This is a genomic window from Pseudomonas pisciculturae (assembly GCF_015461805.1).
GTDB classification, from domain to species: domain Bacteria; phylum Pseudomonadota; class Gammaproteobacteria; order Pseudomonadales; family Pseudomonadaceae; genus Aquipseudomonas; species Aquipseudomonas pisciculturae.
This window is the reverse complement of the sequence record NZ_JACVZE010000015.1, coordinates 1-48,625: the sequence shown is the minus strand read 5'-3', so window position 1 is coordinate 48,625 and position 48,625 is coordinate 1. Positions and strand designations below refer to the sequence as shown.

Annotated in this window: 41 protein-coding genes and 2 pseudogenes; 22 read left to right on the top strand and 21 right to left on the bottom strand. The window is 60.2% G+C overall.

Annotation, left to right across the window (positions count from 1 at the left end; all coding sequences use genetic code 11):
- Window positions 1–574: 574 nt before the first annotated feature.
- Window positions 575–1,657 (bottom strand): LLM class flavin-dependent oxidoreductase, encoded by a 1,083-nt coding sequence (locus ICY20_RS27860; protein ID WP_194939210.1) that lies wholly within the window; start codon window positions 1,655–1,657, stop codon window positions 575–577.
- A gap of 327 nt (window positions 1,658–1,984) precedes the next feature.
- Here ICY20_RS27860 and ICY20_RS27855 point away from each other — a divergent pair.
- The 7 genes and pseudogenes from ICY20_RS27855 to ICY20_RS27825 form a co-directional block, all read left to right on the top strand.
- Window positions 1,985–2,734 (top strand): annotated as a pseudogene (locus ICY20_RS27855) (ABC transporter permease subunit); the annotation flags it as partial.
- Window position 2,735: 1 nt separating this feature from the next.
- Window positions 2,736–3,494 carry an ABC transporter ATP-binding protein gene (locus ICY20_RS27850; protein ID WP_194939209.1) on the top strand — a complete coding sequence of 253 codons (759 nt, stop codon included), beginning with the start codon at window positions 2,736–2,738 and terminating at the stop codon, window positions 3,492–3,494.
- A 145-nt stretch (window positions 3,495–3,639) separates the two neighbouring features.
- Window positions 3,640–4,677: an isopenicillin N synthase family dioxygenase gene (locus tag ICY20_RS27845; RefSeq protein WP_159963230.1), complete on the top strand. Its 1,038-nt coding sequence runs from the start codon at window positions 3,640–3,642 to the stop codon at window positions 4,675–4,677.
- A 13-nt stretch (window positions 4,678–4,690) separates the two neighbouring features.
- Window positions 4,691–5,485, top strand: coding sequence for a MetQ/NlpA family ABC transporter substrate-binding protein (locus ICY20_RS27840; protein ID WP_159963229.1), 795 nt, complete (start codon window positions 4,691–4,693; stop codon window positions 5,483–5,485).
- A complete protein-coding gene (locus ICY20_RS27835) occupies window positions 5,482–6,228 on the top strand; it encodes a methionine ABC transporter ATP-binding protein (protein ID WP_194939208.1) in 747 nt (248 codons plus the stop codon). The genes ICY20_RS27840 and ICY20_RS27835 overlap by 4 nt, the downstream gene beginning before the upstream one ends.
- Window positions 6,225–6,890: a methionine ABC transporter permease gene (locus ICY20_RS27830; protein WP_159963227.1), complete on the top strand. Its 666-nt coding sequence runs from the start codon at window positions 6,225–6,227 to the stop codon at window positions 6,888–6,890. The genes ICY20_RS27835 and ICY20_RS27830 overlap by 4 nt, the downstream gene beginning before the upstream one ends.
- A 191-nt stretch (window positions 6,891–7,081) precedes the next feature.
- Complete coding sequence (locus tag ICY20_RS27825) at window positions 7,082–8,500, top strand: M10 family metallopeptidase C-terminal domain-containing protein (protein ID WP_159963226.1); 1,419 nt, start codon at window positions 7,082–7,084, stop codon at window positions 8,498–8,500.
- A gap of 19 nt (window positions 8,501–8,519) precedes the next feature.
- Here ICY20_RS27825 and ICY20_RS27820 read toward each other — a convergent pair whose 3' ends face one another.
- Window positions 8,520–9,923 carry an aminotransferase-like domain-containing protein gene (locus tag ICY20_RS27820; RefSeq protein ID WP_159963225.1) on the bottom strand — a complete coding sequence of 468 codons (1,404 nt, stop codon included), beginning with the start codon at window positions 9,921–9,923 and terminating at the stop codon, window positions 8,520–8,522.
- 123 nt (window positions 9,924–10,046) lie between these two features.
- Here ICY20_RS27820 and ICY20_RS27815 point away from each other — a divergent pair, with 123 nt between their 5' ends.
- The 3 genes from ICY20_RS27815 (at window position 10,047) to ICY20_RS27805 (ending at window position 13,081) form a co-directional block, all read left to right on the top strand.
- Window positions 10,047–10,679, top strand: a complete 633-nt coding sequence (locus ICY20_RS27815) for a LysE family translocator (RefSeq protein ID WP_194939207.1) — start codon at window positions 10,047–10,049, stop codon at window positions 10,677–10,679.
- Window positions 10,680–10,744: 65 nt separating this feature from the next.
- Complete coding sequence (locus tag ICY20_RS27810) at window positions 10,745–11,803, top strand: diguanylate cyclase (protein ID WP_159963223.1); 1,059 nt, start codon at window positions 10,745–10,747, stop codon at window positions 11,801–11,803.
- A 48-nt stretch (window positions 11,804–11,851) separates the two neighbouring features.
- A complete protein-coding gene (locus ICY20_RS27805) occupies window positions 11,852–13,081 on the top strand; it encodes a M20/M25/M40 family metallo-hydrolase (RefSeq protein ID WP_194939206.1) in 1,230 nt (409 codons plus the stop codon).
- A 418-nt stretch (window positions 13,082–13,499) separates the two neighbouring features.
- Here ICY20_RS27805 and ICY20_RS27800 read toward each other — a convergent pair whose 3' ends face one another.
- Together ICY20_RS27800 and ICY20_RS27795 are read right to left on the bottom strand one after the other, a co-directional pair.
- On the bottom strand, window positions 13,500–16,583 hold the full coding sequence (locus ICY20_RS27800) for an efflux RND transporter permease subunit (protein ID WP_194939205.1): 3,084 nt from the start codon (window positions 16,581–16,583) through the stop codon (window positions 13,500–13,502).
- 2 nt (window positions 16,584–16,585) lie between these two features.
- Window positions 16,586–17,692, bottom strand: coding sequence for an efflux RND transporter periplasmic adaptor subunit (locus ICY20_RS27795; RefSeq protein WP_194939204.1), 1,107 nt, complete (start codon window positions 17,690–17,692; stop codon window positions 16,586–16,588).
- Window positions 17,693–18,151: 459 nt separating this feature from the next.
- Here ICY20_RS27795 and ICY20_RS27790 point away from each other — a divergent pair, with 459 nt between their 5' ends.
- Window positions 18,152–20,092 carry a TonB-dependent receptor domain-containing protein gene (locus ICY20_RS27790; RefSeq protein ID WP_194939203.1) on the top strand — a complete coding sequence of 647 codons (1,941 nt, stop codon included), beginning with the start codon at window positions 18,152–18,154 and terminating at the stop codon, window positions 20,090–20,092.
- On the opposite strand, the gene ICY20_RS27785 is transcribed toward ICY20_RS27790, so the two are convergent.
- Window positions 20,089–21,408 (bottom strand): ATP-binding protein, encoded by a 1,320-nt coding sequence (locus ICY20_RS27785; protein WP_194939212.1) that lies wholly within the window; start codon window positions 21,406–21,408, stop codon window positions 20,089–20,091. The two genes, ICY20_RS27790 and ICY20_RS27785, sit on opposite strands and share 4 nt — an antisense overlap.
- A gap of 20 nt (window positions 21,409–21,428) precedes the next feature.
- Window positions 21,429–22,172 carry a response regulator transcription factor gene (locus ICY20_RS27780; protein WP_194939202.1) on the bottom strand — a complete coding sequence of 248 codons (744 nt, stop codon included), beginning with the start codon at window positions 22,170–22,172 and terminating at the stop codon, window positions 21,429–21,431.
- 179 nt (window positions 22,173–22,351) lie between these two features.
- Between ICY20_RS27780 and ICY20_RS27775 the strand changes: the two genes are divergently transcribed.
- Together ICY20_RS27775 and ICY20_RS27770 are read left to right on the top strand one after the other, a co-directional pair.
- On the top strand, window positions 22,352–23,218 hold the full coding sequence (locus tag ICY20_RS27775; protein WP_194939201.1) for a pirin family protein: 867 nt from the start codon (window positions 22,352–22,354) through the stop codon (window positions 23,216–23,218).
- A gap of 168 nt (window positions 23,219–23,386) precedes the next feature.
- Window positions 23,387–24,832 (top strand): mechanosensitive ion channel family protein, encoded by a 1,446-nt coding sequence (locus tag ICY20_RS27770; protein ID WP_194939200.1) that lies wholly within the window; start codon window positions 23,387–23,389, stop codon window positions 24,830–24,832.
- 35 nt (window positions 24,833–24,867) lie between these two features.
- Here ICY20_RS27770 and ICY20_RS27765 read toward each other — a convergent pair whose 3' ends face one another.
- Window positions 24,868–25,566: an SDR family oxidoreductase gene (locus ICY20_RS27765; protein WP_194939199.1), complete on the bottom strand. Its 699-nt coding sequence runs from the start codon at window positions 25,564–25,566 to the stop codon at window positions 24,868–24,870.
- A 106-nt stretch (window positions 25,567–25,672) separates the two neighbouring features.
- Here ICY20_RS27765 and ICY20_RS27760 point away from each other — a divergent pair, with 106 nt between their 5' ends.
- The 3 genes from ICY20_RS27760 to ICY20_RS27750 all read left to right on the top strand — a co-directional run bounded on the left by ICY20_RS27760 (window position 25,673) and on the right by ICY20_RS27750 (window position 28,875).
- Window positions 25,673–26,107 (top strand): winged helix-turn-helix transcriptional regulator, encoded by a 435-nt coding sequence (locus tag ICY20_RS27760; RefSeq protein WP_194939198.1) that lies wholly within the window; start codon window positions 25,673–25,675, stop codon window positions 26,105–26,107.
- A 53-nt stretch (window positions 26,108–26,160) separates the two neighbouring features.
- Window positions 26,161–27,849 (top strand): phospholipase D-like domain-containing protein, encoded by a 1,689-nt coding sequence (locus ICY20_RS27755; RefSeq protein WP_159963021.1) that lies wholly within the window; start codon window positions 26,161–26,163, stop codon window positions 27,847–27,849.
- Between the two features lie 438 nt (window positions 27,850–28,287).
- The gene (locus ICY20_RS27750; protein ID WP_159963020.1) at window positions 28,288–28,875 is read left to right on the top strand and encodes a LysE family translocator; all 588 of its coding nucleotides are present in this window, start codon (window positions 28,288–28,290) and stop codon (window positions 28,873–28,875) included.
- Here ICY20_RS27750 and ICY20_RS27745 read toward each other — a convergent pair.
- From ICY20_RS27745 to ICY20_RS27720, 6 genes are all read right to left on the bottom strand, one after another.
- Complete coding sequence (locus ICY20_RS27745; RefSeq protein ID WP_194939197.1) at window positions 28,817–29,710, bottom strand: AraC family transcriptional regulator; 894 nt, start codon at window positions 29,708–29,710, stop codon at window positions 28,817–28,819. The genes ICY20_RS27750 and ICY20_RS27745 overlap by 59 nt on opposite strands.
- A 71-nt stretch (window positions 29,711–29,781) precedes the next feature.
- Window positions 29,782–33,204: a hypothetical protein gene (locus ICY20_RS27740; RefSeq protein WP_194939196.1), complete on the bottom strand. Its 3,423-nt coding sequence runs from the start codon at window positions 33,202–33,204 to the stop codon at window positions 29,782–29,784.
- 113 nt (window positions 33,205–33,317) lie between these two features.
- Window positions 33,318–35,780, bottom strand: a complete 2,463-nt coding sequence (locus ICY20_RS27735; protein ID WP_159963017.1) for a TonB-dependent siderophore receptor — start codon at window positions 35,778–35,780, stop codon at window positions 33,318–33,320.
- A gap of 100 nt (window positions 35,781–35,880) precedes the next feature.
- Complete coding sequence (locus ICY20_RS27730; protein WP_194939195.1) at window positions 35,881–36,831, bottom strand: FecR domain-containing protein; 951 nt, start codon at window positions 36,829–36,831, stop codon at window positions 35,881–35,883.
- Complete coding sequence (locus ICY20_RS27725) at window positions 36,828–37,349, bottom strand: sigma-70 family RNA polymerase sigma factor (RefSeq protein ID WP_159963015.1); 522 nt, start codon at window positions 37,347–37,349, stop codon at window positions 36,828–36,830. Before ICY20_RS27725 ends, ICY20_RS27730 begins: the two co-directional genes overlap by 4 nt.
- 119 nt (window positions 37,350–37,468) lie before the next feature.
- Window positions 37,469–37,894 (bottom strand): GNAT family N-acetyltransferase, encoded by a 426-nt coding sequence (locus ICY20_RS27720; protein ID WP_159963014.1) that lies wholly within the window; start codon window positions 37,892–37,894, stop codon window positions 37,469–37,471.
- Window positions 37,895–38,006: 112 nt separating this feature from the next.
- Here ICY20_RS27720 and ICY20_RS27715 point away from each other — a divergent pair, with 112 nt between their 5' ends.
- On the top strand, window positions 38,007–39,014 hold the full coding sequence (locus ICY20_RS27715; protein ID WP_228758623.1) for an NAD-dependent epimerase/dehydratase family protein: 1,008 nt from the start codon (window positions 38,007–38,009) through the stop codon (window positions 39,012–39,014).
- Here the strand turns inward: ICY20_RS27715 and ICY20_RS27710 are convergent.
- The 5 genes from ICY20_RS27710 to ICY20_RS27690 all read right to left on the bottom strand — a co-directional run bounded on the left by ICY20_RS27710 (window position 38,905) and on the right by ICY20_RS27690 (window position 42,727).
- Window positions 38,905–39,336, bottom strand: a complete 432-nt coding sequence (locus ICY20_RS27710) for a MerR family transcriptional regulator (protein ID WP_194939194.1) — start codon at window positions 39,334–39,336, stop codon at window positions 38,905–38,907. The genes ICY20_RS27715 and ICY20_RS27710 overlap by 110 nt on opposite strands.
- A gap of 28 nt (window positions 39,337–39,364) precedes the next feature.
- Window positions 39,365–39,856: a GNAT family N-acetyltransferase gene (locus ICY20_RS27705; protein ID WP_194939193.1), complete on the bottom strand. Its 492-nt coding sequence runs from the start codon at window positions 39,854–39,856 to the stop codon at window positions 39,365–39,367.
- Between the two features lie 148 nt (window positions 39,857–40,004).
- A complete protein-coding gene (locus tag ICY20_RS27700) occupies window positions 40,005–40,400 on the bottom strand; it encodes a hypothetical protein (protein ID WP_194939192.1) in 396 nt (131 codons plus the stop codon).
- Window positions 40,401–40,577: 177 nt separating this feature from the next.
- Window positions 40,578–42,086 carry an ABC transporter substrate-binding protein gene (locus ICY20_RS27695; RefSeq protein ID WP_324187966.1) on the bottom strand — a complete coding sequence of 503 codons (1,509 nt, stop codon included), beginning with the start codon at window positions 42,084–42,086 and terminating at the stop codon, window positions 40,578–40,580.
- Window positions 42,087–42,445: 359 nt separating this feature from the next.
- Window positions 42,446–42,727, bottom strand: coding sequence for a GrpB family protein (locus ICY20_RS27690; RefSeq protein WP_194939190.1), 282 nt, complete (start codon window positions 42,725–42,727; stop codon window positions 42,446–42,448).
- A gap of 349 nt (window positions 42,728–43,076) precedes the next feature.
- Between ICY20_RS27690 and ICY20_RS27685 the strand changes: the two genes are divergently transcribed.
- Window positions 43,077–43,544 carry a DUF1203 domain-containing protein gene (locus tag ICY20_RS27685; RefSeq protein WP_194939189.1) on the top strand — a complete coding sequence of 156 codons (468 nt, stop codon included), beginning with the start codon at window positions 43,077–43,079 and terminating at the stop codon, window positions 43,542–43,544.
- Between the two features lie 110 nt (window positions 43,545–43,654).
- Here ICY20_RS27685 and ICY20_RS27680 read toward each other — a convergent pair whose 3' ends face one another.
- Entirely contained in the window at window positions 43,655–44,257 is a 603-nt protein-coding gene (locus ICY20_RS27680; RefSeq protein ID WP_194939188.1) for a LuxR C-terminal-related transcriptional regulator, read from the bottom strand.
- A gap of 97 nt (window positions 44,258–44,354) precedes the next feature.
- Here ICY20_RS27680 and ICY20_RS27675 point away from each other — a divergent pair, with 97 nt between their 5' ends.
- Complete coding sequence (locus ICY20_RS27675; RefSeq protein WP_194939187.1) at window positions 44,355–45,992, top strand: ATP-binding response regulator; 1,638 nt, start codon at window positions 44,355–44,357, stop codon at window positions 45,990–45,992.
- Here ICY20_RS27675 and ICY20_RS27670 read toward each other — a convergent pair.
- Window positions 45,958–46,293 carry a hypothetical protein gene (locus ICY20_RS27670; protein WP_194939186.1) on the bottom strand — a complete coding sequence of 112 codons (336 nt, stop codon included), beginning with the start codon at window positions 46,291–46,293 and terminating at the stop codon, window positions 45,958–45,960. The genes ICY20_RS27675 and ICY20_RS27670 overlap by 35 nt on opposite strands.
- 178 nt (window positions 46,294–46,471) lie before the next feature.
- On the opposite strand from ICY20_RS27670, the gene ICY20_RS27665 reads away from it, so the two are divergent.
- Window positions 46,472–46,939: a GNAT family N-acetyltransferase gene (locus ICY20_RS27665; protein ID WP_194939185.1), complete on the top strand. Its 468-nt coding sequence runs from the start codon at window positions 46,472–46,474 to the stop codon at window positions 46,937–46,939.
- A 144-nt stretch (window positions 46,940–47,083) separates the two neighbouring features.
- A complete protein-coding gene (locus ICY20_RS27660) occupies window positions 47,084–47,560 on the top strand; it encodes a DUF488 domain-containing protein (protein WP_194939184.1) in 477 nt (158 codons plus the stop codon).
- Here the strand turns inward: ICY20_RS27660 and ICY20_RS27655 are convergent.
- Window positions 47,517–48,338, bottom strand: coding sequence for a hypothetical protein (locus ICY20_RS27655; protein ID WP_194939183.1), 822 nt, complete (start codon window positions 48,336–48,338; stop codon window positions 47,517–47,519). The two genes, ICY20_RS27660 and ICY20_RS27655, sit on opposite strands and share 44 nt — an antisense overlap.
- Window positions 48,339–48,428: 90 nt before the next feature.
- On the opposite strand from ICY20_RS27655, the pseudogene ICY20_RS28240 reads away from it, so the two are divergent.
- A pseudogene (locus ICY20_RS28240) lies at window positions 48,429–48,625 on the top strand (hypothetical protein); the annotation flags it as partial.

Sequence of the window (48,625 nt, the reverse complement as noted above, 5' to 3'; positions counted from 1 at the left end):
ATTAGGTGACCTGTTCGGCTTACTCGTGCTCAGCAATCAAAGCGGGATTGGAATGCGCTAGTGCGGCAATGTGGAGATCAAAATGTGGGAGGGGGCTTGCCCCCGATAGCGGTGGGTCAGTCAAATCATTGGTGACTGACAGCCTGCTATCGGGGGCAAGCCCCCTCCCACAGTTGGTTGTGTGATGTGCTTGATTAGATGACCTGTTCGGCTTGCTCGTGCTCAGCAATCAAAGCGGGATTGGAATGCGCAGGTGTGGCAGTGTGGAGATCAAAATGTGGGAGGGGGCTTGCTCCCGATAGCGGTGGGTCAGCCAAATCATTGGTGACTGACAGCCTGCTATCGGGGGCAAGCCCCCTCCCACAGTTGGTTGTGTGGTGTGCTTGATTAGGTGACCTGTTCGGCTTGCTCGTGCTCAGCAATCAAAGCGGGATTGGAATGCGCTGGTGCGCCAGTGTGGGGATCAAAATGTGGGAGGGGGCTTGCTCCCGATAGCGGTGGGTCAGTCAAATCATTGGTGACTGACAGCCTGCCATCGGGGGCAAGCCCCCTCCCACATTGATTTGCGGTGTTCTTAAGCGACCTGTTGGGCCTGTTCGCGTTCGGCGATCAGCTGGCGAGTGAGGGGAATCAGGCGTTTGCCGTAATCGATTGCATCGTTGAGCGGGTCAAACCCACGAATCAGGAACGTGGTGATGCCCAGGTCGTAGTAATCCACCAAGGCTTCGGCCACTTGCTCAGCGGTACCCACCAGCGAGGTGGAGTTGCCCTGTGCCCCCAGCAGCCCGGCAATCCCGGTCCACAAACGCTTGTCCAGCCGCGACCCTTGCGCCGCTGCCGCCAGCAACCGGCGCGAGCCTTCATTCGGCGGTTCACGCCTTACAAAACCATTCTTCTCAGCCAGTTCGGTGGCTTGTTTGAGGATGCTCTCAGCCCGCGCCCATGCCAGTTCTTCGGTCTCGGCAAGGATCGGTCGCAGTGACAGGCTAAAGCGAATCGTACGCCCATGCTTGGCGGCTTCGGCGCGTACCTGGGTCACGATTTCGCGCACTTGCTCGTAGGTTTCGCCCCACAGTGCGTACACGTCGGCATGCTTGCCGGCCACCGCAATCGCGGCCGGGGACGAGCCGCCGAAATACAACGGAATGTGCGGCTGTTGTGGCGACTTCACGGTGGAGTGCGCGCCTTCGACCTGGTAGTAGGTGCCTTCAAAATCAAACGGCTGCTCGCTGGTCCATTCCTCGCGCACCACGCTCAGGTATTCGTCGGTGCGGGCGTAGCGCTCGTCTTTGCCGATATGGCTGCCGTCGGCGCGCAGTTCGCGGTCGTCGCCGCCGGTGATGATATGCACGGCGGTGCGGCCACCGTTGAACACATCCAGGGTGGTGAACTGGCGTGCAGCCAGAGTGGGTTGGGCGAAACCGGGGCGGTGAGCAATCAGAAATTGCAGCTTCTGGGTCACGCTGGCGGCGTGGGAGGCGATCAGCGTGCTGTCCGGGCTGTTGGAGTGGAAGGCCACCAGGGCGCGGTCGAAGCCGGCTTCTTCGTGGGCGCGCGCCACGGTTTCGACGTAGTCAGGTTGCAGGGTAGGGCCGCTGCGCGGGTGGATCTCGGAAGCGTGGTGGCCGCCGATGTAGCCGATGAATTCAATGCTCATGGTCTGTCCTTATCTTTTTCGGGATGGGCACCTCCACCGGGCAGGGGGTCGGTTATTCGCGTCCAAAGTAGGGGCAGGCGCCAGGCCTGTAAAATGCCGTTTGGTTCTATCCTAATTATTAAAATGTAGAATCATTAATTAGGTGTTGTATCAGTAATTTGCATTTTGAATGTATTAGGTTATTCCTGGAAAGACTTTCACAGGCGGTTTTTATGCGATTAGCCTGTGGTCAAGTTTTTATAAGGAAGCTGCCTGATGAGCGAGACGTTCTCTATCAACAAACTCGGCGTCGAGCCCAAAATAAAGCGTCGCTGGCGCACCCCGGACGCACTGTTGCGGCTGGTCAGCCCCCTCGTTTTATTGCTGCTGTGGGAGCTGGCCTCGCAGTTGGGCTGGATTCCTTCACGAGTCATCGCTGCACCTTCGCAGATCGGCGGCACGCTGTGGGCGATGATCGTGTCCGGGGAGCTGGGCAAGCACCTGCTGGTGTCGCTGCAACGCGCATTGTTTGGCCTGGGCATCGGCGTAAGCATCGGGGTGACGGCGGCGTTGATCAGCGGCTTGTCGAGGCGCGGTGAGGTGATCCTCGATTCGCCGATGCAAATGGTGCGCACCATTCCGTCCCTGGCGTTGGTGCCGCTGTTTATCCTGTGGTTCGGCATCGGCGAGTTCACCAAGATTGCCTTGATTGTCGTAGGCACCACATTCCCGGTGTACCTCAACCTGTTCGCAGGCATCCGCAATATCGACCCCAAATTGATCGAAGCCGCCAACACCCTGGGCCTCAACCGGCGTGAGCTTATCTGGCACGTGATTTTGCCGGGTTCGCTGCCGTCGTTTTTTGTCGGCCTGCGCTATGCCCTGGGGATTTCCTGGCTGGCGCTGGTGTTTGTCGAACAGATCAATACCACGGCCGGCATCGGTTTTTTGGCCAGTGATGCGCGGGACTTCATGCGCACCGACGTCATCGTGATCTGCCTGCTGATCTACAGCGTGCTCGGCCTGTTGATCGACGGCCTGATCCGCACCCTTGAACGCTTCGCCCTGGCCTGGCGCCCATCTTTTGTGAGGAACTGATATGTCGACCCTTCAAGCGCCTGTGCAACTGCGCAACGTGGTCCGCCAATTCGGCGAGCAGCGGGTTATCGACGGCCTGGACCTGGACATCGCCCCTGGTGAGTTCGTGGCCTTGCTTGGTGCCAGCGGCTCGGGGAAGACGACCTTGCTGCGCAGCCTAGCCGGGCTGGACAGTATCGACAGCGGCCAACTGCACGTGCCCAAGGCGCGGGCGGCGGTGTTCCAGGAGCCGCGCCTGATGCCCTGGAAGCTCGCGTGGAAAAACGTCGTGCTGGGCCTGCACATTCCCGATGCCAAGGCGCGTGCGGTGCAGGCCTTGACCGAAGTCGGCCTTGCCCACCGCCTGGACGCCTACCCAGCGACCCTCTCCGGCGGCGAAGCCCAGCGCGTGGCACTGGCGCGCAGCCTGGTGCGCGAGCCCAAGTTGCTATTGCTTGATGAGCCATTTGCCGCGCTCGATGCGCTGACCCGCATCAAGATGCATCGGCTCATTATCGAGTTGTGGCGCAAGCACACACCGGCCGTGTTGCTGGTGACCCACGATGTGGATGAGGCGATCCTGTTGGCGGACCGCGTGATTGTGTTGGAAAACGGCAAGATTGCCGAGCAACTGACCATCGACCTACCGCGCGCGCGAGACACGGGCCAGGAAGGTTTCCAGGCGATCCGTGCGCGATTGCTGCACCTGCTGGGTGTGGAAGCAGACGCGCCGGCGGTGCGGCCAGCAGCAGGTAGTTTCAAGCGTGTTGCCCATGGGTAGGTAGAGGCCCAGGCGCGGCTGCCTTGGGAAAGCTGCGCACCGATTGCCACGCCTAAGCTAATTCCAAAAAGATATTTATTGGTGGTTTTTAAGATCGTTTAGCTTGGACGCTTCTTCAGGCATTTGTTCATGGAGCGAGCCGCCGATGGCCTCTTTGCAATCGATCACCACCTTGCCGCTGCTGGACCTGTCGCAGCTCGACGGCACCCCACAGCAGCGCCAGCAGTTTCTTGATGAGCTGCGTTTGGCTGCACGCCATATCGGGTTTTTCTACCTTACCGGGCACGGTATCGACTCGGCGTTGTTGGCCGAAGTGCAGCAGCAGGCGCGGGCATTTTTTGCCCTGCCTGACGCCGATAAACTCGACGTTGGCATGCTCAACTCCCCGCACTTTCGCGGTTACAACCGCGCCGCTTCCGAGATCACTCGCGGTCAACCAGACTTGCGCGAACAGTTCGACGTCGGCGCCGAGCGTGAACCCTTGGCCGTCGGTGAATTCCCCGCTGCGTGGGCCCGCCTGCAAGGCCCCAACCAATGGCCGCAGGCCTTGCCGCAACTCAAGCCGCTGGTGCTCGGCTGGCAGCAGGCAATGACGCAAATGGCCCTGCGCCTGCTGCGTGCGTTTGCCCAGGCCTTGTCCCTGCCGGAAAACGCCTTCGATGCATTGTACGGCGACAAACCCAACGAACATATCAAGCTGATCCGCTACCCCGGCCGCCACGCCGAGCAAAGCCGCCAAGGCGTAGGCGCACACAAGGACTCGGGTTTCCTGAGCTTCCTGCTGCAAGACGAGCAAGCCGGTTTGCAGGTGGAAGTGGAAGAGGGCCGTTGGATCGACGCCTCGCCGCGTCCCGACACGCTGGTGGTGAATATCGGCGAACTGCTGGAGTTGGCCAGCAACGGTTACCTGCGCGCCACCGTGCACCGCGTGGTGTCGCCGCCGGTGGGCAGCGAGCGCTTGTCCCTGGCCTTTTTCCTCGGTGCGCAACTGGATGCGGTAGTGCCGGTGTACCAACTGGCGCCGCAACTGCTGCGCGATGCCCACGGCCCTGAAAGCGACCCGCGTAACCCGCTGCTGCGCGATGTCGGTTGGAATTACCTCAAAGGCCGCCTTCGCTCTCACCCCGACGTCGCGCAACGTTTCTATGCCCACGCCACGCTTCCCCAAGCACTATCTGCCTGATCAGGAGATCATCATGTTCAACAAAACCGCCCTCACACTGGCAGTGTTGCTAGCCTCATTCACCGTGTCTGCCGCCGACGCCTTGCGTGTGGCCGCCGACCCGATTCCCCATGCGCAGATCCTCGAATATGTGCAAAAGCTCGACCCGGATCTGAAGCTGAAAATCATCGAGATCCCCAGCGGCGTGAACTCCAACGAGTTGCTCGCCCACGGCGATGTGGACGCGAACTTCTTCCAGCACCTGCCGTACCTCAATTCCCAGGAGCAGGCCCTCGGCCAGAAATTCACGGTGGCCGCCACCGTGCATATCGAACCCCTGGGCATTTACTCCCATCGCCACACCAGCCTGGCCCAGGTGCCAGACAAAGGCACGGTGGCCGTGCCAAACAACGTCACCAACCTCAGCCGCGCGCTGTACCTGCTGCAGGCCAATGGCTTGATTAAGCTCAAGCCGGGCTTTAACGACGCCTCCAAGGACCAGGCCACGCCGAAGGACATCGCCGAAAACCCCAAGCACCTGAAGATTCTCGAAATCGAATCGCCGCAGATTCCGCGTGCGCTGGATGATGTGGACCTGGCGGTCATCAATGGCAACTTTGCCCTTGAGGCGGGCTTGTCGCCGGCCAAGGACGCCTTGGGCCTGGAAGCGGCCAAGGGCAACCCTTATGCGAACATTCTGGTGACCACGCCAAAGTTGTCGAAAGACCCGCGTATTGAACAACTGGCCAAAGACCTGCGTTCGCCGCAAGTGGCCAAGTTCATCACCGAGAAATACTCAGGCTCGGTGATCCCGGTGGCGGTCGAATGATAGTTGTCGAGGGCGTCAGCAAAACCTACGCGAGCGGCCAGCCGGCAGCGCTGGACAACGTGTCGTTGCAGATCGCCGATGGCTCGATCTTCGGCATTGTCGGGCGCAGCGGCGCGGGTAAAAGTACCTTGTTGCGCTGCCTTAACCTGCTGGAGCGACCGACGTCCGGGCGTATCCTGATGGATGGACAAGACCTTACCCAACTTGGCGACAAGCAACTGCGCCAGCAACGCCAGCGCATCGGCATGATCTTCCAAGGTTTTAACCTGCTGCATTCGCGCAACGTGGCGGACAACGTCGCGGTGCCGCTGGAAATCGCCAACGTGCCCAAGGCCGAGCGCGTTGCGCGGGTAGCCGAGTTGCTGGCATTGGTGGGTTTGAATGACAAGGCCCAGGCGTTTCCTTCGCAGTTGTCTGGCGGTCAGAAACAGCGCGTGGGCATTGCCCGCGCATTGGCGGCGCGCCCGGCGTATCTATTGTCGGATGAGGCCACCAGTGCGCTGGACCCAGAGACCACCGCGTCGATCCTTGAGCTGTTGCGCGATATCAATCGCCAGCTCGGCGTGACCATTGTGTTGATCACCCATGAGCTGGAGGTGGTCAAGGCCATCTGCGACAGCGCGGTGTCCCTGGCGGATGGGCGTGTGGTGGAAAGCGGCACCCTCGTGCAGTTGCAGGCCGACCCCTCGTCGCGTCTTGGCCGTTCGTTGGCGCCCAGCCTGCAAGTGGTGAGGGCGGTATGAAAACCGATTGGAATGACATTGTTCAACTGCTGCTCAATGCCACGGGTGAAACCCTGTACATGGTGCTGCTGGCCGGGTTGTTCACCCTGTTGATCGGCCTGCCGCTGGGCGTTTTGCTGTTTGTCAGCCGACGCGACGGGCTGTTGCCGTTGCCCCGTATCAACCGCGGCCTGGGTGCAGTGATCAACCTCGGCCGATCATTGCCGTTTGTGGTGATGTTGATCGCGTTGATTCCGCTGACGCGCCTGATCGTCGGCACCACGTTGGGCAGCACGGCCGCTGTTGTACCGATCACGATTGGGGCCTTTCCGTTCTTTGCACGCATTGTCGAAACGGCGCTGGATGAAGTGGACAAGGGCCGCATCGAAGCCATCGTGGCCATGGGCGGTGATATTCGCCACGTGATCCTCAAGGTGCTGTTGCCCGAAGCCTTGCCGGCGCTGGTGGCCGGGGTGACCTTGACGCTGGTGATGCTGATTGGCTTTTCGTCCATGGCTGGCGTGATCGGTGGGGGTGGCCTCGGTGACTTGGCGATTCGGTATGGCTACCAGCGCTTTAACAACGAGATCATGGTGGTCACGGTTATTGTGCTGGTGTTGCTGGTGCAGGGTGTGCAAAGCCTGGGGGATCGTTGCGTAAGGTCGTTAGCTCATCGCCGATAAACAATTGTGTACGTGCGTTATTGGTCAAGCACGGGATGCTCAAGGGGCGAGTGAGGCAATAAGTCCTGCGCAGCTTGCACTTGAGTTCCTGCGCAGTACGTAGCAAAAGACGTTCGGTTTTTTATAGGGTACGTACAGCGCAACTGTAGCCGTGAGTCGAAAATGGGTGGTCTTATTTGAGAGATCCACCCATGACGTCGATATACCCGTATGCGAGCAACACGTTTGTGACCATTGAGAAATTTCGGCACCGGGATGATCGCGGTCATGGCATACGGCACAACGGCTTTACTTCAAAAACGCCTGAGCAGGCGTCTGCGCAACTGTGGCGTACCAGCCGTGGTTGGTCGGACAGCAATGGCGACCAGCGTTACGACACTAGCTATGAGTTCCGCACGCCGCCTGCCGATACCAAAAAAATACAGCTTCATAAAAACGGGTTCACCCCTGTAGGCGAAAACCAACGGCAGCAGACCCGACTTAGCTTGCAATCGATCGAAGATGTCGCCCGTGTCAGGTTCATCGAGGGGCCTAAAACCCAAGCCAGTGAAGGGCATCTGGTGATCGGTAATTACGGGCAACGGTTCGATACAGAAGGCAAGCCTGCAATGAGCAACCCCCATGCTGACTTGCCGTCACCTCGTCTAACCGCCAGTGCAGTCTGGTTTGTCGACAAGGCAAACCATAGGGCGGTGCCTGATGCTGCCCTGGGCAATAGTGGCCGTTATACGCTTATTCATGAGTTGGGCCACGGCATGGGGCTCAGTCATGCGGGGTACTACAACGGCAGTTTCGATACATCCCGGGTCAGCCACCACGAGGACTCTCGCAGTCATACCGTCATGAGCTACCGAGGCGAGCGCACCGGTCATATACATCACGAAAATTTCTGGCCGTCGGCGCCGCAACTTGATGACATCGCAGCGCTTCAACACAAATATGGGGTTAATCACGAAACCCGCAAAAGCGATACGGTCTACGGCTTCAACGCCAATACAGACCGAGACTTTCTGAGCGTCAACAACGAGCAGGACAAAATTGTCGCCGCCGTGTGGGATGGTGGCGGCAATGACACCCTGGATTTTTCCGGCTACATGCAAGGCCAGAAAATCAGCCTGAAGGCCGGGACATTTTCTGATGTGGGTGGCTTGAAAGGAAACGTTTCGATTGCTTATGGCACAACGATCGAAAACGCTATAACCGGTTCCGGCAACGATTTACTGGTGGGCAATGAAGTAGCAAACACGCTCTGGGGCGGTGACGGTGATGACTGGCTATACGGTGCCGAAGGCGCAGATATCCTGTGGGGAGGCCCAGGCGCAGATCAGTTTGTCTACGGCGGCATCAATGAGTCGACCCAGATCGCCACAGACCAGATCATGGATTTCGTCAGCGGCGAGGACCGTGTGGACGTCTGCGCGATCACTGCATCATTGGGCACTGGGCCGCTTAGATTCGTCAGTGAATTTTCCGGTGCCAGGGGCGAAGCGATCGTAGACTACGACCCGGTGTTGCACATGAGTACGTTGCAGATTACCGGCAAATTTCACGAGCCTACCTTTGTACTCACCGTGAACGGGAAGCTGCAGGCTGGCGATATCGTGAGTTGATGAATGGTGGGCGGCGACGTTAGCCGCCGGCCCGGAGCAGTGATTCAAACAGCGCCTGCACCTGAGGCACGTCGGTGTGGGCCACGTTGAAGCGCATCGTATCGGGGAGCGCCGGGTCGTAACCAAATAGCGTGCCGGGCGCCAGTACCATGCCTTGTGTTAAAGCGTCCTGGGCAAGTTGTTCGCCGTCTACCCCTGGTGGCAGTTGCGCCCAGATAAACATCCCGCCTTCATACGCCATCGCCAGTTCGCAACCGCAACGCTTGAGCCATTGCTCGACGCGCCCGCCAGCCTCCATCAAGCGCTGCACCATGCGCTTGCGGTGCTTGGTGTAACTGCCTTCGCTGAGCATGCGGTACACGATCTGCTCGAATAGCTCCGAGGTGATACCTCCGCTCATCAACTTCATATTGGTGAGGTTGGCCGCCAGTTGCGGCGCGGCCACCACGAAACTCACGCGGGTATTGGCGCTGAGGCTCTTGGAGAACCCCGACAGGTAAGTGACCTGCTCCAGACCGGCCAGCGCTGCCAGGCGCGGTGGCGGGTTGGGGTGCAGGTCGCCGTAGAGGTCGTCCTCGATGATATGGCACTGGTACTGCTGGGTCAGTTGCAGCAGGCGAAACGCCTGGCTTGGGCTGAACGTATGGCCGGTGGGGTTTTGCAGCACGCTGGTGGTGAGGTATAGGCTGGGGCGGTGCTCAGCCAGCAGGTGTTCAAGGGCGGTGAAGTCAAAGCCATCGGGGCGGCGTGCGATGGTCACTACCTTGACCCCGTGCAGGGCCAGGTTGGCGTGGAAGTTGAAATAGCACGGCGTGTCCAGCAGCACGGTATCGCCGGGGCGGGCGAGCAGGCGCATGAGCATGTCCAGGCCCTGCACGGTGTTGGGGGTGGTGATGATTTGTTCCACCGGCACCGACAGGCCTTCAGCGTGCAGTTTTTGTTGCAGCGCCTGGCGCAACGGCAGCAGGCCGGCCGGCGTGCCCAACCCGGCAATCCGCAGCGACGGCGCACGCACCACGCTGCGCATGGCTTGGCGCAGGGTGTCGGTGTCCAGCCAGTCTTCCGGCAGGTGGCCGCCGCCGGGGCGTTGGTCGCCATGCACGGTGGCCAGGGGGCGACGCAAGACGCTGAGCAAGTCTTGGGGCAGCAACTCGACCCAGTTCGATGAGGCCGGGCGCACGCTGTCCATCGTCACGAAGTAGCCACGGCCCTGGCTGGAGCTGAGCAGGTTACGCCCCCGCAGACGGTCGAGGGCCTCGTTGAGGGTGAACTTGCTGACGCCCAGGGTGTGGGTCAACTCGCGCACCGACGGCAACTTGCTGCCGGGCGCCCATTCCCCGTTTTCGATGGCCTGGCTGAAGGCTTCAACAATCTGTTGCACCTTGGGCGTGCCCGGCGCGAAGGCAATGGCGGAGACAAACATGAGTCGTCCTTGAGTTTGCTGGTGATTTTACCGGTAAAGTCCGGCGGGATTAGACCTGACTTTACCTGCCCAGTGCAATGCCGCTTGCCTAGACTGCAGGCTCTTCTCCCAAGGCTTGTGCCCATGACCAGCGCGCTGACGCTTTCTTCGTTCCTGTACTTCCTGCTGTTTTGCACCACCATCACCTTCAGCCCTGGCCCGATGACCTTGCTGCTATTGAGCCTCGGCCTCAAGGACGGCCTGCGCCGGTCGATCCCGGCGCAGGTGGGCGCCAGCGTGTCGTACCTGATTTCGATCCTGATCTTTGCCGTGGGCTTCTCGGAATTGATCAAGGGCAACATTGCCATTACCCAGGGCATCCAGTTGGTCGGGGTGGCCTACATCCTCTACCTGGCCTACAAACAGTGGACCAGCAGCGGCGTGTCGATCGACAAGGGCGCAGGTGTGGAGGGCGCGCGCAGCCTGTTTGGCAAGGGCTTTTTGACCGGGTTTTCCAACCCCAAGGCCATTATTATGTTCAGCGCGGTGTTCCCGCAGTTTGCTGGGGCAGGGGAGCACACTTCATCGGTGGATATCGCCATTCTTGGGCTGACCTTCCTGCTGCTGCAATTTGCCAGTGGCTGCCTGTATTGCTATTTCGGCCAGCGTATCAAGCATGTACTGGAAAACCCCCAGCGGCGGGTGCTGTTGCAGCGTGCCACGGCGGTATTGCTGCTGGGGGTGGCGTTGATGCTTGCGCGGGGCTTTTCCCACTGAGTGGTAGTGGCGATTTGCCGTTGCCCTGATAGACTCCAGGCATTACTCCAGGATCACACCCGATCATGCCAGCTGCAGGAGGAAAGGGACTTCCGCTCGCTTCACGCTTGTATAAATCCCGCACCCTGGGGCTGACGCTCGGCTTCGTGTGCGTGGCGTTCGGCATGTACCCGTTGCACCCGCCGACCTGGGTGTGGGCATGGATGCTGATCAATGCGTTTGCCTGGCCCCACCTGGCCTTTCAATTGTCCCTGCGGGCGAGTAACTCACTGCGCAGTGAGCGGCGCCATCTGCTGTTCGATTCGTTCTGCGGCGGCTTCTGGGTCGGCGCCATGCACTTCAACCCGCTGCCCAGCGTGACCACTTTGTCGATGATGACCATGAACAACGTGGCCATCGGCGGCCCGCGCTTTATGCTGGCGGGTTGGGTGGCGCAGGGCTTGGGCATCGGCGTATCGCTGCTGGTCTTCACTCCGGCGTTTGTTGCGGTGACCACCCAGGCCCAGTTGTATGCGTGCCTGCCGATCCTGATGCTGTACCCGTTGGCGCTCGGCTGGATCTGCTATCGCCAGGCGGTGACCCTGGCCGGGCACAAGCGCGAATTGCTGGCCCTGAGCCGCACCGACAGCCTGTCCGGTTTGCTCAATCACGGCGCCTGGAAAGACCACCTCGAACTCGAGTTCCAACGCTGCCGCCGAGGCTCGGCGGGGGCGGCAATTGCGCTGATCGACATCGACCACTTCAAGACCATTAATGACACCTACGGCCATGTCACCGGCGATATCGTCCTGCGCCAACTGGGCAAAGTGCTGCGCCAGAACCTGCGGGCCACCGACCTTGCCGGGCGTTATGGCGGTGATGAATTCTGTGTGATCCTGCCAGACATGCCCCTCAGCCGCGCCACCGAAGTGATGGACGCCTTGCGCGACCGCTTCAACGCCGTGGCCTATACTCAAGACCCCACCTTGCGCGCCAGCCTGAGCATCGGTTTGGCGCCGTATCAACCGACCCATGCGGACTCGACAAGCTGGCTGAACGACGCCGACCTGGCCTTGTACGAGGCCAAAAGCAGTGGGCGCAACCGTGTCAGTTCGGTACAGGGGAGTTGGTTGCCGTCGATTTAGTGGGGTAGGGTGTGACGGCACCTTCCCACTAAAAACAAGGATCGGTTCATGCTTTTCAACTTCCCCCGCACCCTCCTGGCCGCCACCCTGGCTTTGACCTTCGCCGTGCCGGCCTACAGCGCCGAACCTCACAAACAGATCCAGGCCCAATCCGAGCAGTACAAAGCCGAGGCACTGAAACTGCTGGAACGCCTGGTCAATATCGACTCAGGCTCTGGCTACGGGCCGGGCCTGACCCAAGTCAGCGACATTGCCGTCGATGAGCTCAAACAGCTGGGTTTTGAGATCGAGCGCGTGCCTGATGCAGCTGCCAACAGCAGCCATGTGCTCGCCACCCTCAAGGGCACCGGCAAGGCCAAGATCTTGCTGATGGCCCATATGGACACGGTGTTCAAGGAAGGCTCCGCCGCCGAGCGCCCCTTTCACATCAAGGACGGCCGCGCCTATGGCCCCGGCGTGATGGATGACAAGGGCGGCATCGTCGCCGGCATCTACGCGCTCAAAGTCCTCAAGGACCAAGGCTTCAAGGACTACGCGCAAATCACCTTCCTGCTGGATGCCAGCGAAGAAACCGGCACCGACATCGCCTCCGACCTGATCCGCAAAACCGCCAAGGGCCACGACGTCACCCTCAACCTCGAACCCGGCCGCCCAGCCGATGGCCTGGTGGTGTGGCGCAAAGGCAGCGCCACCGCCGTGGTCGAAGTCAAAGGCAAGGCTGCCCACGCTGGCGTCGCTCCGGAGCTTGGTCGCAATGCCGCGATGGAAGCGGCGCATCAGATATTGCAACTGGGCAAGTTGGGGGATGAAGAGAAGAAAACCACCATCAACTTTACGGTGCTCAAGGCGGGTGACCGTACCAACGTGATTCCTGATCAAGCCACGGCAAAAGCGGACGTGCGTGCGGCATTGCCGGAAGAGTTTGATCGCATCGAGAAAGACCTGGCGCGAGTATCGGCCAACAAACTCATCCCGGAAACCGAGGTGAAAACCAGCCTGCAACGCGGCCTGCCGCCGATGCCACAGACGCCGGAATCAGACAAATTGGTCGCGATTGCCCAGGGGATCTACGGGGAATTGGGCCGTAAGTTGACGATTGAAGGCAGCGGTGGCGCGGCGGATGCGAGCCTGTCGGCCGGGGTGGGTACGCCAACGTTGGATGGGTTTGGGATAGTGGGTGGCAATATTCATACGCCCGAGGAATATGCCGAGGTAGAGAGCGTGGCGCCGCGGGTGTATTTGTTGAGCCGGATGATTATGGAGTTGGGTAAGCGGTGATAGGGTTGTGTGGTTTCCCCATTTGATCGTGTAACCACCGCCCCCCCTGTGGTGAGCGAGCTTGCTCGCGCTGGGCTGCGTAGCAGCCCCAAAATAGGCGATGCCGATCTACCTGAAGAAACCCATTGCCTGGAGGGGGGGGCGCTTTGCGCCCATTCTTAACAAAATCCAGTGAGCCCGTAAGGCATTGGCTTCACAGGCTTATGTATTGGTTGTTTCAAGAACAGCACACTAGAAGAAGAAAAAAAGGCCTATAAGGGCAATGTGGGAAGCGTGGGTCATCCTTGACGCCTCCCCGTAGAGGCAGCGTCGGAAAGGACCCGATCATCAAAAACACTAAGAAGAAAACCCATCTGCAATCCCTCGCACTATTAAGGCGAGGGACTTTGCAGAGGTTCTTAGGGTGAGGGAGTAGAGGTTATCCGGCGGTTACGTGGGAATTTTCGACAGGTTTCTGCGCCGTGCGCCCCAGCACCAAACTGCACAGCGCCGGCAAAAACAACAGCGTCAACACCGTACCGACCAGCACCCCGCCGATCAGCACATAGGCCAGCGATGACCAAAACACCGACAGCGTCAGCGGGATAAACGCCAAGGCCGCAGCCAGCGCAGTCAATATCACCGGCCGTGCACGGCGCACCGTGGCTTCGACAATCGCTTCGCGAATCGCCATGCCCTGTTCCTGGTTCTGACGAATCTGGTCGGTGAAGATCAGCGTGTTGCGCATCAAAATCCCGCCGATCCCGATCAGGCCCAAAATCGCATTGAACCCGAACGGCTGGTTAAACAGCAACAAGGTCGGCACCGCACCGATCAACCCCAGCGGCGCGGTAGCGAAGACCATGAACATCACGCTGAACGAGCGCACCTGGAACATGATCACCGTGAGGGTCAGCAAAATCATGATCGGGAACAGTGCGGCCAGGGCAACGTTGGCCTTGGCGCTTTCTTCTACCGGGCCGCCGATGTCGATCTGGTAACCGGCAGGCAGTGCAGCGATTAACGGTTGAAGGTCTTTGTACACGGCCATTTCCACGTCAGGCGGTTGCACGCTGTCGATAATGTCGGCGCGTACTTCCACGGTGGTTGCGCGGTTGCGACGCTTGAGGATCGGCTCCTCCATCACCGGCTGGAAGTGCCCGACCTGGGCCAACGGCACCGAAGTGCCGGCGCTGTTGGTGAGGGTCATGTTGTTAAGGTTGCCGAGGTCTTCGCGTTGACTGCCCTCAGCACGGGCCACCACCGACACGGTGCGGTTGCCTTCGCGTACTTCGGTGATCGGGTTGCCGCTGAGCAAGGCGTTGAGCTGGGACTTGACCTCGTTGGGGGTGAAACCCAACAAGCGCACGCGGTCTTGATCCAGCACCAGGCGATAGCCGCTGGTGCGCTCGCCCCAGTCGAGGAAGGCGTCCTTGGTCAGTTTGCTGGCTGCGACGACTTTGCGCACGTCTTCGGACAGGCTGCGCACGACCTCCACATTGGGCCCGCTGACGCGAAACACGACCGGGAACGGTACTGGCGGGCCAAACAGCAACTGGGTTACACGAACGCGTGCGGATGGGAATTCGCCGGCGGCAACACGCTCGCGCATCCGCACTTTCAACGCGTCACGGGCGTGGGAATCCGGCGTCTGCACGATCAACTTGGCAAACGCCGGGTCGGGCAATTCAGGGTTCAGCGACAGGAAGAAACGCGGCGCGCCACCGCCCACGTAGGTGTCGACCATGGTGGTCTGCGGCTCTTGCAGCAGCGCCTTCTCTAATTGTGCGGCCACCGCTTCGGTGCTTTTGAACGCGCTGCCCGGCGGCATATACACCTCAAGGATCAGCTCGGATCGGTCGGAGTTGGGGAAAAACTGCTTCTTCACCACCCCCATGCCCAAGCCGCACACTACAAATGCGGCCACCACCAACCCTGTTACCCACCAGCGCCTGCGCACGCAAGCTTCAACCACGCCCCGCAGTTTCTGGTAGTAACGCCCAGCGTAGATCGCGTCATGGCCGCCGGGCACCGGCTTGATCTGCGGCAGTAGTTTCACCCCCAGATACGGAGTGAACACCACGGCCACCAACCAGGAAGCAATCAGCGCAAAACCGACGATCCAGAAGATATTGCCGGCATATTCCCCGGCGCCCGAACGCGCAAACCCCACCGGCAGAAAGCCAATAATGGTCACCAACGTACCCGTCAGCATCGGCGCAGCGGTGGAGCTCCAGGCAAAGGTCGCAGCGTGAATGCGGTCGAAGCCTTCCTCAAGCTTCACCACCATCATCTCGATGGCGATGATGGCGTCGTCCACCAACAGACCCAGGGAAATAATCAGCGCACCCAGGGTAATGCGGTCAAACTCACGCCCGGTGAGCAGCATGATCACAAACACCACCGACAAGGTCAGCGGTACCGCGGCCGCTACTACCAGGCCTACGCGAAAGCCCAGGGCCAATAGGCTGATCAGCATTACAACGGCGAGGGCGACGAAGAATTTGAGCATGAATTCATTCACCGCCAGGCTGATGTTTTTCGCCTGGTCGCAGACCTTGGCGAAGTTCACGCCCAAGGGTAAATCTGCCTGTATTTTCGCTTCCTGGGCCTTGAGGCTCTTGTCCAGTTCCAGGCCGTTCCAGTGTTTTTCCATGATTACGCCGAGCATCAACGCCGGGTCGCCCTGGTGGCGGATGCGGTAGCTGGGCGGGTCTTCGTAGCCACGACTCACGGTGGCCACGTCGGCAATGCGCAGTACACGGCCGTTGACTTCCAGCGGTACGTTTTCAATCAGCGAGAGGCTGTCGAAGGCGCCGTCGATGCGGATGTAAGCGCGGGCCCCGGCGGTTTCCACAAAACCGGACGGCGCCACGGCGTTCTGTGCCGCCAGCGCCGAAAAAATCAGCTCCGGCTTGATGCCCAGCGTCGCCAGGCGCTCATAGGAAAACTCCACAAACACCCGCTGCGCCTGCTCGCCGAGGATATTGACCTTCTTCACCCCCGGCAGGTTGAGGAAACCCTGGCGCAGTTCTTCGGCCATCTGCACTTGTTGCCGGTGGGGCAGGTGCTCGGCTTCCAGCGCGTAGAGCGCGAAGTACACATCGGAATATTCATCATTGAAGAACGGCCCGATTACACCCTTGGGCAGTTTCGCGGCCTCATCGCTGAGCTTTTTGCGGGTCTGGTAGAACAGGTCCTGGATCTCGCCGGGGCGGGTGGACTCCTTGAAGGTCATGCGCATCGACACAAAACCCGGCTGGGCGATGGTCTCGACGCGGTCGTAGTAGTCGAGTTCCTGTAGGCGTTTTTCCAGGCGATCGGCCACCTGGTCCTGCATTTCCTGGGCGGTAGCGCCGGGCCAGACGGCGGTGATGGTCATGACCTTGACCGTGAATGACGGGTCTTCGGCGCGCCCCAATTTGCCGAATGAGAACACCCCGGCAGCGAGGATCGCGATGATCAGGAACAGCGTGACGGCGCGGTGTTTGACCGCCAGTTCAGAGAGGTTGATGCCGCGCATGCTCAGTGGTCCTGTTTGCGGTTGAGGGCCAGCACTTGGGCGGGCAGCAGGCGTACCGCATCACCGCTGTGCAGCAGATGGGCGCCGAGGGCAACGATGATCTTGCCGGCGCTTACGCCACTGTCGAGCAGGGCGTCTTCCTGGCCGAGGCTGGCGACTTTTACTGGGGCGAAGCTGACGGTGTCATCCGCACCGATTATCCAGACACCCGTGCCTTGCCCCGCATCGTGCAAGGCGCCGATGGGCACTCGGGTTTGTTGGGCCTGGCCGTTACCTTGCAAGCGCACAGTGATGGTGGAACCGAGGGCGAAGCGTTCGACACTGCCGTGCAAGACATAGCGAGCGCGATACGTGCGGGTGGCCGGGTCGGCGCTGGCAGACAGTTCGCGCAACGTGGCCGTCACAGCTTGGTCGGGGGCTCCGAAAGGGAAGGCCAGGGCTTTCTGCGAGGCCTGATCGCGCTGGTTTTCGGGCAGGTTGACGATGGCTTCACGGGCGCCGTCATGGGCCAGACGCGCGACGATTTGCCCTTCGGCGACCACCTGGCCGCGGTCTACCCGCACATCGGTGATGATGCCGTCGCCATCGGCCTTAAGCACGGAGTAGGTACGGCGGTTTTCGATCTGGCTGGCGTCGGATTGCGCCGCGGCAAGCTCGGCTTCGGCCACCCGCAGGTTGGTTGCCGACTGGTCAAAGATTTGCCGCGACACCGCGCCGGTGCTGGCCAGGCGTTGGTAGCGGTTTTCATCGTCACGGCGTTGACGCAGTTGGGCCTGGGCGGCGCTGACACGGTTTTTAGCCGAGCGCAGGGCCAGTTCGAAGTCGCCGATATCCAACACCAGCAAGGTGTCGCCACGGGCCACGCGTTGGCCGGGGTCGACCTTGCGTTCGATAACCTTGCCGCTGACCCGGAAGCCCAGGTCACTTTCAGTACGGGCGGCTACAACACCGGTATAGGCGCTTTTCTGAGTACCGGCGGCCTCGACCTTGGCAGCCAAGACTGGGCGCGGCGGCGGCACTTGAGCGGCGGTATCGGCCTGGCTGTTGCAGCCGCTGAGGATGATCAACAGGGCTAGCGGAGTGAGAAAGCGCAGGGGAGAGGGATTCATGGCGGGCTCCGGGGGTATTGCGAAAATTACGCTGGTAATATTTTGTTGGATATTATGATTGAAATAAAAAATAAGCCAGCCTCTTCTGTCTTGATGCTGTCCAGTCATCGGAAACGATCGGGGCCCTATGTGGGAGCTGGCTTGCCTGCGAAAGCGGTGGGTCAGTCAACTTATCTGTGGTTGATACACCGCTATCGGGGGCAAGTCGAATCGTCGCACCGCCCCTCCCACAGTTGATTCGATTCACAACCCAACAAACTCATTCGTATGTCAGGCCGCCACGGGAGCAAGCTCCCTCGCCACAGGTCCAGCAGCAATGCTCAAAGTTGTGTAGATACTTTGATCTTCATATGACGTGGGAGGCGGGGGGCTCTTGGGTGGATGTCACACTTTGTCCAGGTTATTCGAGGCTAGATGATTACGATTCTCTTTTGAGTCTTAATCCTAAGGTCCACGCCCATGCTTCCTGCTTTTCGCTTTTCACCCTTGGCGCTGCTGGTCGTCGCTAGCTTTAACGCGTATGCCGACGAGCCCGTCGCTCTGGAACTCAACGATGTAGTGGTCACGGCCGCAGGCTTTGCGCAAAGCGTGGAGGATGCGCCAGCCTCGGTGACGGTGATTGATGGCGAAGAGCTGCGACGCAAGTCCTATCGCGACCTGGGTGATGCGGTGCGTGATGTGGAAGGCGTGACGGTCAACGGTGGCGCCAACGAAACCGATATTTCCATCCGGGGCATGCCGGCTGACTACACGTTGATCATGGTCGACGGTAAACGCCAAAGCGCGCGGGAGTCGCGGGTCAACGGCAACAGTGGGTATGAGCAGAGTTTCGTGCCGCCGGCGGCGGCTATCGAGCGTATCGAGGTGGTGCGTGGGCCGATGTCCTCACTGTATGGTTCGGACGCCATCGGCGGGGTGATCAACGTGATCACCCGCAAAGTTTCGCCGACCTGGGGCGGCTCCGTTGGCTATGACTATTCGGCACGCCAGCACAGCGACCAGGGCAACGCACGCCAGACGCAGTTCTACCTCAGCGGCCCGCTCAAGGAAGACTTCCTCGGCTTGCAGGTATGGGGTCGTTACCTGGATCGCCAGGCCGATGACGACATCGAACAAACCAACGGCTTTAGCAAGGCCGACCACCGCGACCTCACCGCACGCCTGGCCTTCACCCCGACGGTCGACCACGACATCCTGCTGGAAGCGGGCGCCACGCGCCTGAAAAACGGCGACGGCATGAGCGCCAACTGGGCGACCCGTGAGCAGGAAAACAACCGCGATCACTGGTCGCTGTCCCATCAGGGCCGCTGGGGCTGGGCCACCTCGGACATCGCCCTGTCCCAGGAAACCTCCACCCGCGAAGGCAAAGCCTCGCCTGCGCAAACCGATATCTACGGGCGCAAACCCGAGATCAAAAACACTGTGTTCGACGCCAAGCTGGTGGTGCCCACCGCCCATAACGTCAGCACCGTGGGTGTGCAATGGAACAAAAGCGAGCTGACCGACTGGAACCAGGGCCTGGGCGACCGCGTCGACTATAAATTCTCGGTGGTGCAAAAAGCCCTGTTTGCCGAGAACGAGTGGTCAGTCACCGACACCTTCGCCCTCACCACCGGCCTGCGTCTGGACGAGCACGAAGAATACGGCGCCCACATCAGCCCACGCCTCTACGGCGTGTGGCGCACCACCGATCAATGGACGCTCAAAGGCGGCATCGCCCGTGGCTTCAAGGCCCCGGAACTGCGCGCTGTGGTCGAAGACTACGCTTACCTGCGCCGCAACCGCTTCGTGATGTTCGGCAACCCCGACCTCAAACCCGAGACCAGCACCAACTACGAGGTGTCGGCACTGTGGAGCAACCGCGACAACCTGTCCGGCGGCGTGACGCTGTTCTACAACGACTTCCAGGACAAGCTCTCCACCGTCACCACCGACCGCATGTGGAACGGCTACACGGTGATGGAGCGGGTCAACGTCGACAAGGCGATCATCCAGGGCGTCGAGCTCAACGGCCAGTGGGACGTCAGCGACAGCGTGCTGCTCAAGGCCAACTACACCTACACCGATTCGGAGCAAAAAAGTGGTGCCAACAAGGGCGCGCCGTTGGCACTCACGCCTGAGCAAAAAGCCAATGTGCGCACTGAATGGAGCATTAACGATCGCACCCAAGCGTGGGCATCCCTGAGCTACTACGGTGAAGAAACCGGCAACACCATCACCACCGACGAACCCGCGCCGGGCTACACCACCGCTGACCTGGGTGGCTCGTTTGACGTGACCGATTCGCTCACCCTCAACGCCTCCCTCAACAACCTCACCGACAAACGCCTGGACGATGAAACCTACGGCACGGTGAACTACGGTCGCACGCTCTGGATGGGCGCCACGCTCAACTTCTAAAGGGCTGCGGGCAATCGCACCACCGCGCACAGGCCGGCCGGTGGGCGGTTCTCCAGCACCAACTCGCCGCCATGGGCTTGGATGCACGAGCGTGCAATCGCTAGGCCCAGCCCCACGCCACCATCGTTGACACCCCGTTGCACGAAGGGCTCGAAGACCTTGGTCAGCCAGTCTGAGGGCAGGCCTTGGCCGTGGTCGAGGATCTCGACCCGCAGCCAGCCATCATCCTCACGCGTCAGGCTCAGATGAGCATCGCCGCCATGGTGCAGGGCGTTGTCGATCAGGTTGGTGAGCGCGCGCTTTAGCGCCAGTGGGCGGCAGGTCAGCAGCAGTGTCGCTGTGCCGAACCAGGTCAGCGGTTGTTGCAGGCGTTGATAACGCTTGGCCAGATCATCCAAAAGCCCGCTCAGGGACAACGTTGTGGTGGGCTCTTGCACGGCGTCATCGCGTACGAAGTTCAAGGTTTCGCGCACCATGGCGCTCAATTCGGCAAGGCTTTCGAGCATGTCATCGCGGGCCTCGCTCGCCTCCAGCAACTCCACTTGCAGGCGCAGTTCGGTGATGGGCGTATTCAAATCATGGCTGACAGCGGCGAGCATGCGCGTGCGGCCTTCGACATGCCGGGCCAGGTTGGCTTGCATGGTGTTGAAGGCGGCGGTGAGGTCGCGGGCTTCCTTAGGGCCGGTTTCGGGCAGTGGGGCGATCCATTCCCCACGGCTGACGCGCTCGGTGGCCTGGGCCAGGGTTTTCACCGGGCGCACCACGCGGGCGATAAAAAACATCACGATCAGCAGCACCGGCAGCGTCGTCACCGGCAGGCTGTAGGCCAATACGCGGCCCCATTCGTAGGCGCCGGCAGGGTATTGCACGGCGTTCAAGAAGGTACCGTTGGGCAGTGCGACGCTGCTGCGCAGACGCAATGGCGCCCAGCCGGCGGGGCTGAACACATGGGTGCGGGCATTCGCGCCGCTCACGCGCTCCAGTTGCATGCCGATGGCGTCAGCGTTATCCAATTGCAATTGGCTGCGCAGTTCGTTGGCCAGGCGTTGTTCTTCAGGGCGCTGCTCAAACGGTGCGACTTCGGGTGTGGAGGCGATCCAGAAACGGGTGTCGCCGGTGCCCATTGCGGCCAGCAGGTGCGCGGTTTCATCACTAGGCAAGTCAATCGCGGTGTGGTGCGCAATGCTCAGGCGCTCCAGGCTGAAACTGCGGGACAACGGGTGGATCAGGCTGCCAGTGCGTTGCAGCAACAGCATGGCAATAGCGTTGGCGGCGAGCAGTGCCAGTAGCAACAACAGGCTCAATTGCCGCGCCAGCGTGCGCGGCCACAGCCGGCTTAGGGCGCGCATTCACTGACCTCGGCGGCCAGCAGGTAGCCGCCGCCCCAGATGGTGCGCAGCAGGTCTTGCGTTTCATCGCCTTGGGCCAGTTTGCGGCGCAGGCGGCTGACCTGGCGGTCGATGGCGCGGTCGCTCACATCGCTGTCGGCGGCGGCGGTCAGGTCGATCAGCCGCTCGCGCGGCAGCAGGCTGCTGGGGTGTTTGAGGAACACTTGCAGCAAACGGCTTTCGGCGGTGCTGAGTTGGATAGCGGGTGTGGCTTCGCGCGTTAGCAGGGCGCTGGCAACGCTGAAGTGCCAGCCGGAAAATCGGTATGCACGCACGCCAGTAGCAGGCGCGGCGGGCCCGGTGTTGCGGCCCTGGCGGCGCAGTACGCTGTTGATTCGTGCGACCAACTCACGGGGTTCGAAGGGCTTGGTGACGTAATCGTCAGCGCCCAGGTCGAGCCCGCGAATACGGTCGGCGGCGGCGTCGCGGGCGGTCAACAGGATCACCGGGGTGTTGCTGCGCCGATGCAACTGGCTGCACAGCTCAAAGCCATCGCCATCCGGCAGCAGCACATCCAGCACCACCACATCGAACGCCTGGGTCTTGAGCAATTGCCACATGCCGGCCGCGTCTTCGGCGGTGCGTACCTCGAAGGTGTGGCGCCGCAGGTAGGTGGCTAAGGGTTCGCGGATTTTGCGGTGGTCATCTACCACCAGCACGCGCGGTGCGACAGTTGCTGCGGCAAACGGCATTGCAGCCCTCGGAGGTTGAGCGGGAGAGAGTGGATATTACTACGAGTCATTATCATTAACGTGATTTTTATGGCGATGAGCCGGTATGCCGTCCCATCAGTAGGACACTCAAGGCTGTTTTTGCCGTCTAGCGCGTGATTACTGTCGGATTTAAGGTGTATGCACTTTGGAGGGTCACCATGAAAAAACTCATCGGCATTTACACCAGCCCACGCGGCCATTGGGTCGGCGACGGTTTCCCGGTGCGCACGTTGTTTTCCTACGACAACCTGGGCAAACACATCAGCCCATTTTTACTGCTGGACCACGCCGGCCCTGCCGATTTCACCTCTACCGAGCAACGGCGCGGCGTCGGCCAACACCCCCATCGCGGCTTTGAAACCGTGACCATCGTCTACGACGGCGAAGTCGAACACCGCGATTCCACCGGCGGCGGTGGCATCATCGGCCCGGGCGACGTGCAATGGATGACCGCTGCCCGCGGCATCATCCACGAAGAATTCCACTCCGAAGCCTTCGCCCGTAAAGGCGGCCCGTTGGAGATGGTGCAGTTGTGGGTCAACCTGCCGGCGAAGGACAAAATGGCCGACGCGGGCTACCAGACGATTGTCGACGGTGATATCCCGGTACTGCCGTTGGCCGACGACGCTGGGCATCTTCGGTTGATTGCCGGTGAGTTCGCTGGCGAAAAAGGCCCGGCCCACACCTTTACGCCGATTGACGTGTGGGATCTGCGCCTGAACGCCGGCAAGCCAGTGACCCTCGACCTGCACGGCGGGCGCAACACCGCCCTGGTGATCCTGCGCGGCACCGTGCTGATCAACGGCGATCAAGTCGCCCGCCAAGGCGACCTGGCCCTGTTCGAACGCGACGGCAGCCAGTTGACGCTGGAGTCCAACGACGACGCCAAGGTGCTGCTGCTCAGCGGCGAGCCGATTGACGAACCGATCGTGGGGCATGGCCCGTTTGTGATGAATACCGAGCAGGAAATTCATCAGGCGTTTGAGGATTTTCATTCGGGCAGGTTCGGCCAGATGCAGGATTAACTGATCACCGCCAAACCCCTGTGGGAGCTGGCTTGCCTGCGATAGCATCACCCCGGCGTAACTGACACACCGAGGTGCCTGCATCGCAGGCAAGCCAGCTCCCACATTTAGTTTTCCAGCGCTCCCATTTCATGCGATCTTCACGCCATTCGCCCTGGAGTCGCCTGGATGCCGTCATTTATCTCCGATCACCCGATGCTCTGCGCCCTGGCGCTGATCCTCATCGACATCGCCGTCTGGCGCCTTATCTCGGCCAACCTCGCCAACTGGAAACTTGTCGCACGCCTGGTGATCTTCGCGGTGTTCAGCGCCGTGCTGTTCAACGACGGCATGAACCCCATGCTGGTCCCTCCGTATGCCGACAACACCGCCTTGCACATGGCCGCCACGGCGTTGCAGATCGGCTGGTGGCTGTTTGCGGCACGCACGCTGACGGTGTTGCTCGGCGCGTTGATGATGCAGCGGGTCGGCCATACTGGGCGGCTGTTGCAGGATTTGCTGGGCGCGGTGATTTTCCTGATTGCGATCATCGCTGCGCTGGCCTACGTGCTCGACCTGCCAGTGAAGGGCGTGCTTGCCACCTCCGGCGCGGTAGCGATCATCGTCGGCCTGGCGTTGCAAAGCACCTTGAGCGATGTGTTTTCCGGGATCGTGCTCAACACCACCAAGCCTTATCAGCTCGATGACTGGATCTCCATCGACGGCACCGAAGGCCGGGTCACCGATATCGATTGGCGTGCCACGCGCCTGCAAACCTCCCAGGGCAGCATGGCGGTCATCCCTAACTCCCTGGCGGCCAAAGCCAAGATCATCAATTTTTCGCGTCCAGCGGATATGTTCGGGTTGGCGGTCAGCTTGCAAGTAAGCCCCCATGCACGCCCGCAAACGGTGATTGAAGCGCTGGAACGGGCGATGCAGGGTTGCCGACAACTGCTGTCCACCCCGTCGCCGAGCGTGGCGTTCAAAACGTGCGTGAGTGGTGGCGTGGAGTACGAAATCAGCGGTTTTGTGCCGGCCATGGCGCTCAAGCGTGAAGTGCGCAACCAGCTTTACGACTTGGCCTTCCGCCATTTGCAAGCGGCGGGGGTGAGCCTGTTGTCGGCCACCGAAAACAGTGTTGCACCGGTAATGTCGGCGGCGCGGGCCTTGCTGGAGCGCTCGTCGATCTTCTCCACCCTACGCCAGGACGAAAAAGAAACCTTCAGCCAGAACATGACCCTGCACACCTACCGCAGCGGCGAGGTGATTTTGCCCGCCGGGGAAGTCAGCGATCACTTGTTCATTATTGAGTCCGGCGTGGTCTCGGTGATGTTGACCAAGGGCGGCCACAAGTTCGAGGCCGGGCGCATGGGGCCGGGTGAGGTGATTGGCGAGGCGGGCATCTTGTCTGATCAGGCCGCACTGGCGGACTTTTCGGCGAAGACGTTTTGCACCCTTTACCGCATCGAAAAGGAATACCTCAAGCCTTGCCTGGATGCCCGACATGACATAGGCGAGGCGATGAAGGCGTTGCTGGACTTGCGTCTGCACGCCGCGCAAGCCTTGACCCAGGACGCACCGGTGGTGCCGGTCAAGAAGGGCTTCCTGCACTGGTTGCGCAAGCGCGGGTTGTAGCCGACCCCGGCGCCTGCGCCCGCAGGTGCTGTTGATCAGCTGTTGAGGTACACCGCGCTGTCGGTGGACAGCGAGGCTTTGACCGCCAGGGTCATGTCGGTGATCAGCACTTCTTCGCGGTCTTCGCTCAGGGCTTTCAGAGTGATCGCAACCACGTCCTCGGGCGTGCTTTTCGGCGCCTGTACCTCGGCCACCATGTCGGTGTCGATGTAGGCCGGGTGCACGCCGATCACCAGGGTGTTTTGCTCACGCAACTCACCGCGCAGGCCGTTGGTCAGCGCCCACTGGGCGGACTTGGACGTGCTGTAGCCACCGGTGCCCGGCGGGCTCAGCCAGCTCAATACCGACAGCACATTGATCAGCGCACCGCCGCCTTGCTTGGCCAGAATCGGCGCAAAGGCGCGGCTGACGCGCAGGGTGCCGAAGGTGTTGACGTCAAAGTGCTGTTGCAGGTTCTCGACACTGTCTTGCGCCAGCAGCGAGCCGTATTTCAGAAACCCTGCGTTGTTGATCACCACGCTCACATCCGTGCATTGCTCGGCGGCGCGCTGCACGCTGGCTTGGTCGGTGATGTCGAGGGCAATCGGCGTGCTGCCGGGGATGTTCACGCTGCTGGGGTCGCGCGCGCCGGCATAGACCTTGGCCGCGCCCCCTTGCAGCAGTGCGCTGACGAAAGCTTTGCCCAGGCCGCGATTGGCGCCGGTCACCAGTACCACTTTTCCACGAATATCCATGCTCAACTCCAGGCGACGAATTAGGTTTAATGATGAAACTGTTTTTATCCTCTGCTTGTTGGTCCTATAATGCAACCTAAATTTACGCCTGCCTGGAGGGCCGACGATGAAACGCAAATGCCTTGAAGGCGATGGCTGCCCGGTGGCCCGTGCCCTGGATGTAGTGGGTGATTGGTGGACGTTGTTGATCATCCGCGATGCGTTCGCCGGGGTGACGCGCTTTGGGGATTTCCAGAAGCACCTGGGCGTGGCGAAAAACATTCTTGCCACGCGCCTCAAGGACATGGTCGAGCAAGGCTTGTTGCGAACCAGCGAGGTTGGCGCACGCAGCGAATATCAGCTCACCGACAAGGGCCGCGCACTGATGCCGGTGCTGGTGACCCTGGCGCAGTGGGGCCAAGCCTTCACCGAGCCTGAGCATGTCGGCACCCAAGTGCTGGATGCGCGCTCGCTCAAGCCGCTGCGCAAGGTCGAGATTCTTGCCGAGGATGGGCGCGTATTGGGTATCGAAGATATCGTGACCCAGGCGCCACTGGCTTGATGCGGCGCACGCGCTAGACTCTAAGCATCGTCTCCCTAGGGAAGGGATATCGCTTGAGCGCCGACTTCGAGAGCAAGACCACGTTCCAGGGGCTGACCTTCAAGCTGTATCGAGGCGAGGGCGCTGCACTGCTGGCGTTTGATTTGGCACCCGACCTGGCCACCACCGATTTTGTCGGCTTCAGCATCGAGGTGCGCTACCCCGGTGCCACGCATTGGGGGGTGCTGCACAATCGCCTGCACTTCGACTACCCGCCCACTCCGGAGCGGCCGCGCACGTTTCCCTCTACCGAAGCGCCGTTCCAGAAATTCCGCTGGATCCACGTGCCCAGTGAGATTCTGCCGGGTCTTTATCGCTACCGTGTCACCGCCTGCTACATGGGCGCCGATGGGACGCTGCGCAAGGGCGCGGGCGTGGAAGGGCAGGTGTGCCTTGAGGCGCAAACCATCAGCGATTTTGTGAACATTGGTTTTACTCGGGGCTTCGCGTCGTCCCAGGCCTATGGGGATCGTTTCGACAATGAAACACGCATCCTGCCGCCGGCGGGTTCGCCGCCCAGTGCCTATCTGGCATTGGACATGGCGCCATTCGAGCGCAATTACCAATGGTTGGGCTTTGAAGCGCGGCAATTGATCCTGCAGGTGCTCGACCAAGTAGCGAATGACCCTGAATTGACCCTTGATGCACTGATCTACGAAAGCAAGGAGCCAAGCATCCTGCGCCGCCTGGAGCAACTCGGCCCGCGCCTGCGTGCGATCATCGATGACCATGGCGACCAGGGCGCTGCCGACAGCTGCGAAAGCCTCAGTGCCGCCCGCTTGAGCACGGCCGGTGCGCAGGTCAAGCGCTTGCATTTCTCCAGTCAGCAGCACAACAAAGTGCTGATTGTGCGCCGCGCGGGCAGGGCGATCCGCGTGCTGGGCGGCTCCACCAACTTTGCCCTGCGTGGCTTGTACGTGCAGGCCAATAACGTGCTGTTGTTTGACGACGAAACCGTAGCGGGCAAGTTTGCCGAAGTGTTTGATGCCTACTGGCTGTCGCCCACGACCTTTCGCAAGAGCCCGCTCTCGCAACAGTGGTGGGTGGTGCGTGATCAGCCGGGCTCCAAGGTGTCGCTGTGTTTTGCGCCCCATGCCGACAGTGCGCTGCCCCTGGACCCCATCGCCACCAGCATCGAGAACGCCACCAGCTCGGTGCTGTACTCCATCGTGTTTCTCAACCTGATCAACGGCAAAGTACGCACGGCGTTGGATGAGTTGATGCAGCGTTCTCTGTTCTCCTACGGCGTGGCCCAGCGCACCGGCAAGTTGGCGGTACGCAAGCCCGATGGTTCGGTGGGGCTGTTGCCGTTCGCGTACTTGTCGAGTAACGCGCCGGCACCGTTCAAGTCGGAGTGGTCGGGCAATGCCGGGAACATGGTGCACAACAAGTTTGTGGTGACCGACTTCAACGGCGCCAACCCGACGGTGTACACCGGCTCATCCAACCTGGCGGGCGGCGCGGAAAAAAACAACGGCGACCACCTTATACGCATCGAAGACCGCAAGATTGCCGTGGTGTATGCCATCGAGGCGTTGCGCCTGTTTGATCACTTCCACTTTCGCGTCAATGCCAGCCGCCCCGGCGCGCTGCACACCTTGCGCCTGGCCAAACCACCGGCAGCCGGGGAGAAAACCTGGTTCGACGCCTACTACCGTCCCGGCCATGTAAAAGCACGGGACCGAGAGTTGTTCGTCAAGTAATGGATGAACTCGGTTCAAAAGGTGGGGGCTTGTGTGGGAGCCGGGCTTGCTCGCGAAGGCGGTGTGTCAGTCGATACAAATGCAGGCTGACCCACCGCTATCGCAGGCAAGCCAGCTCCCACATTTTGATTTGTGCCGGGCTCGGGAAATGAGAGCGTCGCCGATACCCTGTGGGAGCGGGCTTGCTCGCGAAGGCGGTGTGTCAGTCGATGCAAATGCTGATTGACCCACCGCTTTCGCAGGCAAGCCAGCTCCCACATTTGGATTTGTGCCAGGCCTGAGAAGGGAGGGCACCGCCGCTCCCACACAAACCAGCTCCCATATTTGATCCGATTTAACCCCGTCTCAACCAGTGAGGGGCATTTTCTTCAATACCTCCCACCCGGTTGCCCTTTACCGTGGCCTCATCGTCACTCGTTCAACTTAAAGGGAACTGCAATGAGCTTGATCATTTCAATGGCGGCCTTCGCTCTCGCCACCTCCATCACGCCGGGACCGGTCAACGTGGTCGCGCTCAGTTCCGGGGCGCGCTTTGGTTTTATCGCCAGCCAGAAACACGTGCTCGGCGCCGCCGTGGGCTTTACGCTGCTGTTGGTGCTGATTGGGCTGGGCTTGCATGAGGTGCTGGTGCGCTGGCCGATATTGACCCAGTTGATCCAGTGGGGCGGGGTGGCTTTCCTGTTGTACATGGCCTGGAAACTTGCGGCGGACGATGGCCGACTGGACGCCGAAGGCACCGCCACGGCGCCGTCGATGCTGTATGGCGCGATCATGCAATGGCTCAACCCCAAGGCGTGGCTGGCGTGTGTGGCCGGGATGGGCTTGTTTGTGGCCGATGGCGACGCCGCGCAGGTCTGGCTGTTTGCGGCGCTGTACCTGGTGATCTGTTACCTGTCGGTGGCGTGCTGGGCCTACGCCGGCACCTTCCTGCGCCGTTACCTCGGCAACCCACAAGGCGTGCGGCTGTTCAACCGTTCGATGGCCGGGTTGCTGCTGGCCAGTGTGGGTTATTTATTGCTGGCTTGAGCCCGTCGCGGTATTGCCCCGGGGTAGCGGCGAAATGCTGCTTGAAAGCGCGCTGAAAATGCGCCTGGTCGGCAAAGCCTGCGGCGAGGGCCACATTGGCGATCAGCTCGCCGTCACGCAATTGGGTACGGGCAAACTGGATGCGCTGATTGACCAGGAAGGCGTGGGGCGTCAGCCCGTAATACTGTTTGAACGCACGAATCAGGTACGACGGCGACAGCTCCGCCGCCAGGCAGATGTCTTCCAGCTTCACGGCATCAGTGCAATGTGCCCGGATGTACTCGGCCGCCCGCTCCAGCTTGTGGTTAACCTCCCGCAACGGGCTGTTGGCCGGGTTCAGGCGCTGCTGGACCTCGCTGAAATAACTCACCAGTGCGCTCTGCTTGTGCAGGTGTTCGGCTTGCTCGTCCACCAGTATTCCGTACAGTTCCAGCAGGCCGTGGTACAGCACGGTGTCGCGGGTATGGGGCGTGCTGAAGGGGCGAAAACCCTGGTCGGTGCTGAAACCCAACTGGTATTGCAGGTCGGTCAACCAGGGCGTGTCGATGTACAGCATCTGGTAGGACCAGTGCTGGTTGTCGATGGGGTTGCAGGCGTGTACATCGCCGGGGTTCATCAGCACCACGGTGCCGGCGCTGATCTGGAAGGTCTCGGCGCCGTAGTGGTAATAACTGCAACCACGGGTGACGGCACCGATGGAGAAATGCTCATGGGCGTGACGGGAGTACGTGACCTTGCGCCCGTCGACGATGGTGCGCGCTTCGATAAACGCCAGCGAAGGGTCTCGCCAGAAGCGGGGCGAGTCCGAAGGGTGAGTGATGGCGTTCGGCAACATGAAGAGGGTTCCATCCTGAGCAGCGTCGAGCGCGGATCATTACACAGCCCGGCACCCCCTCGCCATGCTTGTCAAACCAGCAACGCCGCACGGTCGCCGTTGGGCACTAGGCGATTGACGTACGCTGTCCACGGGTCGTGCCGGTCAGCCGCTTGCTCAAGCGTGAGCGGGTTGGCCGCTCGTTCGCGCAGCGCCGTACTGCCCAGCAGCAGTTGGCGCTGGACGATCAGCGTCGCCAATGCGCTGGAGCGCGCGGAGTTGAGCGTCTGCGGCGCACGGGGTCTGCGCTCGTCCGGGTTACGCCATTGGGCCGTGGGCAGGGTGACGTCGAGTTTGCGGATGATCACGTCGGGTTGCAGCGCGGGAAGAATATTTTTATCGGGGGCTCGACCTTCGGCATAGGCTGGCCAGTTGAATCGCTTCCACGCATGGGGTTTGGGCGTGTTGCCCTCGGCAACGGCCTGGATGACGTGGGCGTACTCAAGGTCGCGTCGCGGCCGGATCACATGGTGCAGGGGGAAAAACTCATAGAAATACCGGTCGCTGAAATACTGGACGTGGACCAGTGTTGCAAACCTGCCTTGAGTGGTCGCCTTACTGAGGCTGAAGCACTCCACCTGTCCGTATTCCAGGGCTTCGCGCCTTGGCAGCGATAACTGCGATAACCAGTATTTGAGGGTCTCCACATACGCCACCTGTAACTGGTCCAGGCGCTGGGCGAAGGCGCTGGCGAATCGGACATTGATATTGTTCAGTTGGTGGAAGTCTTTCGCCAGTTGCGGGAAGTCGAGGTTGCCTTCGGACGTACGCCAACGCTTGGCCTGGGCCTTAAGCTCACCTGCCATGTGCAACTCGACAAGGGTGTACTGCTTTGTATCCGGCGAAGACTCCATAATAGGCGCTTGCAGCTCAGTCTGTTGCGGGTAGACCCGCTCCAGGTCTTGAAGCGCCGTATCGTGAAGTGAAACGAATGCTGCAGAAAACGTCTCCAGCGCGTTTTTCAGGCGCTCGCGTTGTTCGTTGAGCGCCCTGATGGCGTCGTTGATCTCAAGGGCAGTGTAAGTCTCACCCTTTGCCAATACCCCATTGGCGACCGCCCAATCAACAATCGGCGCGGTTGCATTGTTATGGTTGATAAACCGTGTCCAGCTGGCTGACGCCGGCAGGTGGGTGAGGGTCATGAAATCGTCGTAGCTCAGCTGACGAGACGAGCCCGACAGTTCCTGCTCGGTGTGCATGACGTAGTGTTTGAACAGCACCCAGGCTTGGGAGGTCATGTAGGGCAACGATGCCGGGATATTGCGAATCAGGAACTCCGGCGACTTGTTGGACAGCAGCACGTGTGCGGCCAGGGCTGCTGTTGGGCGGGAAAGCGCCGTCAGGCTGACCTCGATGATTTCGCGGACGAACGCAAGGGACTCGCCCCAAAGGTAGCTGTCTGTCAGATCGAACACGTTGATCGAGCCCTGTGGTGCGTTCAATGCAGGGTCCAGGCTCAGTATCAGCGCGGCCAGCACCATTGCTTTACGGCTGGCACGGGTGGTGGTTTCGCCGGCGTCGCGCCCATGCCAATCGACGTAGTTTGACAACTCTTCGCCGAGCGCCTGGGCGCGGGCCGAATGCAGTAGGAGTGTCAGCAAAAAGTCCGCTTCGGCGCGCACGTCACTCACTGGCTTGTCCTTCAGGATCGGTTCGCTCAGATAGGTAAACAGGTGGGTATACGTTTCTGGAAGGGCGCGCCGACTGATATCGAGGATCAGCTGGTTCTGGGTCTGCGACAAGGTCCAGCGCGAAGGCTGCGCCAGTGTCAGCGCACGCCAGTAATGGCTGGATTGAGGCTTGATGGTCAACGGGATTGCCAGCAGGCGAGCGGTCTTCAGTGCTTCACCTGCGTTGTGCGGCAATTCGACTCCACCGAGCGTGAGCGCCTGCTTGAGGGAGACCTCGCCAGTGCTGCGCAATTCGCCTCCGTTGTTTCGGGCGGCAATCAACACCGGTGCCAGCAGCGTTCGCAGGTGTTCATTCTCCAGTACGTCGGTATTGAGTTGCTTCCACTGCCCGTCCAGCCCTCGGGCGCCCATATGCGTAACGGTGAGCAACACATGGCTGCCCGGGTCAATGCCTTTGGCGGCGCGCAGGGCGATGAAGTCCGGGTGCTCTGTGAGCTTCAACAGCAATTGCCGGGCCTTCTCCAGCTCAGCCCCGAAGACATCCGGGTCCATGTCGACTATCCGGTTTAGCTCAATGCTGGCGGCCGCTGGTTTACCTGAGCAGGTATGTTGCAGTGCGATTTGCATGTGGTAGCGATCATTGAGCAGGCCCAGGTACTTGCGATGGGCATACACCGCGGCGAAGGAGCGTGCCCATTCGCTGACGTAGGGCACGACAGGTGGCGACCATTGATGTAACAACTCAAGCAATTGAGTCAAATCGCCCCCGCTGGCCGGGCGTTCGATACCGTAGACGGACAGCAGGGAGGCAACGCTGAACGTCTCATCCAGGTACACATTGCTCTGGAGCGTGTTGGCCAGTCGCTCCAACTCTTGCCACTGCGGCGTATTGTAGGGCGGAATACAACGGGTGCTGTTCTGGCGGCTGGGCGGGAGCAGGCAGAGCGCGCGCATTTCGTAATCGTAGTAGTAGATGGCGGTGTGTTCGGCGTCGTCGTCGAGGCCCAGTTTGCCGATGAGCGCGCCCAGCAGTCGGGTGGCGTTTTTCATGGTGTGGGCCAGCAGCGAGTCAGAGCCCAATGTGATGTGTTTGCGGTACACCTTGAGCCAATCAAAACTTTGGCCGCCGTTGCGGGTTTCTTCCAGTGTGCGAATCAACTCTTGGTAGTCCAGCTGCTGGTTTTTCAGCTCGCTGTGAATGACAGACTTGCTGTGGCCGCTGTCATCAATGCCTGGGAAACCGTTGAGCGCGCGTAGCTCATCGATAATTACCTGAACCTGCAAGCTGTTGTCGGGTAGCGGGTAGCCATGGAAGGCAAGCGCCAGTTTCAAGGGCAGTGTGCGGTCTTCGATTTCGAAACGGTTGCCAATATAGGACAGGCCAAGGTTGCCGGTGTCGATCACTTGGGTGATCGCCAGGATCGGGTAGGCCACTTCTCGCCATCCCGAATCATCGGCCAGCGTGAAGGTGTGCAACGGCGCGTGATGGGGCGCATGTTTCCTCACCTGCAAACGGGTGCCTTGCAGGCACAGGGTTGGCAGGTCCAGGTCCAGGGCATCCGCCCAGTCCAAAAAAGCCGGTTGATTGATCGCTTTCCAGTAAGCGGCCAGCCAGCTGCTGAGTATTGAGTCTTCGGGAACGGTGACGCGCAGCCCTTCAATCGTACGCGGCGGGGTTGGACCCAACGCCACTGACAGCGTGTTGATCAGGTTAGCGGCCAGGGTCTGGCTGGCCTTGAGTTCCATGCTTTGCGCATGGCTCAGATAGGCGGCTGAAGGGAAGAGGCTTTCAATGGGTTGGGTGAAATAACGCAGATGGTCCATGACGGTGAGGCTCGCTGGGTAAAGTGAGCCTGCATCGTCCAATGCTCTGGTGCTGGCCGACAGGAGGCGCTTCCTGTCGAGGGGTGGCTTAAATCAGCCACCCGAGTAGGGGCTCAGAAGTCCCACTTGGTCGACAGTTGCAGGCTGCGCGGTTCACCGTAGAAACCGGTGCCGAAGTTGCCCAGGCCGGTGTAGTACTTTTTGTCGAACAGATTCTTCATGTTCAGCGTGGTGCTCAGGTGCTCGTTGAAGCGGTAGCGCGCCATCAGGTCCACCAGGTAGTAGCTGTCTTGGGTGATGCGTGCGTACTGGCCGAAGTTGACTGTGTCATTCGGGTCAGGTTGGAACACGTTGCCGAAGAACTCGCTCTGCCAGTTCACGCCGCCGCCCACGGTGAGATTCTCCAGTGCACCGGGCAGGCGGTAGCTGCTGAACAGACGCACCACCTGTTGCGGCGTGGTGGTTTGCAGCACTGAGCTGTAGACGTAGCCGTCATTGGCATCGCGGGTGTGCTGGTAGGTGTAGCCGGCGGAGAGGTTCCAGCCGTCCAGCACCTCACCCGACAGTTCTGCTTCAAACCCTTTGGTGGTCGCACCGGCAACCGGGCGATATACCGAGTCGGTCTCGAAGCCTGAGACGTACTCGGCGACGTTGTCCTGCTCGATGCGGAACGCGGCAAAACTGGCGTTCAGGCGGCCATCGTAGAACGCGGCCTTGATGCCAGCCTCGTAAGTTTGGCCTTCGATCGGGTCGAGCAGCTTGCGGTCAGCATCCTTGCTGGTTTGCGGGCGGTAGATCTGGGTGTAACTGGTGTAGACCGACCAGGTGTCGTTGAGGTCGTAGACGATGCCGGCGTAGGGGGTGACCACGCCGCTCTGGTGGTAGGTGGTGCGGTTGTCGGCCTTGGTCGGGTCGTAGAAATCGGTAGTGTCGGTGCCGCTGAAGTTACTGACGCGAGCGCCAAGGATCACCGACAGGTCATCGGTAGGTTTCAAACGGGTGGCCAGGTAGGCACCGGTCTGGCGTTGCACGATATCGTTCTGGCCGCTGCGCGGGATGTCCGGTTTGGCGTATTCGCCGTGCCAGTCGAAAATACTGCCGCCCACTGGCGGGTAGATCGAGCCGTACACCGGTACATCCTGTTTGGAGCGGGTGGCCATGAAGCCCATGATCAATTCATGCTCACGGCCCAACAGGCTGAAGGGCCCGCTGAGGTTGACGTCCAGGGTGTTTTGCACCTGGTCGCCCTTGTACTTGCCCATGAACATGTACATGCCGTCGCCGGTCACCGGGTCTGGGTTACCGCCGCTGGCAGAGGCGAGCAGGGTGTCGTGCTGGCTGCGCTTGCGGTCGAGGCTGACCTTGAGCGACCAGTCATTGGCCAGTTTTTGCTGCACCGAGGCGAAGAGCGTCTGGTTGTTGAAGTCGCGGCGGCTCCAGTCGGCGGCCGGGTTGAACGAGCGCGAGAAGTTCGTGCGTGAGCCGTCGCTGAAGTACATCGGGAAACCGGTCCAGCTGGCACCGCGTGAGCGGGTGTTTTGTTGGTCGATGCCGAAGGTCAGCAGCGTGTCGGGCGTGAGGTCGGCTTCAAGGATGCCGTAGGCGATGTCCTTGGTGTTTTGGTAGTGGTCCAGGTACGACTGGCGGTCCTGGTACACGCCGACAAAACGCCCGCGCACATTGCCAGACTCGGTCAAAGGGCCGGAGATATCGCCTTCGGTGCGATAGTTGTCCCAGGAACCAAAGGTTTGGGTGATCGAAGCTTTGAATGCAGCCGTCGGCTTTTTGCGAATCAGGTTGACCGTGGCCGACGGGTCGCCGGAGCCGCTCAGCAGGCCGGCCGAGCCCTTGATGATTTCCAGGTGGTCGTACACCGCCATATCGGTGCTGGTGGTGCCGTAGTCGTACACGCCGTCGTAAGTGGAGTTGACGCCGTCGTACTGGAAGTTGGTGATCGGCAGGCCACGGCTGGAGAATTCCCAGCGCTCGCTGTCGTAGTTCTGCACGCTCACGCCGGGGGCGCGGCGCAAGGTGTCGGCGATGCTGTTGGAACCCTGATCGTCCATCTGCTGGCGGGTGATGACGGTGACCGATTGTGGGGTTTCGCGCATTGACAGCGCCAGGCCGGTGGCTGAGGCCATGGAGCCTGTGGTGTAGGAACGGGTGTCTTCGGTAGTGGCGCCCAGGTCTTGGCCGGAAATGGTGGTGGCGCCCAGCTCCAGGGCGCCGGTGTTCGCTGGGGTCAGCTCCAGCACGTAGCCGTTATTGCCTTGGGGCAGGGCCTGCAACCCGCTGCCCTGCAACAGGCGCTGCAAACCGGCTGCCGGGGTGTAGTTGCCATCGAGGCCGGGGCTGGTTTTGCCGGTGGCGAGGTTGTTATGGCCTGCGATAAAAATGCCCGATTGCTCGGCGAAGCTGTTCAGCACACCCACCAGGGAGCCCGCCGCGATGCGATAAGCGCGGGCGGCCTCCTGGGTCGAAGGTGAGTCGGCGGCGTGCACCATTGGCGTGCCGAGGCAAAACAGCGAGGTGGCCAGCGCCAATGGGCGCAGCGCGAAGCGGGCAGGTTGTGGCATGAGGGTGTGTCCCTTTGGATCAAATCGATCGGCGAATTGAAAACGTCTGCAGGGTTAACCGAACGAGTTTTAAAAAAGGGAACTGGCGCGTGAATGTTTTTTACTGTGGCCCGACCGATACCCACCACGGCATCACGCGATCAACCCTGATTGGCAGCGCCGCTTGCAGCAGGTGCAGCGCGTGATCGCTGTCTTTGAGGGGGAACGAACCCATCACCGGCAGTTGCGCCACGGCCGGGTCGCAGCCCAGATGGCCTGGGCGATAACGGTTGAGTTCGGCGATCAAGTCGCCGAGCGGCAGGTTATCGGCCAGCAACAGGCCACGGCTCCAGGCTTCGCGGGCAGGGGAGGCTAATGCGGTTGGCTTGAAACCGTCACGGTTGAATGACACTTGCTGGCCGGCTTCGATGATGCGTACGTGCTGGTCGAGGGTGGTGACCTGCACCCGGCCGTCGAAGACGTTGAGTTGCGTGTGTTTGTCGCCTTGCAGCACGCTGAATCGGGTGCCCAGCGCTTGCATGTGCCCGTGTTCAGTCTCGACCAAAAATGGCCGACGGCTGTCTTTGGCCGTGTCGATCAACACTTCGCCAAAGCGCAGTTGCAACAGGCGTTGTGTCGCATCAAAACGCACATCCAGCGCGCTCAATGCGTTGAGCCACACATGGCTGCCATCGGCCAGCAATGCATCGCGGGTCTCGCCGTGGGTGGTGGCGTAGTCCGCGCTCCAGCCGCCCACCAGCCGCGGCAAGGTGGTATTACGCCAACTGCTCCAGGCCAGTGCCGAGCCGCCGCACACCACCAACAGGGTCTTGAGCGTTTGGCGTCGTGAGCTGCGCAGGGCGCGGCTCGCGCCATGGGCTTGTTGCTGCAACGGGGCAAAACGCTGGCTCACCCGCTGCACATACTGCCAGGCGGCCAGGTGTTCGGGGTTTTGCGCAACCCAGGCTTGCCAACGCAGTTGCTCCAGGGCGCAGCCTTGATCCTGCAAGCGCACATACCAGTGCGCGGCTTGCTCCAGGCTGGCGTGGCTGAGTTTACCGGGGGTGCTCATTGCACCAGCATTCCGTCGAGTTCGGCTTCCAGGATGGCGCAGTGCAACAGGGCTTGGGCCATGTACTTCTTGACCATGCGCTCGCCGACGCCAAGCTGAACGGCGATCTCTTTGTAGGGCATGCCGTGCAACTGGGCGAGTAGGAAGGCTTCACTGACGTTCTTTGGCAGACGGGCGAGCATCGCGTCCACCTCAACAAGCGTCTCGACGATGATCGCCCGTTGCTCCGGTGACGGTTGCAACGCTTGCGGTGCGTCGGCCAGGGTTTGCAGCCAGGCGCGTTCGAGTTGGCGACGGCGCCAATGGTCGATGCACAGGCCGCGGGCGATGGTGGCCAGGTAGGAGCGTTGGCGCACTGGGTCGCTCTCGGCCGGCGGGCGGTTGAGAATGCGGATAAACGTGTCATGGGCCAGGTCGGCGGCATCCCAGCGGTCGCTCAAGCGCCGGCGCAGCAAGCCGAGCAGCCAGCCATGATGGGTGCCGTAGAGGTGAGTAAAAGAGGTCGACACACAGCCCATCCGGCGCAAATATAGCGTGCAAATAAGAATTGGTCGCGATTAAACCAAAGCGCAGAGATGCACGCAAATGATATTAGTTTGCTATTGGGGTGGGGCTGGCGGTGTTGATTCTGTTTTTCTCACAGCTGTTTAGAGAGAAACAGCCGGCTGCTGCCCTCAGGCTCGCAGGGCAGCTCACCGAACGTTACCCAGCCGTGCTTCTCGTAAAACCCTGGCGCCTGGAAGCTTAGGGTGTACAACACCGCCGTGCGGCAACCCCGACGCCGCGCTTCGTTTTCGAAGGCGTGCAGCAACTGGCTGCCAAGGCCCCAACCGCGTAGAGAGTCAGGCAAGTGGAACAGGTCGAGAAAGGCCATGCCCAAGGTGGTTTTGCCGGTGATGCCGCCGAGTATCTGCCCAGTGGCCGGCGCTTTGATCAGCACCGTCAACGGCTGGCGATCGTTGAAACCGGTGACGGCCTCGTTGAACACCGCCAGGCCGTTGCCCAGGAGGCGTTCGGCTTCGGGGTTGGGTTGGTCGCCGATTTCAATGACGGGGTTTTGCATCGTATTGGACTCCTCTTTGTGCCAAGCCTTGACTCTGTCCCAAGGGGCAGACTTTATGCTTTTTTCGCCGCGCTTGCCGCAGGGTTCACTACGCGAAAAAAGGACGATAAGCATGTTATGTCTGGTAACGGGCGCCAACGGGCACCTGGGCAATAACCTGGTCAGGGAGTTGCTGGAGCAAGGCCACACTGTTCGTGCGGGTGTGCGCGATATCCACAACCGGGCGCCTTTTGCGGGCCTTGCATGCGAGCTGGTGCACGCCGAGCTGTTGGATGGGCCGGCGATGCTTAGCGCCATGGAGGGTGTGGAGGTGTTGTTTCAGGTGGCCGCCGTGTTCAAGCACTGGGCCCGAAATCCTCAAGCAGAGATCATCGAGCCCAATGTGCAGGGCACGTGCACGGTGCTACGCGCCGCCAGCCAGGCGGGGGTCAAGCGCGTGGTCTATGTGAGCTCGGTGGCGGCGGTTGGTCATGACGGTAGCCGGTTGGATGAAACCCAGTGGAACGCAAGCACTGACAACGCCTACTACCGTTCCAAAATCCTCTCTGAACGTATGGCGTGGCAAACCGCCGAGGCCCTGGGCCTGTGGATGGTCTCGGTGTTGCCCTCGGCGATGATAGGCCCCAACGCAGGCCGTTTGACGGATACCTTGGGCTTCCTGCACACGGTCAGGGCGCGTCAATTGCCGTTGGACCCAGGCTTTCACTTCAATTTTGTCGATGTACGTGATGTCGCCAAAGGCATGCTACTCGCCGCGCAAAAAGGCCGGTCGGGTGAGCGCTACCTGCTGGCTAACGAACACTCATCGTCCCTTGCCGACCTGACCGGCCTGTTGGGCTACCGGACCCCGCCTGCGGCACCGCGCTGGATGCTGATGGGCGTCGCCTGGTTACAAGAGCGCTGGGCGCAACTGACCGGTCGGCCCGCCCGGCTTATGGTCAGTCAAGTGCGCCTTTTTCACCGCGTGCGTCAGCAGTACAACATCACCAAGGCCAGAAGCGAGTTGGGGTTCAACCCCCGTGCGCCGCAGCAGGCGTTGCGCGAGGCGTTTGCGTACCTGGGCAGGCAACCGGAGCAGCCGTATGAGGTGCGCCAAACAGCGCAATCATCTGGCACTTGAGCTCGGCCAGGTGCAGGTCCAAGGCCTGTAACTCGGCGATCCTGGCGTTTACCTCTGCGCGTTTGGTATCGATGGCCTCGTCGGCCAGCGCCAAGGGAAAGGCGCGCAGTGCCTGCTTGGCGGCAACCAAAGGCGCCATCTGCGCCAGCGTAAAACCTGCGACCTGCGCGTGGCGGATCAAACGCAACATTTGCACATGGTGCGCATCGTAGACGCGGTAGCAACCGCTACGCTGAGGCGTGTTGATCAAGCCCATCTGTTCATACAGCCGGATGGCTTTCGGCGTGCAGCCGGTGAGTTGGGCGAGGCGTCCAATAAACATGCAGGTAGTCCTTTACCGGGGGGAGGGGTTAGAGGGCCATCACCATTTCATGCCACGCCATCCCGCCATGCTCAGAGGGGGATGGTTGGGTGTACCGATAGCCCATGCGCGTGTACAGCGCCACGTGCAGCTCCTTGCACATCAAGTGAATCGCCTGCTTGCCCATGGCGTGCATGCGCTGCACAAACTCGGTCATCAGCTGTTTTGAATAGCCCTTGCCCTGATGTGCCGTGTCGACCACCACCGACATGACCACCACGTTCGGCGCGTCGGCCGAATGGCCCACCAACTCCTTGAAGGCCTCGTCTGACATCACCACCTCATGGGCGCAGCCACTGTTGATGAACCCCACGATTTCGTGATCGGCCTCCAGGATCAAAAAGCCTTGCGGGTACTGAGCAATGCGCGTGGCGATTTTCTCCAGGGTCGCAGCTTCATCACCTTCATAGGCGCTGATTTCGATTTCAAAGCAACGAGCGGCATCGGCGGGGAGCGCGTTGCGAAAGGTGAGGGCGGGCATGGGGTTTCCTGGGGCGTTGAGCGAAAGGCCATATCATAGAGAAACATCACGCGCCTGGCACTCAAACGCTGCCGTGGGGCGCGTCATAGCCGCCCAAAGCGAGTGCGTGCAGGTCCGCAGCCGAGCGCTCAGCGTTGGACCTGCTGCGTTATGCGACTGGGCCTACATTTTCAATGCTGGCTTGGCGCAACCTGTTTTCTATTTGCTGGCCGAAGCCGTTGACCTTTTCCAGCAGGGCAGGGCTGAACGCGTCGTTGGGTCGGTCTGGGTAAAACCTGATGCTCACCGGCCACACCTTTTGCGGCGGGGTGGTGTATTGGGCGAAGTGAGGCGCGTCAATGGAGACACTGGCGTTGTCTATGCCCTGCGCTGCCGCGAGGTCATGGAAAAGCTCTGCCGCCGGGAACATCTTGTGATCGGTCACCGTGACTCGAATGACCACTCGGTCTGGGGTGCCCGGCGCAGGGGCCATGCGCAACGCCTCGGCCTTCGGGGAGGCCTCAGTGGTGCGGGTGTGTGACGATGGGTGAAGGGTATTGATCATGCTGGGTTTCCATTCCTGGTTGATGGGCGATCAGGTAATGACCTGATCGCCCTTTGTGTGGGGCGGGCGGCTAGCCCGGTTCCTCAGGATGGGGCAGCGGGTGATGTAGGATGCCTCGATTGATAAGCTAGGTTTCCAACTACCAAGTCTTTTCGCAGGTGCTCCACGCAAGCAGCTTCAAGCCTGCGCAGCGATACTGGCTTTGCTTTGGAACATGGCGGTGTCGGCCTTGAAAATCAGATCGTCCAGACCTTCACCATCTTCTGGATACCACGCCACCCCTAGGCTGGCGCTGACCTTGATCTGGCTGTTTTTCCATGGAATGGGCAGGTCGATGGCCTTGCAGATTTCATGGGTGATGCGCTGTATATCGTCTCTGTGATGCGCGCAGTCGAGCAGCACTACGAATTCGTCACCGCCCATGCGCGCAGCTATTTCAAACTCGCGAATATTGGATTTGATGGCCGTGGCCACGTGGATCAGGATGGCATCGCCTGCCTGGTGGCCATAACGATCATTGATCTGCTTGAAGTGATTCAAGTCGATATAACACAGGGCCAGATGTTCTCCACGGCTCTTCGCGGCCAGCAGCTTTTGACTAGCAAAGGGAATAAAGCTATTGCGATTGGGTAAGCCAGTCAGGCTGTCATAGAAGGCCAGTTTGTGCACTTCCTCTTCAGCGAGTTTGCGCAACTTGATCTCGTTGCGCAGGTGACGCTGGGCGTTCAACAGAACCAGAGCGAACATAAGCACAAGCGCACAGCCGATACTGATCAGCACAATGGTCTTGCGCAGCCGCTCGACGAGGTGTGGCGGGTTGGGGTCGTAAATGAAGTCTTCCAGACCGGCGATAGTGTCGACCATACCCAGTTCGAGGAAAGTTTCAGCCATACGTTGCCAGCGTCCTGGGTTCATATGACCGATCTCGATCAGGTCAGATACCACCAGAGGACGCATGGCCTGAGCTTCGAATTGCAAGTGCGCGCGACTTTTATCCACCGAATACTGATCGAGCAGCAGGTCTATGATTTGCTCGGGGTTATCCATCGCGTAACGCCAGCCGCGCAAGGTAGCGCGGCGGAAGGCCTCAACCCGCTGTGGGTTTTCGTCAATCTCGGCCTGGCTTGTGAACAGGATGTCGCTGTAGAAGTCGATCCCGTAGGTGGCGGGCGAGATGATGTTGTATTCCACGCCCCGCTCTTGCAGGTAGAAGGGCTCGTTGGTCAGGTACGAGTTGAACGCCGTCACCTTACCGCTGGCCAGATCCCCAATTTGAAAACTGCTGGGTAGCAGTTGTAGTTTTTCGAGGGGTATACCCTCGCTACGGAACATCGCCAGAAAATCGGCATCGGTCTGTGCATCCATCAGCATCAACGGCTTGCCGATCAGGTCGTGCACAGTGCGAACACCTTGGTCTGTGCGAGCCACGAGCACGGAAGGTGAATGCTGAAAAATCACCGCCAGCGCTACCAAGGGCTTTCCATGCAGGCGTGCGTAGAGCAATTCACTGTTGGCTTCGCCGTATTGGGCACGCCCAGAGAGCACTTCTTCGACCGGTGTGACATTGGGGCCACCTTCGTGCAAGCGCACGTCCAGCCCTTCTTCGCGGTAATAGCCCTGGGCGATGGCGGCATAGTAGCCCGCGAACTGGAACTGATGTTTCCAGCGTAGCTGTACATCAATCACCTGTTCGGCGCCATTTTGTTGAGGGCCAGGCCCCGCCCACGCAGCCTGAGCCGAGAGCAACAAAAAACACAGCAGTCGACGCAGCCGAACCAGCAGACGTCTCTTTGACGGGCCTGGCGTGTTAGAACAGCGACAGAGGCTGGGCATGGTGATAGTCCGTGAATCGTGCTTATCGTAGAGCGTGCAAGGCGTGGTGCGTCATTGTGACATCACTCATGCGGGGCCAGCAATCGCGCACCACGATAACCAAAGCGGCCGTTATCCTCGCTTGCGGCGTAGTGGGCGTTTGCTTACCTACAATAGACGGCTACCGACCCAAAGCGGACATTTGATACCCGGGTCGCTCACCGACCCATCGGTCATTCAGGAATGGATATACCGGCATGAAGTAGCGCCGCGATAATAAACGGAGACTTTTTCTCCAGATACTCAGCCATTCGCGCCGAGGCATTGCGCTGATCGTGAACCTCGATGAGCACATCGATCTCGGGTTTCGCCGCGAGCCCTGGAACAGAGGTGCTTCCAACGTGGTGTATGACAATCAGTTCATCGCCAAAGGCCGAAGCTATGAGTGGCTTGTCTGCCAGAAAGCGGGCGGGCCAAGTGGGGTTGTAGGGAGTGATCTTGCTGGTGAGTGCCATGTCCGTTCCTTGGCGGCTAATATCTAAAGCACCGAACTTTCCCTCAAAACATGTGCATTCGCCAGCGACTAATAACGAAACCTCGTCAGTACGGCGATTCAGAAGATCGAATTAGAATCTGGTCGAGGTGGGGTAACTGTCCTGTCCAGCGTCTGCTTCTGGCCGAAAACCGCCCGATCAGCCGTTCTTCGTCCCTGATTCCGTTGGAACCCTGTTGGCCTATTCGAGATGCATTGGGTGTTTACTACGAGCGATGCAAGCGGCAGCTCGAATAAAACCGCAAGAATTGGATAGTAAGTACCTTACGAATTCCAGTCTGATAGGGCTCCAGATCAACAGGAGTTCGACCATGGCGTTCCGTATAACCGGCCTTTCCCCCGAGCCATTCCAGTCACTGTTTGGATTGCCCGACCAAGATCTGGCATCTCTTGGGATAAAGCGTTATATCGTCGACTGCAATCCCGGCTTTCCTGACCGCATCGAAATCAAAGATGCGGAGCTGGGTCAGAGCGTGCTTTTACTCAACCATATCTGTCAGCCGGCTGAGACGCCATACCGCGCCTCACACGCGATCTTCATACGGGAGTGGGCCATGCAAGCGTATGAGGCAGTTGATCAGGTACCTGAGGCTATGCGAATCCGCCTACTATCACTTCGCGCGTTCACCGACGATGGCATGATGCTCGACGCTGACGTAGTTGATGGAACGGCATTAGAGCTTGTCGTCACTCGAATGTTTGCCAATCCTGAGATTAGCTATATTCATGTTCACCATGCCAAGCAGGGTTGCTACTCCGGCCGAATAGACCGGGCATAGGCACCACGGGTCTTTGTGGCTCATCCTTCAGTCGACACTGCCAGTTACCGACTGGCGGGCAGGCGAGGCTCCCCGATGCCATCACCCCCGCAACGCCTTAATCACTCTCCCTAAACCACCCCCGAATACTTAACTGCCGCCGCCGCCCGCGAGCTCACCCCCAACACCCTTAACAACGACGAAACATGAATCCGCACCGTAAACGGCGAAATATCCAGCGCCTTGGCAATCTCCTTATTCGTCTTCCCCTGCGCAATCAATCTCAACACATCCTGCTGTCGCGCCGTCAACATATGGGTATCCAGCGGCAACAACCCCGACGGCACAAACTTGACTAACACCTCACCCTCACGAATAGCCAGCAACGCCTGGCCGATCTCGTCAGGCGCGATGTTCTTGCCGATAAAGCCGTCTGCCCCCAACGCCATCACCTGATCGATCAACGCCGGGTCGTCCACCATCGACACCACGATCAAGGTGGTACGCCGCAGTTGCTGGCGCAGTTCGGCCAGTTGGCTCAGGCAGGTCAGGCCGGGGAAGCGCAGGTCGAGGATCAGGGTGTCGATGTCGTCGCTGTCGCGGATCAGTGCGTTTACCGTGTCGAGATCGCCGGCTTCTTGCACTTCGGTATCGGGCAGCAGGCGCTGCACGGTGCGTAGCATGCCTTCGCGAAACATCGGGTGGTCGTCGGCGATGATGATGCGGCCGGTCATGGGGGGCTCCTCCCTGGGGCGGTGTGTGGCGCGGTCATGCTACCTTATCAACGCATTGCATGACGCCGATGACGACTGCCGCACAAGGACGTAACCCATGGGTAGTGAGACCAACTCTGAACTCGACCAGGCCAACCTGCGCATTGTGGTGGCCGCTATCGCGATTGTTTACATCAGTGTGCTGGGGTTTTTGCCGGGGCAGTCGCTGGACACGTATCTGCCGGTGATTCTGTACATCGCGCTGTTCCTGATTGCCTCCATTGCCTTGCGCCAGGTGATCGCCCGTTGGCCTGGGCATTACCCGGCGCGACGTATCTTCGGCATGATCCACGACTACACGGGCACTTCGTTCGGCATGGTGGTGGGCGGCGAGGCGGCGTTGCCGTTGTATGCGGTGATGGTGTGGGTCAACCTGGGCAACGGCATGCGCTACGGCTCGCGCTACCTGGCGATTGCTACGGCGTTGGCGTTGTTGGCGCTGTTGATCGTGTACCAGCTGACGCCGGTATGGCAGGCGCAACCGTTCATGGTGCTGATGTTGATGATCACCAGTACGGTGATCCCGGTGTACGCCCATATCCTGCTGGAACGTACGCGCAAGGCGTCGGAAGAAGCCATCGCCGCCAACCTGGAAAAATCCCGTTTTCTCGCCCAGGCGAGTCATGACCTGCGCCAGCCCATTCACTCCATCGGCCTGTTTACCGCGTGTTTGCGTGAAGCGCGCCTGGGCGATGAAGAGCGGCGTTTGGTGGATAACATCGACCGTTCGTTGCTCAACGTGTCGCAGTTGTTTCGTTCGATCCTCGACCTGTACACCCTCGATAACGGGCGTTTGTTGCCCAAATACCAGGCGGTGAACCTGGGTGAGTTTCTCGCCGATCTGGTGCGCCAGAACGCCGAAGCCGCGCGCTGGGCTGGGGTGGAGTTGCGCTTGCGGCCCTGCGCCCACTGGGTGTTGGTGGACCCTGCGCTGTTGGCGACCATGGTGCAAAACGTGCTGTCCAATTGCTTCAAGTACGGCGCGCACCGGCCGGTGTTGATGGGCGTGCGTATCCGCGACGGCGGGCTGGCGGTGGAGATTCATGATCAGGGGCGGGGGATTGCCGAGGAGCATCTGTCAAAGGTCTTCGAAGAGTTCTATCGCGTTCGCCACTTGCGGGACAAGGACGTCGAAGGCGTGGGCCTGGGGCTGTCCATCGTCAAGCGCCTGGGGCGGTTGATGGGGGTGCAGGTGAGCCTGCGCTCAAGGGTGGGCCATGGCACCTCGGTCAGCCTGCATGGCTTGACCCTGGCCAGCGCGCCGCGCCAACCGACACCCGGTGACCAGGCGCGTCAGGCCGGGCTGCTCACGGGCTTGAAAGTGTGCCTGGTGGAAGACGATCACAACGTGCTGCTCGCTACCCAGGCGCTGTTGGAGCGCTGGGGCTGCGAGGTGCAGGCGGAGTCGTCGGGGCATGACTTGGTAAGTGATTGCGACATCATCGTCGCCGACTATGACCTGGGCAACCACGCCACCGGTATCGAATGCATCGATGCCCTGCGCGAACAACGGGGCTGGGCGGTGCCCGCGCTGATCCTCACGGGGCACGACGTGGAACGTATCCAGGCCGCCTTGCACGACCGTCAGATCGCCATCCTGTCCAAGCCGGTGCGCCCCGCAGAATTGCGCGGCGCACTGCGCGACTTGAGCCAGGAAAAGATTACTGGGCGAATGGAACAAGCCCGTTGCCCTTAGCGCCCTTGGGCTGGCAATAGGCGGCAGGTTTCATCAGGCCGAAACTGGCGATTGCGAAGGCACCCCCACTGGCGCCGCTGGGCACCGAGCAGTTGTATTCGCCGGATGCGGCGCTCGCCACGTAGTAGGTGCTCATGGAGTCGCTGCGCACATTAGAGATACGCTTGACCGGCTCGCCCAGGTTGGTTTCTGACAAGGTCTTGAGATGGTCTTCTGTGGGTTTGATATTGCTGCAGCCGGCCACGCCGATGATCAAGGCGCCCAACAGGGTGATGCGGGTAACAGGGGAGTGCAGTTTCATGGTGCTTCTTCCTTGGGGTTGTTATGGTTTTTCCAACGCACAACGCGTCCGCGCGCAGGGTATGCGCGGTGCCGGTGGGTGCGTTGGAAGTGCCGAGGAATATAGCGCCGCAGGGAGGAGGGGTCGATTAGCACAGGTGTGCTAGTGGCACGATGATTTCATGGAGGGAGAGATTGAAATGCTGGAGATAAAACGGGCTACGTTGAAGGATGCCCAAGTGGCCTTCGATATCCGCTTGCAGGCCATCCGCAGCCAATGCATCGGCGCTTATACCCGTGCACAAATGATGATCTGGACTCGGGGCAAGGCTGAGGACGGCTACAGCGCCTTGATGGACAAATTGTTTTACCTGGGCTGGTTGAACGGCCAGCCGGTAATCACCGGTATGCTGGATCTGGACAACAACGAAGTGGGCGCCTTGTTTGTATTGCCCGGTTTTACCGGACGCGGGTATGGCAAGGCAATGCTCGAGCACCTGGAAAACGTCGCGAGGGAGTTGGCGATTGAAGAGGTGGTGCTGGATGCGACGTTGAACGCGGCAAGCTTTTATCGTTTGAACGGGTATGTGGGCGATGAACAGGCAATCTATCATTCGCCATCGGGGTTGGCGTTGGCGTGTTTTCCGATGACTAAGCGAATGGTCTAACACATTGACCTCGCAACATCCGTTCCTGATTTTTTCATAGCGCCCCGGTCCGCCCGTCACCCGCTGCACGTGCGAAGAAATGACGATGTTATAGTTCCGCCGCTTTACGTTCCGACCGCGCCGGGAGGCTCCAGGAGAATCTGCATGACCCTCTACACCGCAGGCTACGAAGGCCTGACCATCGACGCATTCATCGCGCGCCTGAAGCAGGCCGGTATCGACAAAGTGCTCGACGTACGTGAATACCCATTGTCGCGTAAAAAAGGCTTTTCCAAGAACGCCTTCGCCCAGTGCCTGGCCGCAGAGGGCATCAGTTATGAACACAGTCGCCCGCTGGGCTGCCCGAAACCTATCCGCAAGCAGTACAAGGAAGACGGTGTCTGGGCGGTGTATGCCCGTGACTTCCGGTCCTACATTCGTACCCAAGCCAGCGTGTTGGCCGCATTGCTGTCGAGCTCCATGGAGCAGCGTATCTGCATGGTCTGTTACGAAGCGGACGCCAGCTTTTGCCACCGCAGCCTGATCGCAGAAGCGGCGCACGAGCTGGATGCTTCACTGATAACGCTGCACTTGCCGACTAAAACAGATTTATTTGTTGGAGAGCTTCGGTCTGTCGCTTAGGTGGGTAGACCAAACTGACAATCAGCCACTGTGCTGGAAAGCGATGGATGGTGCCCATCAACAGCATCAGGTCTTTTGCGGGTAGCTCTGTTTCCAGCTTGTGCCGAAACGGAGCTTCCCACCCCGCAGCACCGTGCTTGCGATAAACATTGCGAAAGAGCTGGCTGGCTTCCCAATCGACGATTTTGTGGGTATGGCTTTTCACCTCCCCGTCAACCAAGCACTCATAAGTGTAGTGAAAGTGGAATGGCACTTTTTCCAATCTTTTGATGCTCGCAGCCTCTTGTTCATCGAACAGGGACGGCTGACGCTGCATGGCTTCGAGCTTTTCGATTTCTTCAGGTGTCCAGCTTTCACTCGCTGACTTGCGGATATGCAGCGCGGTGATTTTTTGGGGTTTGATCAAGCCAAGTGTCACGTTGTGGTCGACCCTGGCTTTTTCCAGCGCTCCAAAGCTCTCATACACCTCCAGCTTGTCCAGCCAGGTGCGACGCTGATTCCAATTGCCTGGTGGCAACCGCTGCCCGACCTGAATGCTGTCCACGCTGATCTTGTGGCTCTCTGGCCGGTGGTCGGCTGGGTTGCGTTCGATGAGGGCCTCAATCCACTGCCACTTCGAAAATTGCTGGTCTTCTGTGATCAGGCGAAAGGGCACCGGATAAAGACGTATGAGGTTTCCATCTTCATCCATGCCTGCAACACAGGATGTTTCGGCATGTTTTGCACTGGGGGAGGGGTAGGTCTTGCATAAAATCAGGATTCGAACTTTGCGTTTCATAAGGGCCGCGTCCAGAGGTCTTTTCTGAACTGTATCCAGGCTTCGCGGACCTGCCAGAAAGACTTGTAACGGCACATTGTAGGAGCGAGCTTGCTCGCGAAAAACCTCAACGATAACGCGGAAATCCTGGATGACCGCGGTGCCTGTGAGGTCTTCGCGAGCAAGCTGATCTGGTCAAGTAATCTTGGACACCATTTACGGTTTATCCCACCAGTCGCTCGTGAGCGACTGGTGATCGGTAGCCGTTGTAGCTATGCGGCCGAACGGTGTTGTAACGCGATAAGTAG

Coding starts and splice junctions, on each gene's coding strand:
- ICY20_RS27860 (WP_194939210.1), bottom strand. CDS start 1,657: ATGAGCATTGAATTCATCGGCTACATCGGCGGCCACCACGCTTCCGAG.
- ICY20_RS27850 (WP_194939209.1), top strand. CDS start 2,736: ATGTCGACCCTTCAAGCGCCTGTGCAACTGCGCAACGTGGTCCGCCAA.
- ICY20_RS27845 (WP_159963230.1), top strand. CDS start 3,640: ATGGCCTCTTTGCAATCGATCACCACCTTGCCGCTGCTGGACCTGTCG.
- ICY20_RS27840 (WP_159963229.1), top strand. CDS start 4,691: ATGTTCAACAAAACCGCCCTCACACTGGCAGTGTTGCTAGCCTCATTC.
- ICY20_RS27835 (WP_194939208.1), top strand. CDS start 5,482: ATGATAGTTGTCGAGGGCGTCAGCAAAACCTACGCGAGCGGCCAGCCG.
- ICY20_RS27830 (WP_159963227.1), top strand. CDS start 6,225: ATGAAAACCGATTGGAATGACATTGTTCAACTGCTGCTCAATGCCACG.
- ICY20_RS27825 (WP_159963226.1), top strand. CDS start 7,082: ATGACGTCGATATACCCGTATGCGAGCAACACGTTTGTGACCATTGAG.
- ICY20_RS27820 (WP_159963225.1), bottom strand. CDS start 9,923: ATGTTTGTCTCCGCCATTGCCTTCGCGCCGGGCACGCCCAAGGTGCAA.
- ICY20_RS27815 (WP_194939207.1), top strand. CDS start 10,047: ATGACCAGCGCGCTGACGCTTTCTTCGTTCCTGTACTTCCTGCTGTTT.
- ICY20_RS27810 (WP_159963223.1), top strand. CDS start 10,745: ATGCCAGCTGCAGGAGGAAAGGGACTTCCGCTCGCTTCACGCTTGTAT.
- ICY20_RS27805 (WP_194939206.1), top strand. CDS start 11,852: ATGCTTTTCAACTTCCCCCGCACCCTCCTGGCCGCCACCCTGGCTTTG.
- ICY20_RS27800 (WP_194939205.1), bottom strand. CDS start 16,583: ATGCGCGGCATCAACCTCTCTGAACTGGCGGTCAAACACCGCGCCGTC.
- ICY20_RS27795 (WP_194939204.1), bottom strand. CDS start 17,692: ATGAATCCCTCTCCCCTGCGCTTTCTCACTCCGCTAGCCCTGTTGATC.
- ICY20_RS27790 (WP_194939203.1), top strand. CDS start 18,152: ATGCTTCCTGCTTTTCGCTTTTCACCCTTGGCGCTGCTGGTCGTCGCT.
- ICY20_RS27780 (WP_194939202.1), bottom strand. CDS start 22,172: ATGCCGTTTGCCGCAGCAACTGTCGCACCGCGCGTGCTGGTGGTAGAT.
- ICY20_RS27775 (WP_194939201.1), top strand. CDS start 22,352: ATGAAAAAACTCATCGGCATTTACACCAGCCCACGCGGCCATTGGGTC.
- ICY20_RS27770 (WP_194939200.1), top strand. CDS start 23,387: ATGCCGTCATTTATCTCCGATCACCCGATGCTCTGCGCCCTGGCGCTG.
- ICY20_RS27765 (WP_194939199.1), bottom strand. CDS start 25,566: ATGGATATTCGTGGAAAAGTGGTACTGGTGACCGGCGCCAATCGCGGC.
- ICY20_RS27760 (WP_194939198.1), top strand. CDS start 25,673: ATGAAACGCAAATGCCTTGAAGGCGATGGCTGCCCGGTGGCCCGTGCC.
- ICY20_RS27750 (WP_159963020.1), top strand. CDS start 28,288: ATGAGCTTGATCATTTCAATGGCGGCCTTCGCTCTCGCCACCTCCATC.
- ICY20_RS27745 (WP_194939197.1), bottom strand. CDS start 29,710: ATGTTGCCGAACGCCATCACTCACCCTTCGGACTCGCCCCGCTTCTGG.
- ICY20_RS27740 (WP_194939196.1), bottom strand. CDS start 33,204: ATGGACCATCTGCGTTATTTCACCCAACCCATTGAAAGCCTCTTCCCT.
- ICY20_RS27735 (WP_159963017.1), bottom strand. CDS start 35,780: ATGCCACAACCTGCCCGCTTCGCGCTGCGCCCATTGGCGCTGGCCACC.
- ICY20_RS27730 (WP_194939195.1), bottom strand. CDS start 36,831: ATGAGCACCCCCGGTAAACTCAGCCACGCCAGCCTGGAGCAAGCCGCG.
- ICY20_RS27725 (WP_159963015.1), bottom strand. CDS start 37,349: ATGGGCTGTGTGTCGACCTCTTTTACTCACCTCTACGGCACCCATCAT.
- ICY20_RS27720 (WP_159963014.1), bottom strand. CDS start 37,894: ATGCAAAACCCCGTCATTGAAATCGGCGACCAACCCAACCCCGAAGCC.
- ICY20_RS27715 (WP_228758623.1), top strand. CDS start 38,007: ATGTTATGTCTGGTAACGGGCGCCAACGGGCACCTGGGCAATAACCTG.
- ICY20_RS27710 (WP_194939194.1), bottom strand. CDS start 39,336: ATGTTTATTGGACGCCTCGCCCAACTCACCGGCTGCACGCCGAAAGCC.
- ICY20_RS27705 (WP_194939193.1), bottom strand. CDS start 39,856: ATGCCCGCCCTCACCTTTCGCAACGCGCTCCCCGCCGATGCCGCTCGT.
- ICY20_RS27700 (WP_194939192.1), bottom strand. CDS start 40,400: ATGATCAATACCCTTCACCCATCGTCACACACCCGCACCACTGAGGCC.
- ICY20_RS27690 (WP_194939190.1), bottom strand. CDS start 42,727: ATGGCACTCACCAGCAAGATCACTCCCTACAACCCCACTTGGCCCGCC.
- ICY20_RS27685 (WP_194939189.1), top strand. CDS start 43,077: ATGGCGTTCCGTATAACCGGCCTTTCCCCCGAGCCATTCCAGTCACTG.
- ICY20_RS27680 (WP_194939188.1), bottom strand. CDS start 44,257: ATGACCGGCCGCATCATCATCGCCGACGACCACCCGATGTTTCGCGAA.
- ICY20_RS27675 (WP_194939187.1), top strand. CDS start 44,355: ATGGGTAGTGAGACCAACTCTGAACTCGACCAGGCCAACCTGCGCATT.
- ICY20_RS27670 (WP_194939186.1), bottom strand. CDS start 46,293: ATGAAACTGCACTCCCCTGTTACCCGCATCACCCTGTTGGGCGCCTTG.
- ICY20_RS27665 (WP_194939185.1), top strand. CDS start 46,472: ATGCTGGAGATAAAACGGGCTACGTTGAAGGATGCCCAAGTGGCCTTC.
- ICY20_RS27660 (WP_194939184.1), top strand. CDS start 47,084: ATGACCCTCTACACCGCAGGCTACGAAGGCCTGACCATCGACGCATTC.
- ICY20_RS27655 (WP_194939183.1), bottom strand. CDS start 48,338: ATGAAACGCAAAGTTCGAATCCTGATTTTATGCAAGACCTACCCCTCC.